At 38.1% G+C, this 57,671-nt stretch carries 54 protein-coding genes and 1 tRNA gene; 31 read left to right on the top strand and 24 right to left on the bottom strand.

What is annotated here, in order from left to right:
• Positions 1-110 precede the first annotated feature (110 nt).
• The 4 genes from J0H12_04795 to J0H12_04780 all read left to right on the top strand — a co-directional run bounded on the left by J0H12_04795 (position 111) and on the right by J0H12_04780 (position 4,104).
• Entirely contained in the window at positions 111-284 is a 174-nt protein-coding gene (locus J0H12_04795; GenBank protein ID MBN9413224.1) for a hypothetical protein, read from the top strand.
• Between the two features lie 120 nt (positions 285-404).
• Positions 405-1,322 (top strand): DMT family transporter, encoded by a 918-nt coding sequence (locus tag J0H12_04790; protein ID MBN9413223.1) that lies wholly within the window; start codon positions 405-407, stop codon positions 1,320-1,322.
• A gap of 1 nt (position 1,323) precedes the next feature.
• A complete protein-coding gene (gene pyk / locus J0H12_04785) occupies positions 1,324-2,769 on the top strand; it encodes a pyruvate kinase (GenBank protein ID MBN9413222.1) in 1,446 nt (481 codons plus the stop codon).
• A 63-nt stretch (positions 2,770-2,832) separates the two neighbouring features.
• Positions 2,833-4,104 carry an AarF/ABC1/UbiB kinase family protein gene (locus J0H12_04780; GenBank protein MBN9413221.1) on the top strand — a complete coding sequence of 424 codons (1,272 nt, stop codon included), beginning with the start codon at positions 2,833-2,835 and terminating at the stop codon, positions 4,102-4,104.
• A 247-nt stretch (positions 4,105-4,351) separates the two neighbouring features.
• On the opposite strand, the gene J0H12_04775 is transcribed toward J0H12_04780, so the two are convergent.
• From J0H12_04775 to J0H12_04765, 3 genes are all read right to left on the bottom strand, one after another.
• The gene (locus J0H12_04775; protein MBN9413220.1) at positions 4,352-5,866 is read right to left on the bottom strand and encodes an NTP/NDP exchange transporter; all 1,515 of its coding nucleotides are present in this window, start codon (positions 5,864-5,866) and stop codon (positions 4,352-4,354) included.
• A 225-nt stretch (positions 5,867-6,091) separates the two neighbouring features.
• A complete protein-coding gene (locus J0H12_04770; protein MBN9413219.1) occupies positions 6,092-6,850 on the bottom strand; it encodes a response regulator transcription factor in 759 nt (252 codons plus the stop codon).
• Between the two features lie 185 nt (positions 6,851-7,035).
• Positions 7,036-7,818: a tetratricopeptide repeat protein gene (locus tag J0H12_04765; GenBank protein ID MBN9413218.1), complete on the bottom strand. Its 783-nt coding sequence runs from the start codon at positions 7,816-7,818 to the stop codon at positions 7,036-7,038.
• Positions 7,819-7,899: 81 nt separating this feature from the next.
• Between J0H12_04765 and nth the strand changes: the two genes are divergently transcribed.
• Positions 7,900-8,550, top strand: coding sequence for an endonuclease III (nth, locus tag J0H12_04760; GenBank protein ID MBN9413217.1), 651 nt, complete (start codon positions 7,900-7,902; stop codon positions 8,548-8,550).
• Here the strand turns inward: nth and J0H12_04755 are convergent.
• The 4 genes from J0H12_04755 to J0H12_04740 form a co-directional block, all read right to left on the bottom strand.
• A complete protein-coding gene (locus J0H12_04755) occupies positions 8,547-9,104 on the bottom strand; it encodes a DUF2155 domain-containing protein (GenBank protein ID MBN9413216.1) in 558 nt (185 codons plus the stop codon). The genes nth and J0H12_04755 overlap by 4 nt on opposite strands.
• A complete protein-coding gene (gene mlaD, locus J0H12_04750) occupies positions 9,104-9,586 on the bottom strand; it encodes an outer membrane lipid asymmetry maintenance protein MlaD (protein ID MBN9413215.1) in 483 nt (160 codons plus the stop codon). Before mlaD ends, J0H12_04755 begins: the two co-directional genes overlap by 1 nt.
• A gap of 36 nt (positions 9,587-9,622) precedes the next feature.
• On the bottom strand, positions 9,623-10,936 hold the full coding sequence (locus J0H12_04745; GenBank protein ID MBN9413214.1) for a hypothetical protein: 1,314 nt from the start codon (positions 10,934-10,936) through the stop codon (positions 9,623-9,625).
• Positions 10,937-11,143: 207 nt separating this feature from the next.
• Positions 11,144-11,482: a hypothetical protein gene (locus J0H12_04740; protein ID MBN9413213.1), complete on the bottom strand. Its 339-nt coding sequence runs from the start codon at positions 11,480-11,482 to the stop codon at positions 11,144-11,146.
• 83 nt (positions 11,483-11,565) lie between these two features.
• Between J0H12_04740 and J0H12_04735 the strand changes: the two genes are divergently transcribed.
• Both J0H12_04735 and rpiB read left to right on the top strand, forming a co-directional pair.
• Positions 11,566-11,916, top strand: a complete 351-nt coding sequence (locus J0H12_04735; protein MBN9413212.1) for a hypothetical protein — start codon at positions 11,566-11,568, stop codon at positions 11,914-11,916.
• A gap of 10 nt (positions 11,917-11,926) precedes the next feature.
• Positions 11,927-12,373, top strand: a complete 447-nt coding sequence (gene rpiB, locus J0H12_04730) for a ribose 5-phosphate isomerase B (GenBank protein ID MBN9413211.1) — start codon at positions 11,927-11,929, stop codon at positions 12,371-12,373.
• Positions 12,374-12,386: 13 nt separating this feature from the next.
• On the opposite strand, the gene J0H12_04725 is transcribed toward rpiB, so the two are convergent.
• Positions 12,387-13,481, bottom strand: a complete 1,095-nt coding sequence (locus J0H12_04725) for a DEAD/DEAH box helicase (GenBank protein MBN9413210.1) — start codon at positions 13,479-13,481, stop codon at positions 12,387-12,389.
• Positions 13,482-13,839: 358 nt separating this feature from the next.
• Here J0H12_04725 and J0H12_04720 point away from each other — a divergent pair, with 358 nt between their 5' ends.
• Positions 13,840-14,790 carry an alpha/beta hydrolase gene (locus tag J0H12_04720; GenBank protein ID MBN9413209.1) on the top strand — a complete coding sequence of 317 codons (951 nt, stop codon included), beginning with the start codon at positions 13,840-13,842 and terminating at the stop codon, positions 14,788-14,790.
• Here the strand turns inward: J0H12_04720 and J0H12_04715 are convergent.
• Positions 14,779-15,789 carry a hypothetical protein gene (locus tag J0H12_04715; protein MBN9413208.1) on the bottom strand — a complete coding sequence of 337 codons (1,011 nt, stop codon included), beginning with the start codon at positions 15,787-15,789 and terminating at the stop codon, positions 14,779-14,781. The genes J0H12_04720 and J0H12_04715 overlap by 12 nt on opposite strands.
• A gap of 143 nt (positions 15,790-15,932) precedes the next feature.
• Here J0H12_04715 and J0H12_04710 point away from each other — a divergent pair, with 143 nt between their 5' ends.
• Positions 15,933-16,430, top strand: a complete 498-nt coding sequence (locus tag J0H12_04710; protein MBN9413207.1) for a hypothetical protein — start codon at positions 15,933-15,935, stop codon at positions 16,428-16,430.
• 52 nt (positions 16,431-16,482) lie between these two features.
• On the opposite strand, the gene J0H12_04705 is transcribed toward J0H12_04710, so the two are convergent.
• On the bottom strand, positions 16,483-17,103 hold the full coding sequence (locus J0H12_04705; protein ID MBN9413206.1) for an SCO family protein: 621 nt from the start codon (positions 17,101-17,103) through the stop codon (positions 16,483-16,485).
• Positions 17,104-17,545: 442 nt separating this feature from the next.
• Between J0H12_04705 and J0H12_04700 the strand changes: the two genes are divergently transcribed.
• The 6 genes from J0H12_04700 (at position 17,546) to J0H12_04675 (ending at position 26,551) form a co-directional block, all read left to right on the top strand.
• A complete protein-coding gene (locus tag J0H12_04700; protein MBN9413205.1) occupies positions 17,546-18,751 on the top strand; it encodes an MFS transporter in 1,206 nt (401 codons plus the stop codon).
• 62 nt (positions 18,752-18,813) lie between these two features.
• Positions 18,814-19,569 (top strand): 23S rRNA (guanosine(2251)-2'-O)-methyltransferase RlmB, encoded by a 756-nt coding sequence (rlmB, locus tag J0H12_04695; protein MBN9413204.1) that lies wholly within the window; start codon positions 18,814-18,816, stop codon positions 19,567-19,569.
• A 3-nt stretch (positions 19,570-19,572) separates the two neighbouring features.
• Complete coding sequence (plsY, locus tag J0H12_04690; GenBank protein MBN9413203.1) at positions 19,573-20,202, top strand: glycerol-3-phosphate 1-O-acyltransferase PlsY; 630 nt, start codon at positions 19,573-19,575, stop codon at positions 20,200-20,202.
• A complete protein-coding gene (gene dprA, locus J0H12_04685) occupies positions 20,174-21,334 on the top strand; it encodes a DNA-processing protein DprA (GenBank protein ID MBN9413202.1) in 1,161 nt (386 codons plus the stop codon). Before plsY ends, dprA begins: the two co-directional genes overlap by 29 nt.
• A 42-nt stretch (positions 21,335-21,376) precedes the next feature.
• Complete coding sequence (gene topA, locus J0H12_04680) at positions 21,377-23,782, top strand: type I DNA topoisomerase (protein MBN9413201.1); 2,406 nt, start codon at positions 21,377-21,379, stop codon at positions 23,780-23,782.
• Positions 23,783-23,941: 159 nt separating this feature from the next.
• The gene (locus J0H12_04675; GenBank protein ID MBN9413200.1) at positions 23,942-26,551 is read left to right on the top strand and encodes a sel1 repeat family protein; all 2,610 of its coding nucleotides are present in this window, start codon (positions 23,942-23,944) and stop codon (positions 26,549-26,551) included.
• An 8-nt stretch (positions 26,552-26,559) separates the two neighbouring features.
• Here the strand turns inward: J0H12_04675 and J0H12_04670 are convergent, their stop codons facing one another.
• Positions 26,560-26,796, bottom strand: a complete 237-nt coding sequence (locus tag J0H12_04670; protein ID MBN9413199.1) for a hypothetical protein — start codon at positions 26,794-26,796, stop codon at positions 26,560-26,562.
• Positions 26,797-27,079: 283 nt separating this feature from the next.
• On the opposite strand from J0H12_04670, the gene J0H12_04665 reads away from it, so the two are divergent.
• The 3 genes from J0H12_04665 to rnr all read left to right on the top strand — a co-directional run bounded on the left by J0H12_04665 (position 27,080) and on the right by rnr (position 30,885).
• Positions 27,080-28,105, top strand: coding sequence for a hypothetical protein (locus J0H12_04665; protein ID MBN9413198.1), 1,026 nt, complete (start codon positions 27,080-27,082; stop codon positions 28,103-28,105).
• A gap of 116 nt (positions 28,106-28,221) precedes the next feature.
• Positions 28,222-28,485 carry a hypothetical protein gene (locus J0H12_04660; protein MBN9413197.1) on the top strand — a complete coding sequence of 88 codons (264 nt, stop codon included), beginning with the start codon at positions 28,222-28,224 and terminating at the stop codon, positions 28,483-28,485.
• A gap of 228 nt (positions 28,486-28,713) precedes the next feature.
• Positions 28,714-30,885, top strand: a complete 2,172-nt coding sequence (gene rnr, locus J0H12_04655; GenBank protein MBN9413196.1) for a ribonuclease R — start codon at positions 28,714-28,716, stop codon at positions 30,883-30,885.
• Positions 30,886-31,018: 133 nt separating this feature from the next.
• On the opposite strand, the gene J0H12_04650 is transcribed toward rnr, so the two are convergent.
• Together J0H12_04650 and J0H12_04645 are read right to left on the bottom strand one after the other, a co-directional pair.
• Positions 31,019-31,369 (bottom strand): hypothetical protein, encoded by a 351-nt coding sequence (locus J0H12_04650; GenBank protein ID MBN9413195.1) that lies wholly within the window; start codon positions 31,367-31,369, stop codon positions 31,019-31,021.
• A 176-nt stretch (positions 31,370-31,545) separates the two neighbouring features.
• Positions 31,546-32,070 carry a DNA-3-methyladenine glycosylase gene (locus J0H12_04645; protein MBN9413194.1) on the bottom strand — a complete coding sequence of 175 codons (525 nt, stop codon included), beginning with the start codon at positions 32,068-32,070 and terminating at the stop codon, positions 31,546-31,548.
• A gap of 135 nt (positions 32,071-32,205) precedes the next feature.
• Between J0H12_04645 and J0H12_04640 the strand changes: the two genes are divergently transcribed.
• Together J0H12_04640 and J0H12_04635 are read left to right on the top strand one after the other, a co-directional pair.
• Positions 32,206-33,270 (top strand): patatin-like phospholipase family protein, encoded by a 1,065-nt coding sequence (locus J0H12_04640; protein ID MBN9413193.1) that lies wholly within the window; start codon positions 32,206-32,208, stop codon positions 33,268-33,270.
• Positions 33,271-33,681: 411 nt separating this feature from the next.
• Positions 33,682-34,371: a histidine phosphatase family protein gene (locus J0H12_04635; protein MBN9413192.1), complete on the top strand. Its 690-nt coding sequence runs from the start codon at positions 33,682-33,684 to the stop codon at positions 34,369-34,371.
• 331 nt (positions 34,372-34,702) lie between these two features.
• On the opposite strand, the gene J0H12_04630 is transcribed toward J0H12_04635, so the two are convergent.
• Positions 34,703-35,482 (bottom strand): lytic transglycosylase domain-containing protein, encoded by a 780-nt coding sequence (locus tag J0H12_04630; protein MBN9413191.1) that lies wholly within the window; start codon positions 35,480-35,482, stop codon positions 34,703-34,705.
• Between the two features lie 130 nt (positions 35,483-35,612).
• Between J0H12_04630 and J0H12_04625 the strand changes: the two genes are divergently transcribed.
• The 3 genes from J0H12_04625 to J0H12_04615 all read left to right on the top strand — a co-directional run bounded on the left by J0H12_04625 (position 35,613) and on the right by J0H12_04615 (position 37,110).
• Complete coding sequence (locus J0H12_04625) at positions 35,613-35,777, top strand: hypothetical protein (protein MBN9413190.1); 165 nt, start codon at positions 35,613-35,615, stop codon at positions 35,775-35,777.
• Between the two features lie 219 nt (positions 35,778-35,996).
• Positions 35,997-36,449, top strand: coding sequence for an NUDIX domain-containing protein (locus J0H12_04620; protein MBN9413189.1), 453 nt, complete (start codon positions 35,997-35,999; stop codon positions 36,447-36,449).
• A 349-nt stretch (positions 36,450-36,798) separates the two neighbouring features.
• Positions 36,799-37,110, top strand: a complete 312-nt coding sequence (locus J0H12_04615; protein ID MBN9413188.1) for a hypothetical protein — start codon at positions 36,799-36,801, stop codon at positions 37,108-37,110.
• An 82-nt stretch (positions 37,111-37,192) separates the two neighbouring features.
• Here J0H12_04615 and ftsH read toward each other — a convergent pair whose 3' ends face one another.
• Both ftsH and tilS read right to left on the bottom strand, forming a co-directional pair.
• A complete protein-coding gene (gene ftsH, locus J0H12_04610; protein ID MBN9413187.1) occupies positions 37,193-39,028 on the bottom strand; it encodes an ATP-dependent zinc metalloprotease FtsH in 1,836 nt (611 codons plus the stop codon).
• Between the two features lie 135 nt (positions 39,029-39,163).
• The gene (gene tilS / locus J0H12_04605) at positions 39,164-40,492 is read right to left on the bottom strand and encodes a tRNA lysidine(34) synthetase TilS (protein MBN9413186.1); all 1,329 of its coding nucleotides are present in this window, start codon (positions 40,490-40,492) and stop codon (positions 39,164-39,166) included.
• Between the two features lie 403 nt (positions 40,493-40,895).
• Here tilS and J0H12_04600 point away from each other — a divergent pair.
• The 6 genes from J0H12_04600 (at position 40,896) to J0H12_04575 (ending at position 47,561) form a co-directional block, all read left to right on the top strand.
• Positions 40,896-40,980: transfer RNA gene (locus J0H12_04600), tRNA-Leu, on the top strand.
• Positions 40,981-41,023: 43 nt separating this feature from the next.
• Positions 41,024-42,385 (top strand): trigger factor, encoded by a 1,362-nt coding sequence (locus J0H12_04595; protein ID MBN9413185.1) that lies wholly within the window; start codon positions 41,024-41,026, stop codon positions 42,383-42,385.
• 21 nt (positions 42,386-42,406) lie between these two features.
• The gene (gene clpP, locus J0H12_04590; GenBank protein ID MBN9413184.1) at positions 42,407-43,039 is read left to right on the top strand and encodes an ATP-dependent Clp endopeptidase proteolytic subunit ClpP; all 633 of its coding nucleotides are present in this window, start codon (positions 42,407-42,409) and stop codon (positions 43,037-43,039) included.
• 107 nt (positions 43,040-43,146) lie between these two features.
• Complete coding sequence (clpX, locus tag J0H12_04585) at positions 43,147-44,412, top strand: ATP-dependent Clp protease ATP-binding subunit ClpX (protein ID MBN9413183.1); 1,266 nt, start codon at positions 43,147-43,149, stop codon at positions 44,410-44,412.
• Between the two features lie 183 nt (positions 44,413-44,595).
• A complete protein-coding gene (gene lon, locus J0H12_04580; GenBank protein MBN9413182.1) occupies positions 44,596-46,932 on the top strand; it encodes an endopeptidase La in 2,337 nt (778 codons plus the stop codon).
• A 203-nt stretch (positions 46,933-47,135) separates the two neighbouring features.
• Positions 47,136-47,561, top strand: a complete 426-nt coding sequence (locus J0H12_04575) for a hypothetical protein (GenBank protein MBN9413181.1) — start codon at positions 47,136-47,138, stop codon at positions 47,559-47,561.
• A 62-nt stretch (positions 47,562-47,623) separates the two neighbouring features.
• On the opposite strand, the gene J0H12_04570 is transcribed toward J0H12_04575, so the two are convergent.
• The 3 genes from J0H12_04570 to ykgO form a co-directional block, all read right to left on the bottom strand.
• Positions 47,624-49,672, bottom strand: coding sequence for a bifunctional (p)ppGpp synthetase/guanosine-3',5'-bis(diphosphate) 3'-pyrophosphohydrolase (locus tag J0H12_04570; protein MBN9413180.1), 2,049 nt, complete (start codon positions 49,670-49,672; stop codon positions 47,624-47,626).
• A gap of 203 nt (positions 49,673-49,875) precedes the next feature.
• Positions 49,876-50,247 carry a DNA-directed RNA polymerase subunit omega gene (locus tag J0H12_04565; protein ID MBN9413179.1) on the bottom strand — a complete coding sequence of 124 codons (372 nt, stop codon included), beginning with the start codon at positions 50,245-50,247 and terminating at the stop codon, positions 49,876-49,878.
• A gap of 26 nt (positions 50,248-50,273) precedes the next feature.
• On the bottom strand, positions 50,274-50,399 hold the full coding sequence (gene ykgO, locus J0H12_04560; GenBank protein MBN9413178.1) for a type B 50S ribosomal protein L36: 126 nt from the start codon (positions 50,397-50,399) through the stop codon (positions 50,274-50,276).
• Positions 50,400-50,916: 517 nt separating this feature from the next.
• On the opposite strand from ykgO, the gene J0H12_04555 reads away from it, so the two are divergent.
• Positions 50,917-51,801, top strand: a complete 885-nt coding sequence (locus J0H12_04555) for a LysR family transcriptional regulator (protein ID MBN9413177.1) — start codon at positions 50,917-50,919, stop codon at positions 51,799-51,801.
• On the opposite strand, the gene J0H12_04550 is transcribed toward J0H12_04555, so the two are convergent.
• Together J0H12_04550 and J0H12_04545 are read right to left on the bottom strand one after the other, a co-directional pair.
• The gene (locus J0H12_04550; protein MBN9413176.1) at positions 51,761-52,357 is read right to left on the bottom strand and encodes a 2OG-Fe(II) oxygenase; all 597 of its coding nucleotides are present in this window, start codon (positions 52,355-52,357) and stop codon (positions 51,761-51,763) included. The two genes, J0H12_04555 and J0H12_04550, sit on opposite strands and share 41 nt — an antisense overlap.
• On the bottom strand, positions 52,350-53,240 hold the full coding sequence (locus J0H12_04545; GenBank protein ID MBN9413175.1) for a DMT family transporter: 891 nt from the start codon (positions 53,238-53,240) through the stop codon (positions 52,350-52,352). Before J0H12_04545 ends, J0H12_04550 begins: the two co-directional genes overlap by 8 nt.
• A gap of 408 nt (positions 53,241-53,648) precedes the next feature.
• On the opposite strand from J0H12_04545, the gene J0H12_04540 reads away from it, so the two are divergent.
• Positions 53,649-54,698, top strand: coding sequence for a PAS domain-containing protein (locus J0H12_04540; GenBank protein ID MBN9413174.1), 1,050 nt, complete (start codon positions 53,649-53,651; stop codon positions 54,696-54,698).
• Here J0H12_04540 and J0H12_04535 read toward each other — a convergent pair.
• The 3 genes from J0H12_04535 to J0H12_04525 are packed head-to-tail and all read right to left on the bottom strand — an operon-like array spanning position 54,695 to position 57,542.
• Entirely contained in the window at positions 54,695-55,528 is an 834-nt protein-coding gene (locus tag J0H12_04535; GenBank protein ID MBN9413173.1) for a 23S rRNA (adenine(2030)-N(6))-methyltransferase RlmJ, read from the bottom strand. The genes J0H12_04540 and J0H12_04535 overlap by 4 nt on opposite strands.
• Entirely contained in the window at positions 55,528-56,853 is a 1,326-nt protein-coding gene (locus J0H12_04530; GenBank protein ID MBN9413172.1) for a HAMP domain-containing protein, read from the bottom strand. Before J0H12_04530 ends, J0H12_04535 begins: the two co-directional genes overlap by 1 nt.
• A complete protein-coding gene (locus J0H12_04525) occupies positions 56,850-57,542 on the bottom strand; it encodes a response regulator transcription factor (protein MBN9413171.1) in 693 nt (230 codons plus the stop codon). The genes J0H12_04530 and J0H12_04525 overlap by 4 nt, the downstream gene beginning before the upstream one ends.
• Positions 57,543-57,671 lie beyond the last annotated feature (129 nt).

The raw sequence follows: 57,671 nt of genomic DNA, 5'->3' as shown, positions 1-57,671 counted from the left end.
AGAGAAAAAGGAACTTTTTAAAGTTCCTTTTTTTTTGAGGGGAACTAAGATATGAGAATGGCAATTATCGTGCATGCCGAATACAGCGCGTTTATGAGCTTCAATTTCATATGGAAATTACGTCACAAGGGATCGCAGACTTAATTAAGGCATGCCCAGACGATTTAAAACCTGGAAAGTTTGTCCAAAATGAAGAAGTACTTATGAGTCAAGATTTGGACGGAATTCATCAGCATATGTGTCATTTACTCGATCGCCTTGTAAATAAATTCTCTCTAAATTAATTTAAAATTAAAAAAGTATGTATTTGCTCGCTTTTCTAAATTGACGAGCCCTAGTTAAAAGATTTAGTTTCTAATTCTAATAGGGAATCCTTTTAAGTTCTATAGAGAAAGAAAAAAGAAATGCGTGACTCTTCTGCACGTGAAAAAACTATAGCTGTTATTTTAACTATTACAGGTGCAGCCCTTCTTGGGTTTTCACCTATATTGGTGCGATTAAGTACGATTGAACCTCTTTCAACTGGTTTCTTTCGGTTCTTTTTAGCTTTTCCATTCTTATTTAGTTGGATGTTATTTGATCATCATCAAGACATCCAATCTAAAGCGCCTCGGACGAAAAGAGAGTACTTTTTATTAATTTCAGCAGGCGTGTATTTAGCCCTCGATATTGCTTTTTGGCACTGGTCTCTCCAAAAAACAGCTGTTGCGAATGCAACTCTTTTAAACAATTTAACCTCTATTTTTGTGGCGGCGATTTCTTGGCTTGTTCTGCGAATAAAATTAGGTAGATCAACAGTTATTGGCATTCTTCTTGCCACGTTAGGGGCGGCTCTTCTTGTTGGAGAAAGGAATGAAGCCCATGTTTCGCAGCTTTTGGGAGATAGTCAGGCTTTAATTTCAGCGGTTTTTTATGCAGGATATGTTTTGGCTGTTAAGCAGTTGCGCCAACATTTCAGTGCAGCAACAATTATGACATGGTCTGGGCTTGCAAGTATGTACACGTTAGCATTGATGATGGGGATTTATGAACACCATCTTCTTCCTGCTTCTTGGCAAGATTGGTTGCCTATCATGGGACTTGCAATCATCGTTCATGTTCTTGGTCAAGGTTTTGTTGCGTATGGTATGGGGCAGTTAACCGCAGCTTTCTCTTCTGTTGCCTTAATGATTTCTCCTATCGTTTCGACGATTGTTGCTTGGTATTTGTTCTCAGAAGAATTAACGTTGATAAAAATGCTAGGTGGAATCATTATTCTTATTGGGCTTGTAATCGCTCGAGAGAGTGAAAAAAAATTATCATTTCAAAAATTAAGGAACTAATATGCGTCGCTATCGTGCAACAAAAATCGTCGCAACCCTCGGGCCAGTAAGCTCTTCACCAGAGATTATTGAACAACTTTTTTTAAAAGGTGTGGATGTTTTTCGTCTTAATTTTTCCCATGGAACACATGAGACTCATCTCAAAAATTATAAGATTATTCGCGTATTAGAAACAAAATATGGGCATCCTATTGGAATTCTTCAAGATTTACAAGGACCAAAATTAAGGGTGGGAGCCTTTAAAGAAGGGAAAATTGACCTTAAAGTGGGTGATTACTTCAGATTTGATCTTGATCCTACACCAGGAGATTTTAGGCGCGTCAATCTACCTCATCCAGAAATCTTTGCAGCTCTTAAAAAGGAAACAGATCTTTTATTGGATGATGGTAAATTACGTCTTAAAGTCCAGACTCATGGGCCCGATTTTGCTGAAGCGCTCGTGATTGTCGGAGGTCCCTTATCCAATTCAAAAGGGGTTAATGTTCCTGATGTCACTTTGCCGATTTCTGCTTTGACTGAAAAAGACCGTAAAGACTTGGCATTTGGTTTGGAGATGGGCGTGGATTGGGTTGCCTTGTCCTTTGTTCAAAGACCAGAAGATGTTATTGAAGTAAAGTCTATTATAGGTAATCGAGCAAGTGTGATTGCTAAATTAGAAAAACCGATGGCTATTGAATATCTTGACGACATTGTTTCAGTTTCAGATGGAATTATGGTTGCGCGCGGTGATCTTGGAGTTGAAATGTTACCTGAGGCTGTTCCGCCCCTTCAGAAAAGAATTATCCGCGCCTGCCGTATGAGCGGTAAGCCTGTTATTGTTGCAACTCAAATGCTTGATTCTATGGTTCAGCTGCCAACTCCAACGAGAGCTGAGGCTTCAGACGTGGCAACAGCTGTTTATGATGGCGTTGATGCGGTTATGCTTTCTGCCGAATCTGCTTCTGGGGCTTATGCTCAAGAAGCAGTTTCTATGATGAATCGCATCATAGAATCAGTCGAAAAGGATGCTTATTATCATCAACAATTGAAAAACAGTAGGACGCCCTGGCAATCAACATCTTCGGATGCGATTACGGCTGCTGCACGACAAGTTGCTGAGACAATTGAAGCAAAGGCGATTGTTACCCTGACGACAACGGGTGCTACAACCTTCAGAGCAGCCAGAGAGAGACCTTCAACTCCTATACTATCGCTAACACCGAATCCTCAAGTTGCACGATTGCTTTCTCTTGTTTGGGGGACACATCCTATTGAAATGCAAGAATTTGATTCTATCATCGAAATAGATATACGCGTTTCTCATCTCGCAATGCAAAATGAATTTGCTCGCAAAGGAGACAATTTAGTTCTAACGATTGGAGGAGATTTCACGCGTCATGACGCTCCTCGTGTTTTTCATTCGGGGACGACACGTCTCCTCAGTATTATAAACGTGACTGAGGAATAAATTTTGCAGGATGAGAGTACCCTTACAGGTCGTTTGAAGCGGTATGCTCATGTATCAACAGCGATGAGCACGACGGCTCTGCGTCTTGCAGGAGAACGTTATTTTGGTCTTTTGGTTGATCACGAATCTTTGGCTCATGATCTCACTCATGCCCTTGGATCCCTTAAAGGCCCTGTGATGAAGATTGCCCAGATGTTGGCATCCATTCCTGATAGTATTCCTTCAGAATATACGGCTGAATTTTTGCAGCTTCAGGCAAATGCGCCTGCCATGGGATGGCCTTTTGTAAGGCGGCGGATGATTGCTGAATTGGGGCATAATTGGCAGGATAAATTTGCTCATTTTCAACATGAAGCCACTTTTGCAGCATCTCTAGGTCAAGTTCATAAAGCAGAAAGTAAAGAAGGAAAACCCCTTGCATGCAAGCTGCAATATCCGGATATGAAGTCAATTGTCGAAGCTGATTTAACGCAATTGAAGCTTATTTTTTCTCTTTATGAAGCATCTCTAAAAGCTCTCCAAACACAAGAGATTTATGAAGAAATTAAGGCACGCTTATGGGAAGAGCTAGACTATGAATTGGAAGCAAAACATATAGCCCTTTATCAATACATTTTTAGAGATGAATCTTCGGTCCGTTTACCTGAAGTTATTCCGCAACTTTCGACTAAACGTCTTTTAACGATGACATGGCTTGAAGGTAAGCCTCTCAAAGAACTTAAAAATCTTTCTCAAACAGAGTGCAATCTTCTAGCTCAGAATATTTTTCGAGCCTGGTATAAACCTTTTTATCATTATGGCGTGATTCATGGAGATCCTCACCTTGGAAATTATACATTTTCCTCAGAAGGAATTGTGAATCTTTTGGATTTTGGATGTGTGCGGAAATTCCCAGCATCTTTTGTCAAAGGAGTTATCGATCTTTATCATGCCATGCTTTATCAAGATATAGATCTAGCCGTTTCGGCTTATGAAACTTGGGGATTTAAAAATTTATCTAAAGAGCTGATAGACGTACTTAATCTATGGGCAAAACTTTTATATGAACCTCTTCTTGATGATCGTATACGCTCCATTCAAGTGGATAATAGAGGCACTTATGGGCGAGAGATTGCTTATCAAGTTCATACAAAATTACGTGAATTAGGTGGGGTTTGTCCGCCGCGAGAATTTGTTTTTATGGATAGAGCAGCTGTGGGAATTGGTTCGGTTTTTATGCACCTAAAAGCAGAATTAAATTGGCATCAACTCTATCAAGACCTTATTCAAGACTTTAGTCCTGAAAATGTTGACCAGCAACAAGCTATAGCTTTGAGTGAATCTCATCTTTTATAGAAACACGTTTTCTTACTTTAAGATTTTTTAATTTCAATTATTCGGTAAAGCATCTACTAAAAAATATTTTTTATAATGAGATGGCGCTTGTTTATGTATTAAACAAAGATTATACGCAAATTTTTTTGGATTTATCTCCAAAAAGAACGGTAAAAAAGGTTACTAGACATTTTTAAATAAAAAAGAAGGGAGCTTTTATAGCTCCCTTCTTAATGCACTAATATATAAATTAGTTTAAGCTGAGGTCTTATTTCACGAGAGCATTATATCTCTTTGAAAGTCCCTTTACAGCCACAACCCAAGCACCAACAACAACGCCAACAACACCTGCAAGGTATGGCGCAATTGTCATAATATCACCCGCTGTTGCGATGAGAAGACCTTGTTGAACATAACCGCCGCCAGCTTTTCCTAGGCGTCCACCAATAACGTCGACAGCTGCTTTACCTTTGACCTTAAGTTCTTGATCAAGAGGGATATATGCCATTTCTTTTGTTGGGTCAAAGTTTGAATACTTTGTACCTTTACTGAGGATATTTTGAATAGCCCCAATATAGGTTGCCATTAAGGTTGCTGTAAGTCCCATGCCTGCAACGAGTGGTGTTAATTCATCCTTAAAGAGCACGAATGCAAAGAATAGGGCGCCTGTGATGATCAGAACGGCTGGCGTTACAATCGCGCCAGTGAACCAACCAAACTTACGGACGATACCCTTTGTGAACCAGATCAAGAGCATTGTCACGATACCTGTGGCACGAGAGAATTTACCCATGAAGGCACCATAATCGTTAGGATTTGGGAAAGCTTGCTTCAATTGGTCTTTCCAGACAACTTCGATAAGGTTAATAGAAACACCATAGGCTAAGACGAGAATTGCAATGTAACCGATATAAGGTGAGCTGAAAATCAACTTAAAGCTATCTCCAACGCTTAATTTTGGCTTACTTTTTTTCTCTTTTTTATTTTTTGGAGCCGCAGCATCATAAAAGCGAGGATCTGTGAGAATATATTCTGTTACCCACCAATAAAGTGCAATCGCTGCAATACCACAAACAACAACAGCGCCCATCATATAATTTAAAGAATAACCCCAAGCATCGACTTCAGGAGGAAGTTTATCTTTGATTTCTGAGAAATATTCAACTGTTGTACCTGAGAAAATAAGCGCAACGTTTGCGATTAAACCAAACATAGCATAAAAACGCTTGGCTTCTTCTGTGCGTGTAATATCGTTAGCAAACTGCCAAAAAAGAAGAGAAATCATAACAGATCCCCAAAGTTCAGCAAGCACGTAGAATAAAGAATATGTCCACACACCATAAATTGGGAAAATCCATTTAAAATTCGGATATTCTGTTTGCAATGCTTGAATAGTTTCAAGACTTGGGTGAATCAGTTCACGGTTTGGATATAAAGAAAAAGCAAATAATCCAAAGAAAGCAATAAACACAACAACAATGCCATAAAAGAGGCGTTCACGATTAACAATGTTCGACAATTTTGTATAAAGCAAGACGAATAAAATGGCAGACGGCATCACCCCCCAACCCTTAAGAAAGCTCAATACGCCAGCGCCAGAGTTTGGGGCTGTCATAATAAGAACGTCTTTAACGTCTCTTAAAATAGTATAATTGAAAAGGATGAAAAACATAATCATGCCCATCGGCAAGAATTTTTTAAGTTCGTGAGCGTAGATAGGCCATAGTGCGGCACGCACTGGGCTAAACTCTACAGGTTTTGTTCCTTCTTTACTGGTTGCCATTTTATCTTCCTATAATATTGATAAACTTACTAGATCCGCTCTGCATATCTTAAAAGACAATAATAATAAATGCAAAATTCTGCATAGGCCTATGCAAGAAACGCATAACGCTTCTTTTATTTAGAATTTTAATTAAAATAAATCAATCAATTTTTAGAAGAAAATGTTTTTAGGTTAAATACTCAACAAAGTTTTTTTTATTGAGTATTTAACTTTGCAACAAACTTAAGAGAGCGGAGCTGCTTGTTTCAAATTAAAAGAATCCCCTGTTTTAAGGGGTTGATTCGTTGGAGATAAACTATCTTCGTAGGTTGGTTCCTTTAACATATAACCTCGGCCCCACACAGTTTGAATATAATTTTCATCATTTAAAGCATCCGCAAGTTTCTTCCGAAGTTTACAGACAAAAACATCAATAATTTTGAATTCAGGCTCTTCCATGCCCCCATAAAGATGATTTAAAAAAACTTCTTTTGAGAGAGTTGCTCCTTTGCGGATCGCGAGGAGCTCTAAAATCGCATATTCGCGGCCGGTTAATTTTAGTGGCTTACCTCGAGCTTCCACGGTTTTCCCGTTGAGGTCAATTTTAAGCTGGCCAATTTGAATAATAGAATTAGGATGCCCTTTTGAGCGCCGTATGATTGCACGGACTCGGGCTATAAGTTCTTCTTTATTAAAAGGTTTTGTTAAATAATCGTCCGCGCCGAAACCAAGCCCTTTAATCTTATCATCTATTTGAGAAAGACCAGAAAGGATTAACACGGGTGTTGAGACTTGCACAGAGCGAAGCCGCCGTAAAATTTCGTATCCATCAATGTCAGGCAACATTAAATCTAAGAGAATAAGATCATATTCATAATGCCGAGCAATTTCTAATCCATCTTCGCCAATATCTGTTGAGTCACAGACAAATCCTTGAGCTTTTAAAGCTATTTGGATTGTTTTTGATGTGGCTGCATCATCTTCAATTATAAGTACACGCATTTTTTCCCCCTGCATATTATTTTTTTAGATCATTATTGGAACATATTTTTGCATTCTTGTTAAGACTTATTTACGAAGATTAACGATGTTCTAAAAACATTTTAATCAGCAGGAAAGGAAAAAAATAGAAAAAGTAAGAAGAGAAGATTTCGCTCACCCTTCGGTTTGAAAGGTGAGCTTTTTCTTTATTTTTTAGAGCAGGTCAGGTCTTTTTTGGCTTTTTCGACCATCTTTTTTACGTTTTGAGCTTGATTGGGAAATTCTTCTTGAAGTTGATCTAGCGTCGCACAAGCCGCGTCAGTTTTTCCGAGTCCTTTTAAGGAAAAGACTAACTTAATAAGAGCTTCTGGGGCTTTTGCAAAACTCAGTTTTTTAGCTTCTTTGTCTTTTGGATCTGTGGATTTTTCGATCATTTTATAGGATTTGTAAGCTTCTCCAAATGAAACAGAGGCGCGTCTATAGTCACCTTGGACATAGTATGTTTCACCAAGCCAATATTTAGCATTAATCACTAAAGGATCTTTAGGATAGCTTTTAATGAGCTCTTTCAACGCATTTTCAGCCGTATCATATTCGCCTAACGCTAAAAATTCTTGGGCTTTTGCATAGAGAGTTTGTGCATCATCTGTTCGAAGAGTTGTTGCATCAGAAGTTGTTGGCGTTAAAGCTTCAGAAAGAGTCTCGGAAGGTTTTTTCCCGAGGCTTGGAGCGATGGGCGCCATCATCGTCTCATTCTTTACTTTTAAGCGATGTTCAAGCACTTCAATTTTATCAGTTAATTTTTGGACTTGGGCTTCTAATTGGTTGAGACGTGAGTCTACTGTCCCATAAGAGTCATTAGGAAGAACAGGAGGAAGGTCTTCTTGGACAATTTCTTGATCCACAACATCAGTGTCAAGAAGCTCTTCTGCTTTCCCATAATAGGAAAAAGCCAAGATGAAAGCGGTTGATAGGAATAATTTTTGCATTTTTACCTCTATACTAATTCTAAAGAGAGTTGTATCTCAGACAGATGGTTCTCGTCTAGTCACAATCAAAAGGAACTCATAATGCTCAGTCTTTCGGCTATTGCAAAAATTTTCAAAAAATTATCTTTTCTTAATCCTGAACCCACGACAGAGCTTGAATCTACTAACCCGTATACGTTGTTAGTCGCGGTTGTTCTATCCGCTCAATCGACCGATAAGGGGGTTAATAAAGCCACACGTCCCTTATTTGAGAAGATTTCCACTCCGCAACAAATGGTTGAATTGGGAGAGGAACACTTGAAACAAGCTATTCGAACAATAGGATTTTATAATACGAAGGCAAAAAACATTATTCGTCTTAGTGAAATTTTAATTCGAGAATACCAAGGAAAAATTCCTGAAAATCGTGAAGCTTTAGAGAAATTGCCCGGTGTGGGGCGTAAAACAGCGAATGTTATTCTAAATACGGCGTTTGGTGAACCTGTAATGGCTGTGGATACACATGTCTTTCGAGTCTCTAATCGGCTTGGAATTTGTGCCGCTAAAACGCCTTTAGAAGTTGAGAAAGCTCTGATGGCAAAAATTCCTTCAGAGTATCTCCAACATGCTCATCATTGGCTTATTCTTCATGGGCGTTATACATGTCTGGCTCGAAAACCGAAATGTTACCTCTGTCCTGTGGTGGAGTTATGTGAATATAAAGAAAAAAATTTAGTTAAACGTAAAGCTTAAGAGTCATTGTGTTCATCTGAAGTCGGATGATTTTCTGGGGATTCACCTAATCCTTGATAAAAGCCTTTCATTTCATCGCTTAAGGGCAGAGTCTTTTCAGTTAGCAGAGGAGGAGAGAGCTTTTTCGACTGAATGATTGTTCCCTGACATTCTTTGACCCACACATCGTAAACGGGATGTTCTAAAGCAGAAATAGAAGGATGAGAGGCAAACATCCAGCCTTGGAAAATAAGATCTTCTTGGGCGCTGGGTTTTGTTTCAAAAATTTCTAAGAAGGCAGTCGATTCTGGAGGATCTTCAGGGGCGGCCTTTTGGCACAGACGTGGGATAATTCGTAATGTCCCAAACTCAATGGGTTTATTGATCTCCCCTTCAAGAGGAATCACGCGTCCAGTGATTTTATCGAGAGCCTGAAGAAGAATTTTATCTGTCACGTAAACTTCTTGCTCTTGAGTTTTAAGCATTGAATCCGGTTGAGATGGTGGCGCGATGTCTGTTGCCTGCGTAACCTTTGCAAGAAAACTTATAATGAAGAAAAAAATGAATACGTTCACTATTTTTTCTCGGCAGAAGGTTGTGCTCCTTCTTTTTTGGAATCTTTAGCGCTAAAAATAAGCTGACCAATCATTCCCTCTAAGCTGACGGCAGATTGTGTATGTGTGATTTCTGCCCCTGAAGGAAGGTTTTCCTCGTCTCCGCCGGGTATTAAGGCTAAGTATTTATTCCCCATCAGGCCATCACTTAAAATTTCAGCAGAAGAATCCTTGGGAAGAGAGATGTCAGAAGCTAATGTAAAATGGACACCCGCCAAATAGGTCTGGGGATTAATCTTAATGTCTTTCACTGTTCCTACTTTTACGCCACTCATGCGAACATCGCTACCAACAAAAAGGCCATCAACACGATCGAATTGAGCCCAATAAAGAGCTCCTTCGCTACTTTTATATCCACTACTCCTATACGCAAAGGTAAGAAAAAAAATAGCAATTAAGAGAACAACACCGCCCATGACGGTTTCAATGAGATTATTTCGCATGTTTAATTATCTATCCTTAATATCCATGAATATAACTTATTCACCTTTTTCCAGTGGAGCGGAGCTTGATTCCATTCCTGTTTCCTCGATTCCTAAAGTTTCTTCTGGAAGAGGAGGTATTTCTCCCGTTGAAGCATTCGTGATAGGTTGTTGTAAATCTGCTTCAATTTGAGTAGGAGCCGAAGAGGTAGCTATCTGAGAGTCGCCCTTTTTTATACTTTTTGTACGTTTTATTGGGGTCTTTGCGTCCGAACCTTTTCTCCCCGGTGTCGAGGAGGATGAAGCTTTTTGCTCTTCTTCTTTCGTGACAGATAAGTTGAATTGTAATCCAAGAGGATTTTCTTCCCCTATTTCTGAAGATTTTTCCTTCTTTTTATCTTTAGAGGATTTTTTCTTTTTTTTGTCTTTAGAAGGGGGTTCTGGTACAAAAAGTTTTTCATCGTGCTTTTCTTGGAACATAATTTTATAAGTCGCTATATTTGCTACGGTACCTTTTATTTGATCCTTTTGCATGGTAGCGAGAGTGTTTGGATCACGTCTTTCTTCTCTATCGTCGCGCTTTACTTTCTTACGCGTTTCATACCATTGTTGTTTTTGTGTTTCAGAAATGAGAATTTCTGCCACTTTCATATCATTTTTATTCCGTAATTTTTTTAAATCTTCCTCAGTGCGGACGCAAAGTAAATGAAGAGCATTTTCTAGATTTTTCATTTGTATAAATTCATCATATTTCAAGGCCTTTTTCAATTCGTCTTTCAGGCCATATAACATTCCTTTAAATCCGATAAACATGTTTAGTGAGGGGATATAGACGATAGGGTGAATTTCATTTGGTTTTGTCATTTCATCCGCTCGTAAAGCGAGGAGAATATGTACAGGAAGTAATTCTTCTGGGGCAAAGAGGAGAGCTTCAGAATTTTTAGCTACAGCGCGTGGTCTTAAATAAAAGCCTGAAAAAGAGTCAAGTATGTTTGCCGAGTCTGAAGCTGGTTCCACTTTCATATCTTTAGATAGATTTGGTTCTTCTTCTTTTCTTGGCGTAATTTTTTTAGAAGATTTTGTAGATTGCTTTTTTACGAGTGTTCGTTTCTTTTCAGGTTTAGGACTAGGAAAATCTGCTGACTCTTCTCCTGTTTCTATGGACTCTGTCGGTGTAGGAAGAGGGGAAGGTGCTTGATCTGGAGAGAACTGAAGCTGCTCAAGATCTAAGGGAGGCATTAGAGTCGGATGAGGAGATCCTGAATCATTTAAAACTAATTCGTCAGGCTCAACAGGGCTTGCATTTCCATTATACGAAACCGACAAAGTGAAAAGGCAGCATACTGCAATTTTAAGCATCTTATCAAACATGTTTTACTCCTACCAAGTTTCTGTACTTTCTATGACACCAATAATTTGTAACTCTTTGAAGGTCACTTCAAAATACCTGAAGAACGACCATATTTAGGACATTTTCAGAAAGCTCTTCTCTTTAAATCTTTACTAAATGGTTTTAAGAAGTGCAATGTTTTTCCAAAAAGGAAGTTCTTTTGAGAATAACTTTAACCAATAAAGAATTTAGGAGGGCTGCCAGGGCTCATATCCTTTATCGGGCTTATTTTTTGTTCCTTTTTTGTGAGGATGATAAGCTTCAGGCGTGCCAGTTTTGTTCGCTTGATGCGGCTGAATCCAATCATAAGGGAGCTTTTTTAAAGGCGCTTCTAGAGTGTAGTGAAGCCAGCCATACCATTCAGCAGGGACTTTTGAGGCTTCTACTTCTCCGGAATAAAGAACCCAACGGCGAGGCCGCCTTAGGGGTTTAACAAAAAGAAATCGTTCTTCATAATATCGATTCCCATAGTCATCTTTACCAATGAAGCGCCCTTTAAGAGTGGTTAAAATTTTAATAATGATCATAATAGGAAAAACTCTAAAATATAGTATACTCTTTTTTAACAGAAGAAAGTTTACACTAAAATAACATTTTAAAGGAGGGGGAGATGAAGTTTATTTTTAGCCTTTGTTTGTTATCATTTGGAATTCCTGCTTTTGCAGGATCGCCTTTGGATTCTCTTAAAGAACCTTTCATGCATCTTAAAATTTATTCAGCTACCCAAGAAATTGAAAAACTTATAGAGACAACTAAAGGAGATCACATTGTCTTGCCAACGTCTCTCAAGATTACGAAAGCTGATGAGGAAGCTTGTAAGAAAAAATGCAGCTCTTCTTCGGGAATTTTTGCTAGCGGAATAGATTGTCAACAAGGATGTAAACCTCAAGCGATTGAGCAAGCAATTTTAAGGGCTGCTGATAAAGAATGGCAGCGCCGGAAAACGATAAGAGTCGAATAAGGAAAACGGAATGATACCTATTTTTAAGAAAATTGCAATTGCATCAGATCATGCAGGATTTCCCCTCAAAAAAGTGCTCATTAAAACGCTTGAGAATCTGAATATTAATGTGTTTGATCTGGGGACTTTTACTGAAGAATCCGCAGATTATCCAGATTATGCTCGGCAGGTTGTGTCGTCAATTCTTACCGAAGAAGTGCCGGCTGGGGTCCTCATTTGTGGGACGGGAATTGGGATGAGCATTGCCGCAAATCGACATTCTGGGATTCGAGCCGCTGTTTGTAATGAAGGAACGACTTCTGCGCGGTTAGCGCGAGCGCATAATAACGCCAATATTCTGTGTTTAGGAGAACGTCTCATTGGTCCCGAAGCGGCTAAAGACACTCTCTTAACATTTATAACAACCGCCTTTGAAGACGAAGAACGTCATCGCAGGCGGTTGAGTAAGATTATCTAGGAATGTTACTAACTTAAGCGCTGATTTTCGCGCCAGTTGTTTTAAGAATAGTTTTCCATTTTCGACTATCATCTGGAGAAATTAACGTCAAAGCAGATCCTTGAGCTCCTGCACGTCCAGTTCTTCCGATGCGGTGCGTATAATCTTCAGCGCATCCTGGCAAGTCGTAATTAATCACGTGTTGAATGTGAGGAACATCGAGCCCACGTGCAATAATATCTGTGGCAACCATAATTCGGCTCTTTTGTTTGCGAAATTCTTCGATGGCTCTACTGCGCTTACTTTGGTTAAGGTCGCCATGAATGGCATCTGTATTATGATTCTGAGCTTGAAGTTGCTTGGCGAGTTTTTCAGCGCCTCGTTTTGTCTTCACAAAGATCACAATAGATCCTTCACGCTCATCAAGTTCTTTCAAAAGATGTGGGAATTTTTCAGTCGCTTTAATATAAATTGCTTGTTGTTTAATCTTGGGTGCTGGTTGAGCTGCTAAATCAACACTGATGCGTTGTGGATTCTGAAGATATTTATTCGCAAGTTTTATAATGTTCGATGGCATTGTCGCAGAGAACATCAAAGTTTGTCGTTCAGAAGGCAAAAATTTGACGATCACATCGAGCTGTTGGCTAAAGCCCATATCAAGCATGCGATCTGTTTCATCAAGGACAAGAAATCCTGTTCTATTAAGTTTTAAGCTATTCCGTTTTAAATGGTCAATGATACGCCCAGGAGTACCAACAATAACTCTAGGATTTGCCTTAAGTTGAGCAAATTGTTGTCCCATCGATTGCCCGCCAATTAAAAGGGCCATCTTGAGAGAGCCGTTTTTTCCCATAAGTTGAGTAAGAGAATCTTTAACTTGAATTGCTAATTCTCGTGTTGGGGTTAAAATTAAGGCTGTTTGCCCTTGGGAAGTACTTAACGTCGTAATCATCGGCAAAAGGTAAGCAATTGTTTTTCCGCTACCTGTTTGAGATGAGGCCAATAAATCGTGGCCTTCCATTGCCATAGGAATGGCTTTTGCTTGAATAGGAGAAGGGGTCTTAATTTTAATGCGCTCAAGAGATTGCAAAAGAAAAGAAGGTAAATTAAAGCTTTGGAATGTCGTCATTTTTAATCCGATTTTTTTAATTAATGAATTAAGCTGGCGTAAGACTAATGTCATACACGTGAGGCTTAAGAGCAGAATTTGTCGGTAGTTCTATAAAATGACTGAAAAACGCAAAAGCAATTATTGTCTTTGAAAAGAGCTATGATAAATTCATCGCTTGTCGCCCTTATAGAGGCCTTGGAAAGGAATGTCAAGAAAATAGAGGAAATAAGATTTTTAAAGGAATTACAGTTAATTTTGTTTGTCGCTAATTCTCAACGCATTACGTAAAGTATTATATTATTTTGCAATAATTCGTTAATATTTTTAAGAGATACTGGTCTTATGACAATTCTAATAAGAGAGATGGAGATTTCAAGTGACACAAAAAGTCAATCCACAAATTCAACAGTTCTTAGATCAATTTAATGCATTTATGTTAACACAACCTAAACAAATTCCTGTTGAAGCTGGGCGATTGGCTTATGAGCATTTCTCTATTTTGCAAAGTGGAATTCCTTTAAAAGTACGCCGTGTGGAAGATTTAACCATTCCAGTATCTAATGGTGAAGTCCAAATCCCTGTTCGTATTTATACACCTCAACTGGGGGCTCAATTGCCTGCTCTTATTTATTATCACGGAGGAGGATGGCAAAGAGGCAGCATCACAACCCATGATTCAATTTGTCGAAATCTTGCCCTAAAAGCGAATTGCGTTGTGATGTCGGTTGAATGGCGTTTGGCTCCAGAGCATAAATTTCCTGTGGGACTTGAAGACTGTTGGGATGCGTATCATTGGTTTTTAGAGTATGGCCCAAAAGCGTATAATGTTGATCCTCATCGCATTGCGATCGGGGGTGATAGCGCCGGGGGAAATATGACGGCGGTCACGATCCAAAGGCTTAAGAATGAAAATAAACAATTGCCTAAGTTTCAACTTCTTCTGTATGCCGCGCTTGATTTAGGAGGCAATTTACCTTCTTATTCCACTTATGCGGATGGATACTTCTTAAGCGCAGAACATGTTCAATATTATGTTGATCATTATCTCAACTCCGGTGAAGAAGTTGATAATCCGATGGCATCTCCTTTGCGTGCGACAGACCTTTCAGGGCTTCCTGAAACCCACATCATAACGGCGGGATTTGATCCATTAAAGGATGAAGGGCATGCTTATTATGAAAAATTAAAGAAATTTGGTGTTCCTGTAACCTATCAATCTTATGATGCCATGATTCATGCGTTCTTGCACATGACAGGGACAGTACCTGAGGTGAATCATATTATTGATGAAATAGCGGCTCGATTGAAAGAAGGCTTAGGTGCTTAAAGCACGAGCCATAAGAGGTAAGCTATGATCCAGACGATAATCAAGACCTGAATGATTGTCGGGAAATTCTTCAAAAATATGGGGAACTTGGTAATTATTTAATAATGAGCTCAATCGTCTCGCGCCGAAATGAAGATAATATTGGTCGTAGATACCGCAGTCGATAAAGATGAATTTTAAAGATTTAAGATTCGTAAGATAATGGGGAACCATCTCTAAAGGATCCCATTGAAGCCAATTTTGCCACTGTTCGGGAATTAAGTCCGCTGTCGTTGAGGTGACGGGGAGTTGAATCCCACAGTATTCATTGGGATTCGGATCATAACTGGCAGCCATCGCTAAAATCATCAGAGTTGTAAAGTCGTTTCCTTTTAATTTAGGTGATGTTTGGACGGTGCGTAAAAAATTTTCGTAGGAGCCACCATAATTCTCGAGAGTCATGAGAGCTTTTGGAATTTCTGGAAGATAAACCCACTCAAATCCCATATCTCCTGAATGACAAGCAATTGCGGACCATGTTGACGCATGGCGCATTCCATTAACAAGAGCTCCGTATCCTCCGGAAGATTTTCCAATCAAACCTCGACGTCCTATGCCACCGCAAGGAAAATTGGCTTCTAAAGCTGATAATAAATCGCCTTTTAAGAAATCTTCATAATTTCCAAGGGCTGAGCTGTTGATATATTGATTTCCTCCAAGAGACGTGAAGCAATCTGGAAATGCAACAATAATGGGGGGCATGCCTTCTGCAATAAGGCGATCTAGACGTTCAGGCATTGATTCTTTAAAACCTTGCCATCCAATGCGTCCTAAGCCAGAATTACCAAATGCGGCGAGCTCAATAATAAGAGGGTAGCTTTTTTCAGGATGATAGTCAGGCGGAAGATAGACGGGGCATTGGCGAGTCGCTGAATCTCCTAATAAATTATTTTCAAGAGATTCTGAATAGATTTCAATAAGTTCAAGATGTCCTTGTGGCCGAGGATTTTTAGCGAACATTCAAAAGGCTTTCATGATCCCATTTAAAATTATATAATCAAAATTAGCGGATTAATTTTTCAATTCAAGAAAATTATATCTTTTTATCTTTAATTAATTTTTTAATGATTAGTATTTAAATGAAATTTAAATTGAGAGTAAAAATGTTATTTAATAAGATTGCTGCAAAAGATCTAAAAATAAGAAAAGTATTTGTCGCTTTTTTTGCTCTATTTTTTACAACCACGATTGTTTATGGAAGTTCAAATGAAGAAAAAAAAGAACAAAAATCTTCTCGCACTATATCTCCAGACCCAAATTATGCCGACCCAAATTATACTGATCACAGTGGGGCAGAAACATCAGGTCGGCAATTAAAAGAGCATGATGAAATCGCGTCTTTCAAGATGCAGTATGTAGACATAAAAGTTCCTGGATATTTTGAGGCAGCTCAGAAACTTTCTAAATCCACAATTAAGGAAGTGAAATCTTTTGGCTTGCGGGCCCTTTTAAATCTTGGACATGATCGAGGGAATGCAAAGGCTAAAGAAGCTGCCAAAATAGTAGCAGATTCTGATGATCTTGATCTTGCAAATTTAGCAAAAGGAGTTTTAATCGAAATAGAGTGGGAAGAAAAACACCTCACTGGATCTACCTCCTAAATAGTGAAAAATGTGTGTGTGGGCTCTGCCTGAGACCTAATTATTATATTCTCTAAAGTATTTTTATCAAAGCGTCTTTAAGCTCTTTTGGAGATGTTAAATGGTTAAAGTGAGCAATAAAACGTCCTTGACGGTCCATGATATAAATAATTGATGAGTGATCCATCAGATATTCGGTTGTGGTTCCATCAGGTGAAACCTTAGCACCATGAACCTTATAAGCTTTCATAACTTTTTGAATTTGTTCCTCTGAACCTGTTAACATAACAAAATTAGGATAATAATTTTCACGATAACGAGCTAAATGCCCAACTGTATCGCGGGTGGGGTCAATGGTAATAAAAAGAGGTTGAATCTCTTTAGCAAGGGGGCCTAGAGCCTCTAAGGTCTGCGACATATTATAAAGAGCGCTTGGGCAAATGTCTGGGCAAAAGCTGTATCCAAAATAGACAAGAAGGATTTTTCCTTTAAAGTCAGCGTCTGTACGTGGATGACCGTCCTGATCAATCAGCGAAAACGCTCCCCCAATATGAGGAATGCCATATTCTTTTTCTTGAAATACAATCACCGGAGTGTCAGCCCCCAAGGGTTCAGAATTATGAGTATAAATATACCCTAGCCATCCGGCACTGCCAATACAAATGAGACCTATCATAAAAACTATAAAACGCATTATCTAAGTAGGATTTAGTTAAGAATTTTTGAATCCTATCGTAAAATATCTAACTTGGCTAACATAATTTTGGGCTCATCGAAAAAACGATCTCTAGGGGGCATTACTCTAAAATGAATCCTTTAAATTAAGAAAATTAAGTTCTCCAATTTTTAGAAAAAATCTTGGAGGATTTAAAGAAACCTCATTAAAATTGTTGACGGCTTAATCTTTTTTGTTATGTTCCTAAAGCTATTTTAGGGCACAAAAATTTTTTCTTTGTTGAGTCAAGGCCTCGTAAGTCTAAACGTCACTTAGAGAGACTCATTAGAGTGTGATTGGTAAGTATTTTTCTTGGTAAATTAATCAAAGTGCAAAACCAAGAGTCCTGCTTGCTTTTACACTATAGAGTCATTTATGTGTATTTCTTAAGGTAAAAAAGTAAGATTTGGAGCTATAAATAATGCTTAAGCTTTTAAAAAATAGATTTGCACACCTTCCGATGGAAATTTGGGCTTTAACCCTTGCGAATTTATTGGTTGCTGTGGCAACAGCCATGGCTTTTAGTATTTCTCCTTTTTTTATTACCACAGTTCTTGGGTTGAGCACTTTCTCGATGGGGGCGATAGAAGGTTTCGCCGAAGCCTTATCTCAGATTAGTAAGCTCTCATCAGGTGTCAGTAGTGATTATTTTCGGAAGAAAAAGCCGACCCTGATGTTTGGTATTTTCTTGGCAGCCATTTCAAAGCCGTTTTTTATTTTAGCAAATGGTTCATTTGCCGTTATAATTTCTAAGGTGTTGGAGCGTATTAGCAATGGAATCATTGCGACGCCTCGAGATGCATATGTAGCTGATATTTGTGTCTCTTCTAAGAGAGGAGCAGCTTATGGCATCATGATGACAGGAAAAACAATAGGGTGTGTTATAGGGCCCTTAATTGTTTCTTGTTTAATATTTTTCACGGAAAATTACCGACTTATTTTGTGGATTGGCTTTTTGCCTATTTTAGCGGCTTTATTCATTATATGGAAATATATGCAGGAGGCAAATCTAGAAGAAAAGAATACGTCCGAGACATCCGCTGAAAGAAATAAGATTTCTTTTGAGGATATGAAAAAATTACCGTCTAAGTATTGGATGGCAATTGGAATTGCAGCCGTTTTTATGTTGGCTCGTTTTAGCGATGGGTTTCTAGCTCTCCGACTGAAAGAATTAGGTGCACCCTTGCCAGTTTGTACGGCAACCATTGGAATTTTCAATTTTATTTCTGTTTTATGCAGTTATCCCATAGGACATCTGTCAGATAAAGTAGGGCGAGAAAAATTACTTTATTTTTCTTATGTCTCTCTGATCCTTTGCAACGTTAGTTTTATTTTTGCAGGAGATATGTGGCTCGGATTATTAGGGGTTTTATTTTGGGGAGCGCAACGCAGTACGTCACAAATTCTTTTCACAGCTCTTATAGCCGATGTTGCTCCTAAAAAAATCATGGGCACCGCTATCGGTATTTTTTATATTATTTCAGGTGTTTCTTCTCTTCTTTCTGGAAGCATTTCGGGATGGCTTGCAAACTCGCAATTATCTAATATTTTTATCTTTGGTTTCTTTACGTCAATGCTTGCACTAATCATGCATACTATCACATTGAAACGGCGTCGCTACTTATAGAAACTTTAGGTTCTGATAATAAGATTTCATGACAAAGGATTTGAAAGATGATAGAAAGACGTATGAACAAAAATCAAGGCTCGGCGTCAACTAAAAATACGTTTTGGATTTATGGACTTCATTCTGTGAAGGCGGCTTTATTAAATATGGAGCGTCAATGCTATAAAGTCATTTATCTGCAAGACTCACTTCTTAATGAGCTTGATTTTTCCAAACGTCCTGAGCTTTCTGTTGAAAAAGCGGATCGACAAAAATTTCAGTCCCTTTTTTCAGAAGGAGCTGTTCATCAAGGAATTGCCGTTCTTGTAGAAAAATTCGAAGAAAAAGGTATCGAATTTCTTGAACAAGTTGAAGATTCATCTGTCGTGCTTACGCTTGATCAGATCACTGATCCTCATAATCTAGGCGCTATTTTAAGATCTTCTGCTGCTTTTGGCGTTAAAGCATTGATATTGCCAGATCGCAATACTCCAGATGAAAATTCGCCTATTGTTGCTAAAACAGCCTCTGGAGCTCTTGAATGGGTTTCCATCTTGCGTGTCACCAACCTTGCACGTACTCTTGAAAAAATGAGAGAATATGGCTTTTGGCATATAGGTCTCGATGAGAAGGGAGAATCCTTACTTGCAGATCTAAATCTCGCAGGAAAAACAAATATCATTTTGGGTGCAGAAGGTGAAGGGTTGCGGCGTTTAACTCAAGAATCTTGTGATTTCTTAGCACGATTACCAACTAATGCTCATTTTGGGACTTTAAATGTCTCGAATGCAGCTGCGATTAGTTTATATGAATGTATTCGTTCTAAAACAACGAGTTAAGTTATGTATTTTTTAGAAAGTTCTTTTTTGTTAATTCTTCTTGTTATGGTGATTGGCTTTGGGTTGGGGAGTATTCCTTTTGGTTTCATCCTGAGCAAAATATTCTTAGGCATAGACCCTCGAAAAATAGGTTCTGGAAATATTGGGGCGACAAATATTCTGCGAACAGGTCGTAAATCTTTAGCTATTGCCACATTACTTTTAGATGCCCTTAAAGGAGTCGTGGCTGTACTTATCTGTCATAAGTTATTTCCTTTATCCTATGAATTAGAACTATACTTGACTGGATTTGGTGCCATCTTAGGGCATATGTTTACGCCTTGGCTTGGTTTTAAAGGGGGAAAAGGTGTCGCAACAACCGCAGGAGTTTTATTAGCTCTCTCTTGGCCTGTCGGGGGTTGTGCATTGCTTACATGGTTATTGACCTTCGTAACGACGCGCTATTCCTCTCTTGCAACACTTTTGGCGGCGGTCGGAATGCCATTTTATGCCATTTATTTTGGCGATAATTACCTAATTATCTGGTGTTTAATCGTGGCAATTATTGTTATCGTAAAACATAAAGAAAATATTTCGCGCCTTATACAGGGAAGGGAATTAAGGATTGGAGCAAAGAAAAAACCAAAAAGTTAATTTAGACTCTTTGGGACCAACCGTTTTATCCGCGGAAGAAAAAATAAATTGGATTCGTTTATCTCGTGCGGAACCTATTGGCCCAATAACTTTTTTCGAGCTTATTCAGCGTTATGGAAGTGCCGGAAAAGCGTTAGATGACTTGCCCGAAATTACTTTTAAAGGAAATTATAAGAGAAAATTTAAAATTCCTACGATAGAAGAGGCTTCTCAAGAATTAGAAGAACATCATAGAATAAAAGCAGATCTCATCGCTTTTTCAGAGTCAGATTATCCGGAAATTCTAAGGCATATTGCTGACCCTCCGCCCCTTATTAGTATTCTGGGTGATCGCAAGTCCTTACAAAAACAGGCCTTAGCGATTGTAGGCGCACGCAATGCATCACTTAATGGATGTCATTTTTCACAAAAATTAGCTACAGAATTGGGATCCTACGGTTATCAAATAGTTTCAGGGCTTGCGCGAGGGATTGATACATCGGCTCATCAAGGTGCCTTAAAATCCGGAACAATCGCTGTTCTCGCAGGCGGAATTGATCATATTTACCCTCGTGAAAATAGAGAGCTTTATTATAGCGTTGCTGAACAAGGAGTAATTATTGCGGAATCTCCGTTTGGAACCATTCCGCAAGCTTCCTTTTTCCCGCGACGTAACCGCATTATTGCCGGATTAAGTCTTGGGGTGATTATTATAGAGGCGGCTAAGCAGTCAGGGTCTCTTGTGACGGCTCGTTTTGCACTGGAACAAGGGCGAGAAGTTTTTGTTGTGCCTGGCTCTCCTCTTGATCCACGATCTTATGGAGCCAATATGTTGATTCGGCAAGGAGCAACCCTTATTCAAAATACAGATGATATTATCTCAGGAGTTGAAAATTTAGGGAAAATTAAACCTGTTTTAAAGCAGCAGGAAAAAAAACCTGAATCCCAAGAAAATTCATCTTTTAATAAAGAAAATAACGCAAAAATGCAGCAACACATCCTAGATTTATTAAGTATCTCACCAATTGGGGTTGACGAAATCATTCGAGAGTGTCACTTCTCGACAGCAGAAGTTATGTTAGCTCTTCTTGAGCTTGAACTTGCGGGGCGTATACATCGTCATCCAGGGGGTCAGATTTCTCTTAAAGGATAAGAGTAATCATTTTTTAAACAATTAAGAATATAAGATTTACGTATGAAAGTTGTAGTTGTTGAATCGCCATCCAAGGCAAAGACGATTAATAAATATTTAGGCTCTGGTTATAAGGTTTTAGCCAGTTATGGTCACATTCGTGATTTACCTTCCCGTAATGGCTCTGTTGACCCTGAGAAAAATTTTAATATGGTATGGGAAGTCGATGATAAAGCCGAGCGCCATATCAATGAGATCTTAAAATCCCTTAAAGGGGCTGACCAGCTTTTACTCGCAACTGACCCTGATCGGGAAGGAGAAGCCATTTCCTGGCACGTAAAAGAAGTACTGGATCAGAAAAAAGCTTTAGAAAATATTGATGTTAAGCGCGTCGTTTTCTATGAAGTCACTAAAAAAGCAATCCTCGAAGCGGTAAAAGAACCACGAGCTCTGAATAAAGAATTAATTGAGGCGTATTTAGCCCGTCGTGCGTTAGATTATCTTGTGGGCTTCACTCTTTCGCCAATTCTTTGGCGGAAGTTACCAGGCAGTCGTTCGGCAGGCCGCGTTCAATCGGTTGCATTGCGCCTCACAACAGAACGTGAAGATGAAATAGAAGCATTCCGTTCTCAAGAATATTGGACGATCAGCGCCGAATTTTTAGGGCAACCTCAAAAGCAATTACGCGCGCGATTGACGCATTTTGAAGGCAAAAAATTAGATAAATTTGATCTTTCTGATCAATCTAAGGCCCAAAAAGCACAAACAGAAATTGAAAAGCATCTTTATAAAGTTTTGGAAGTCGAGAAAAAACAAACTAAAAGACATCCATCTCCTCCTTTTACAACATCAACTCTGCAGCAAGAAGCCTCACGTAAATTAGGTTTTAGTGCCAAGAAAACAATGCAACTAGCTCAGCATCTCTATGAAGGTTTTGAGGTGGGAGGCGAAACGGTTGGTCTTATTACCTATATGCGTACAGATAGTGTTAATCTTGCGCAAGAAGCTCTTTTTGCTGTGCGAGATCTTATAAAACAACAATATGGGGCTACCTATTGTCCTGACGCTCCCCGAGCCTATAAAAGCAAAGCGAAAAATGCGCAAGAGGCCCATGAAGCCATTCGTCCGACGGATATTGTGCGGACGCCGAGCATGGTGAAGTCTGTGTTAGATACAGATCACTTTAAGCTTTATGAGCTCATCTGGAAAAGAACGCTTGCGTCTCAAATGGAATCTGCCCTGCTGGATCAAGTCGGCGTAGATATTGCAAACCCTGCTAAGGATATCATTTTACGGGCGACAGGTTCGACAATTGCTTTTGATGGGTACCTTAAAATTTATGAAGAAGGAAAGGATGACGAAGCGTCTGAGCAAGAGCAGATCCTTCCTCCTGTGGTGCCAGGCGAAGATCTAGCATTGCAAGGCGTGCATCCTGAACAACATTTTACGCAACCTCCTCCCCGATATACGGAAGCAAGTCTTGTTAAAAAACTTGAAGAACTTGGCATAGGCCGTCCTTCAACATATGCGTCCATCATTTCAACCTTGATTGACCGCAAGTATGTGGCCCTCGATAAAAAAAGGCTCAAACCTGAGACTTTAGGGCGACTTGTTACAGCCTTTTTGAAGAATTATTTTGCAAAATATATTGAGTATGATTTCACAGCTCATCTTGAAGAGGAGCTGGATGAAATTTCAATGGGGAAACATTCTTGGTTTAAAGTCCTGGAAGATTTCTGGAAACAGTTTCATGCAACGGTTGAGCAAGCTGCTCCCTTAAAAATAGCAGATGTTATTACACAGCTTGAAAAGGATCTCGAGAAATTAATCTTTGTTCCTCTGGAAGAGGGATCTGATCCTCGTCAATGTCCACAGTGTAAGGAAGGAAAACTCAATCTTAAATTAGGGAAATGGGGGGCATTCGTCGGGTGTTCGAATTATCCAACATGTGGTTTCACGCGCAAGCTTTCGAGTGATTCAAAAGAAGGAGAGGGCCCAACTGAAGAATCTTCACAGAAGGAAACCCTTAAAAATATTTTTGAACCCAAACTCTTGGGAACAGATCCTACCTCAAAAGCAACCATTTCTTTGAAAAAGGGTCCGTATGGATTTTATCTTCAATGGGATGGGGGAGAGCAAGACGCTCCTAATCCCACGAAGACTAAGGGCAAAAAAGCTGAAGTTGCTAAACCTAAACGTGTGGCAATCCCTCGGGGGCGTTCTGCAGAAAGCATTACACTTGATGATGCTTTGGCTTTGGGAGCTTTGCCACGTACGGTTGGGACACATCCTGAAACAGGGAAACCAATCACGGCTGCGATTGGTCGTTTTGGTCCTTATGTGAAACATGAGAGTACTTTTAAGTCGATTGGGAAAGAAGATGATGTTTTAACGGTCACATTAGAGCGCGCTTTAGAACTCTTCAATCAAGAGCCTGAGAAGAAAAAAACATTTAAAAAGAAATCATAAAGATTATAACTAAATTTTAATAAACTCATATTTTCATCTAAAAAGATATTTATTTAAAATCTGTAGTATTTTTTTTATTTATAACTTCAAGTACTTGTAATTTATAAAATAGTCATCATATATTTCTTGTAAGATACTTTATTTTTATGTGGAGATATTATGAAAATCTTTTTTGCAATTTTATTAGCAACAACTTTTTTATCTAGTAACAGTTTTTGTAGTGATATCTTAGAGATAGGCGAAATACATCAGGGGAAAATCGATCTTTCTTCTCTTCCTAAAATGGCTCAAAAAGTAATAAAAGGCCTTGAAAAAGACAATATTTCTGAGATTCCTAGAGAGGGTTTAAGCCAGTTTTTTACCGAAAAATATCATTTTTTTGATGAAGAATTAGATGTTTCTCTAACTAAGAAGGCTATTTTAAGTGGAAAAATTGGAGAATGCTCAGTTGAACATGAATTCTTGATGGCTATTTTACAAGGGTATCAAGCAAATGACAGAGCACAAGAAGCTCTTTATCAATATCTAGCATATAAAGTAGGCCCTATTGATTTGCGCGATCCAGAAAGAGCACAAAATCTTCTAGAAACTGCTCTTAAGGAAAAAAGATTTTGGGCAATTAAAAAATATGAACAAACTCCTGAACTTCTTGAAACACTTAAAGACCGATTTGAGCTCATTATTATCTTGGCTAATAACGGGAATGAGTCAGCTATTCCGAAGGTACAAGAAAAATATAAGATTACTCTGCCTCATCTTAAAAATGTACGGAGTGTTGAAAGTATTGATAAAACAATAAATGAATTAATGAACCAGTGTGAAAAAATTTCTTGTGGTGTTTTTTTTAGGAAGATGGCACTACATTTCCAGCATAAAAGTGAACAAGAAAAACCTAAGTCTAAAAATAAAAAACTCTATAAGAAAGCTGCAAGAAAATTTTTCTTAAATGCGGCTAAATTAGAAGATACTTTAGCTATAGTCGAGTACTTACCTTTCAAAAAGAACGCAAGCGTAGAAGAAGTTGAGAAGTATGTTGTCACTGTTTCTAAAATGATGAATTCGTATAAAGGGTCATCTTTTCTGTCGCAAATTCTAGATCAGGTTGTGGCGAGAGTTACGGCAATATATGAGTCTTTTGGAGATAAACTTAGATCCAAGAAAGGTGCTTATGATTTCCTCATTAAAGCAGGGGACTTTAAAAATATGAGAGCCTTAAGTTATATTGGGAATATCGCTAGCTCTAAAAAACTTCCAGAATGGATAAGCAAACAAGAACTCTTAGACAGTTTTCGAAAAGGCGCTGATTTAGGTAATCCTACGTCACTCTATAATGTAGGTTATACACTATTACAAGTTAAAGATGGTGCTCCTGATTATACTGCAGCGAAAGAAGCTTTAGAAATTAATTTAAAGCTAATTAAGGAACTTTCTTCAGAAGAAAAATATAAAGATCTTGTTGGTAGAGCACATTTTAATTTGGGTACATTTTATGAAGATGGATTAGATGGAAGCCAACCAGACTTTCAAAAAGCATTAGAGCACTACTATAAAGCAATGGAAGGTTCTCCTGAAGCTAAGTATAGAGTTGCCATGCTTTATCAAGATGGATATGGAGAAATAGAAGATCGAGAAAAAGTAATTTATAAGTTTTTTGAAGAAGCTTCAGAGGCAAAATACCCGCCAGCGTCTGCTGCTTTAGGAGAATATATCTTAGAGAAATTTCAATCTCAGTCTAGGGTTTTTATAGATAGGGCCTACCACTATTTTCAAGAAGCTTATAGCTATTTTAAGGATAATGGAGATATAAAATCTCTTGAGATAGTCAAATTAAATATGGCAATATGCTTGTGGTATGGTGGTGAAGAGGAAAAGCAGGATCAAAAACGTGCTTTTGATTTATTCGTAGAAATAAAAAACGCCGGAAATTTAAATGCTCTTGTGAATGTTGCCGTGGCACTGGGTTTTGGTTTTCCAGGGCAAGAGCGCGACTTAAAAACGGCTGAGGCATATCTTCTTGAAGCCATTGATAGGGGGGTTGATGATGCTTATTTAACATTAGGCAGTATATATTTAGAACATAATGATATACCACGGGCCATTAACTTTTTTAACCAAGCAAAACAAAGAGGTATTAAGCGCGCTAAAGATTTTTTAGAAGAGTGTTTACGCATAAAAGAAACAACAGAAGAAGTTGATCTTGAAAGAATCCATAGTGAACTTATCAAGGATGTACAAAAGCCATTAAATACTAAGCATTTAAATACTAAGCATTCTGATAAATCTGACTCTGAATCCCAGATAATGGAAGGGCACAAGGTTCATTTATCAGATGAAACAGAAGCTGATATCGAAGAAGCCATGAATAAATATAATAAGGAAATGGAAGATTATCGTAGGCAGAAAAAAGTTCTTAATAAAGCCACTATAATACGTGGAATGAAAACAGAATTAAACGATCTGAGCCGGCTTTCACCTGAAGAATTGCAAGGTGAGAATTACAGTATCTTTAAAGATCTTAAAGCTAATCAAGCTGTAAAACCTACAGAGCTAATCAAGCTTTGTAGTGATAAAATCTTTCGGAATTCAATCGTTATAAGTTTTACTAAAAAAGGTTACACATTCTTCTTTAGTAAGGGGATCTCAGTAGGGACGCACCGTAAGCATAATAAATCCTACAAGGGGGTTGATTCAAGCTTTGCAAAGAAATTTTATCAAGCTTTAAATCAAGCATATTTTGAGGATGTAACCGATTCTTCTATACAAGGATGAAGGTATTCTCATTCCATTAAAAGACCTGTCGCTTTTTGTTCCTTGATGAGATGATCTTGAATCAAGGTCTCGGCCTCTTCTATTGTCTTGATCGTATACCATGCCCCTTCAGGGTAAATGACCACAGCGGGGCCTTGTTCGCACTGATCAAGGCATCCGGCTTTATTTACGCGGATGTTTTTTAGTCCAAGTTCTTTTATGCGCGTCTTCATGTAAATTAAAATTTTATCAGAACCTTTTGTCATACAACATCCTCGAGGATGTCCCTCAGGGCGTTGATTCTGGCAAATAAAAATGTGATGTTTATATGTGGGGGCCATGGAGCCTGCTTTCTAATCAAAAAGTAAGATGTCTAAAGACCTAAAAATTATACAAGAAAAATGGTTTTCTTTACAATTGATTAAGAAAATTTTTTAAATCATTTTTGATCTTAAATTGATAAGAAGCAGGGGCTTGAAGTTGACAGTTTTACTAAATGGAAATATAGTAAGGTACTCAATAACTTTTTGATAACATAGATATTTTATAATGAAAAAGCTAAGTATCCGTAAATTTGTATATTTTTTATTTATCTTTCTCATATTTACAATACCTGCTTGCAAAGCCTCCTCAGATTTAGATGAAACATTACAAACAGAGGGTTTTACGCAAAAAGTTGCTAAAAAGCATCTTTTAAAAATAGGTGAACCCCTTAAAGAAGAGGAATTTAATAAGCTTTTTCCTGTCTCAGATCCAGAAGATTTTTCTCATGGATGGTACTGTGGACAACTTAGGGGGATGAATGGAGGAAGAGGCACCGGTACCCTTATCGCTCTTGAAGAGAAAGGTGGTCATTATATTGGAACAGGAATTACAGCTTTACATGTTTTTCTTGAATTTTACACCGATCAAAATGGCGTAAAACAATGCCGATATAGACGTGGAGATTGGACTTTTTATCAAAATAGTACCTCTGCAGATGGGGATAGTTTAAGTTATTTTTCAGAAGTCGATGTAACAGAAGTCTTATTTATTCCGAGCTCTGGGAAAGATATATGCATATTTAAAGGGAAATATAAGTTAAATGGTGATTATCCATCTGAAGAAATTCCCGCTCTTATATCGGCTGTTCAAGATAATTTACCTAAAGTTAACGCGAAAATTAAATCAAAGAAAACTGTTGATGTTTCTCTCTATCATTATCCCTTGGGAGATTTATATCAAAGAGAAAATAAAGGCGAAGCTAACGTTAGAAAATCAACTCATAAAGTCAGTAGTTTGCCTGGATCAAGCGGAGCTGCGTTATTTTCTAAAAGAAAGAACAAGTTTCTTGGGATCCACATCGGAAGTATTAAAGGATTTCCCATGGGGGTGGTAGGGGAAGGGATTCCTAACAGTCCGGTTACAATCGTTAAAAAGAATAGTTTTAACGTTGTCACTCAAGAAGAGATAGAAAGTATGTTGCAAAGTCCTGACGATTTACACAAAATAGAGCCAAAATTATTGTACGCCAAACTTGTTCCTGAGATTTATCCAGAAACCTTCTACCAACCAAAAGAAGAAGATAGTGAATAAATTATCAATTTGACATCTTAGGTAAAAAAGTCCTAAGATTTTGAAAGAAAATAAGTAATCACGCTTTTTGCTTAGCTTGGTTAAGTGGTAACCTTAAAAAAGTATGAGGTAAAACAATGACTTTTGCAAAAACTTTAATAATAAGTTTAGGGATTAGTGTCGTTTTTTCCAGTATTGTATCTGCTAGTAATTCTATTCAAGAAGAACAAAAGGAAAAAACTAAAAAAGTAACGAGATCTGCTGAAGAACAACGGAAAAAGGCCTCTGCCCTCATCAGCAAATATAAGAAAAAAGCTACAGCACCGCGTGAAACTTGTAGCCCTCGTTTTTCTGAGTTCACATATACAAATGCTCAAGGCCAATTAGTTCATACAGAATAGTTGACCTTATATTAATTAAAGAGGAGAATTTAAAATTCTTCTCTTATTAATTTTATTTACCTCTTTCTTATATATAAAAATCATTATAAATCAAAACTGTAACCATATTTTTTAACCTTACTCTTTCTCTCTATTGCGTGAATGTGTTTAGGATAATGAATCGACGCTAGCCTTTCTGATGGAAAGCTTTTAAAATAGAGAATTATAACTCAAAAAAGAAAGACTGTTTTGACTTCCTCTCCTCAAAAATTCCCGACTTCAGAAGATATTGTAAATTTTATTAATGGACATGAAGACGAAATCCGGCGACGTGAAATTGCGCAAGCTTTTCATATTAAAGGCAATGATCGCATCATTTTAAAGAAAATGTTGAAAGAACTTGTGGAAAAACAAGTTATTCAACAACGTGGGAAATACTATCAGCGCAAAGGTCAATTGAACCTTCTCGTGGTTAAAATTACGGGTGTGGATGAGGATGGATATCTGTTAGGAACGCCTGAAATATGGCCTGAGCATGAAGAGAAGCCATTAATTCGTGTTTTTTCTAAAACTCATAAAATGAATCATTTAAATCCTGAAGACTTGGCCTTAGTTCGCTTGAAAGGCCCAAAATCTCTTGAGGCAGAATTCATTCGTAAAATGGATCAAAAATCTCATCGTGTGATGGGGATTTTTGAGGCAAATGAAGAAGGGGGACGACTTATCCTGCCTGAAAAACGACGCAAGGTAGAATATGTTATTCCGGCGGGGCAGACCCTTAATGCCCAGCAAAATGACCTTGTGGAAGCCGAATGGATCCAAGGAAGAAAAGGGGAATCCCTTAAGGTAACAAAGATCTTGGGATCCTTAAATACGCCGAAATCGATTAGTCTGATCGCGATTCATTCTTATGAATTGCCCCATGAATTTTCACCTCAATCAATCGAATTGGCAGAAAAAGCAAAAGTTCCTCCTTTGGGGGCACGAGAGGATTTACGTGATATTCCGCTGGTGACCATTGATGATGAGGATGCACGTGACTTTGATGACGCGATATGGGCCACGCCCGACACAGATCCAAAAAACCCTAAAGGATGGCATTTGATTGTGGCGATTGCGGATGTATCTGCTTATGTCACGCCCAAAGATGCCTTAGATCAAGAAGCCTATCGCCGAGGAAATTCCGTTTATTTTCCGGATCGTGTTGTTCCAATGCTTCCAGAGGCCTTGTCTAATGATATATGCTCGTTGAAACCTCAGGAAGATCGGGCGTGTTTGGCGGTTCACCTCTGGATTAATCAGCACGGTCGTTTATTGAGGCATAAATTTTCTCGAGCTTTAATGCGATCAGCCGCAAGATTGACGTATACAAAGACGCAAGCGGCCTTTGAGGGGCAAAAGACAGATCTCGCCCATGATTTCATCAAAGCGGTCATTCTGCCGCTGTATGGGGCTTATAAATCGCTTTGTATTGAGCGGGATAAACGGGCACCTTTAGACTTAGACATGCCCGAAGAACGGATCTATCTTGATGAGAAACGCCAAGTCTCTAAGATTGCGCCACGCCCACGTTTTACGAGCCATCGACTCATCGAAGAATTCATGATTTTGGCGAATGTCGCTGCGGCCATCGAGCTTGAAACACGACAGCATTTGTGCATGTATCGAGTTCATGATGAGCCTTCACTTGAAAAAGTTGATGCTTTGCGCGAGTTCTTAAAAGGATTTGATTTAAGCTTGCCGAAGGGCCAAGCGATACGCCCCAAGGTCTTTAATTATATTCTAGAGAAAGCAAAAGAATCTCCGGCTCAAGGTGCCATTAATCAGCTTGTTCTCCGGGCTCAAGCTCAAGCGGTTTATAGTCCAGAAAATTTGGGGCATTTTGGGCTTAATTTACCTCGTTATTGTCATTTCACGTCTCCCATTCGACGGTATGCAGATTTAGTGGTGCATCGGGCTCTTGTTGACGTCGTCACGAAAAACGAAGACGTTCCATTTCTTTATACCTTGCCTCAACTGAAGGCTGTTGCTGAACATATCAGCCTGACGGAAAGAGTGGCAGCAACGGCTGAACGTGAAACGACTGAGCGTTATGTGGCTGCTTATCTAAAAGATAAAATAGGCGAGAATTTTATGGCTCGGATCAATGGTGTCACTGAATTTGCTATGTTTGTGACGATTGAAGAGAATGGCGCTGACGGCATTATTCCTTTGAGGTTATTAGCCGACGACTATTATGCATACGATCAGAAAAAACAACGGGTTGTAGGGCGCCGAAAAAAGCGAGTTTATACTTTAGGAGATCGTCTCAAAGTTACTCTTCAGCATGCTGAGCCTTTATTGGGAGGATTAACTTTTGTGCCTGCTGAAACTCAGAAAAAAGGGATGGATTCTTCTCGGCGGGGACGTCGCCGGAAATAGTCAGTAAATGATAAAGTATGTCCTATTAAATTAAAGGAAGGTGCTCCTTCAATCTTATCACGAGGGTCTAAGAAGATATAAGCGAATAAAAATGTCGAATTTTATAAGGCTTCAGGATGGTTATGGGCAGCACTTATTTCTTCATTATTTTTTTGCCTAAGGTTACAGCTTGCTTAACTAGAATAGGTACAGAATACCACCACAAAGTGCCGCCTACCCCCCAAAGAATAAAGGGGGCCCAGAAATTGTTAATATCGCTTGATATATCTGGTATAAACTTTGCAAGAAATAATGTAACTGCGCTGTAAGGGAAATCAATATAATATAATAAAAACCATATCATATTTATTGCTGGGTCTTTGCTTATAACGAGAATAATCAATAATAAAACAACAATAAGCATATGAACTATGGCAAAACCCAAAGAAATTTTTTTATAGACTGGCATATTCTGTCGAAAGTTAAGTAATTGCTTGAAGCACATAAATTTTCCTATTAATACATTCTGCGTTGAAAAAATAATATCATATTAAAAAATTCCTGCATCTCAATTCTCTCTGGTCTTGAGTTAACTTAAAAAATTCAAGTGCAATAGGCTGCTAGCCTTTATCATAGAGCTTTTTAGGTCGCCGCTGGTGTGATTTAAAAACTGTGAAAATTTCAGCTTTGAACACCGACAATATCCTCATTAGCTATGAAGCGCCATAACTTCTCGGTTCCTACCTTGATTCCAATGCGAGGGGTCGCAATATAGCCTGGCTTTAGGCCTTTATCTTGGACATAAAAAAACTCTGATGTCGTTAGATCAAGGCCATTATGATCGCGAGTAATGCCTAGGTGTTTACAGAGTTTTCCGGGGCCATTAAGGTTCTTGTTTTCCGGTTGTGAAAGGTGGAGGCCCCGAATGAGCACAGCTGCAGGGAAATCGTCAGCTTCAGTGACAATATTGAGACAAAAATACATCCCGTAGATAAAGTAAACGTAACTAACACCCGCCGGGCCAAACATGACCGTCGTCCTGGGGGTTTTGCCGCGAGCTGCATGGCAAGCGGGATCACCTTGGCCAATATAAGCTTCGGTCTCAGTAATAAAGCCCTTAAATTCTCTAAAGATAAGCTCTTTACCGAGCAAGTCTTTTGCGACGTCAAGAGTAGATTGAGCGAAATAGTCTTTTTTCAAGCGCATCATAAAATGAGTTTAGGCTCATTTATTAAAAAATCTAGAATAAGTTACAAAAAATTAACTTTAATTTCGCATATTAAAAAGAGAAGACGTGACTAATTGACGGTAGAAAGCCGGAACTCAATAGAGGAAATCATAATGGAAAAGTCAAAAAAAACAGCCAAGGAAAGCCCTCAGAAAGAGGTCAAAGGCGCAAAGAAACGGATTAACGTGGCTCTACAAGGCGGTGGCTCTCATGGGGCTTATACCTGGGGAGTTTTGGATGCCCTTTTAGAAGATGAGCGGATTGATATTGAAGGCGTAGCAGGGACAAGTGCCGGAGGAATGAATGCCACAGCCACGGCCATGGGATTGCTTAAAAATGGTAACCAAGGCGCTCGCGAGTACTTATCTCAGCTTTGGCATAAGATTGGTGAATCTTCTAAAACAAGCCCGATTAAGCCAAATCCTATCAAAAAACTGGTCAAGGATTTTGATATCTCAAGTAATCCGATGTTTATGATGATGCAATATATGTCAAGTATCTTATCGCCTTATCAGTTAAATCCAACGAATGCTCATCCCCTCCAAAAAGTTGTTAGAGAACTTTTCGATTTCGGTGCGTTAGCAAGGTCTAAAGATCCAAAATTATTCTTATGTGCAACCCATGTCGCAACAGGTAAATTAAAGATCTTTTCAGGCGAAGAGCTTTCTGAAGAGGCGGTCTTAGCAAGTGCTTGTGTTCCGACACTTTTTCAAGCTCGTGAAATCGATGGTGAATTTTATTGGGATGGCGGATTTATTGGAAATCCTCCGATCTATCCCTTAATTTATAATTGTGAGTCACCAGATATTCTTGTGATTCAGATTCGTCGTGTTCATGATCCAAAGATGCCTTACACTTCTCATGAAATCGCCAATCGATTAGGGGAAATTACGCAAAATGCTTGTTTAACGCGAGAGATGAGATCCATCCACTTTATCACACAACTAATTGATAATGGCACGATTCCAGCAGGAAAACTTAAGCGCCTTCACATGCATATGATTCGGGATGATGCGTTCTTTGGCAGCATTGATCGCGCCAGTGGATTTTGTGCAGATCCAGATTTTCTGGATTATCTTTTTCAAGCAGGTCGCAGGATGGGCCGTGAGTGGCTTCGAGAGAATTTTGATAAAATTGGGAAAGAAACCACAGCTGAGATTGAGCACGATTTTATATAAGTTAGTGCGCATTCAAAAAAATGAAAGAGGGGCTTCGGCCCCTTTTTTTATGCCCTTAAAATATAAAATAATCATTTGATAAATATAAATATTATTTTTTAAGAAATGCGTACGATTTTCTTGAATTTTTGTTACATTTATGATATCCTGAAAGGACTATAGTAAAGCGTCAGACAAGGGCCATTCTGACAAATGTTTTCAGGATAATAAATACAACAAAACAGGGAGTATAAAAATGAAAAATATTATTAAAAACAATATATTATTAGATGAATTTGGGAAGAAAAATTTTAGAACTATGTCTCATAAATGTTATTTTCTAAGTAATTATCAAGGGTTGATAGAGTCATCCATTTTTCTTTAGTAGATTAAATAGGAAAAAATGGACAGCAACAATTGTGGAGTAAAATGATGAATATGAAAATCTTTACGGTTTCTGTAGGGTTGTTTTTTCCAAATATTATCTGTTCTACAGATAGTTGTCTGGCAACCTCGGCTATAGAAGAACAGGGAAGAGATTTTCTTTTTATTCGGCATGGTCAAACGCCTTGGGGGCCGGATGATATCTTAAAAGGTCCTCAAGATCTAGAATTAGACGAGACAGGACGGCACCAAGCAGAAGGTGCTTTTTGGACTGTCAAAGAACATCAAGACATTCATAAACCTATAATTTTTAGTAGTCACCTCAAAAGAGCCTTTGAGACAGCAACCATTTTTGCTAATAAGCTTGGTGAGCACGTTTCTATCGAACTAGTTGAAGGATTACAAGAAAGATATTATGGCGATTATCGAGATGCTCCTCCTGAGAATCCACGTGCCTATCAACCCGCGGATGCCGAATCAACAGAGGCTTTCCAAAGAAGAGTTCAAGAAACTTTGATATCTATCTTTAAACAAACTCCAAAGGATGAGGGAGACCTTATCATTGTATCTCATCAAAAAGTCTTTGAGTTCTTGGCTGAATGGCTTTCTCATGAAAAATTGAGATTAGACCAAGGCGCTGTTTGTCATTTTAGATTTGAAGATGGTAAGTTTTCTGCAGAAATTTATAAATCATCATCTGCCTCAGTTTCTTCAGGGTTCTCTTCTGGCGCAGATTAAGCTGATACATTTTTCACAGAGTTAGAAAATCGAAATTTAGTTTTTCATTTGGTTTCTTTCTTATAAAGATAATCAGAAGATTTTACTTTTTTGCTTCTTTGCTTCTTCTATTAGGAAGAACTCTATGGGAAGATTTAGAGAGGATCGTCAGATAGATAAAGTTCTTCAAATAAAAACTCTAATACCCAAAAAAAGGACCGATCTGGCAGTTACTTTTAATAATAGTGATGCATATGATTCCTTTAAAAGCTTTTTTGATGGTCTTTCTGGTAATTCTGCAGAGGTAAAATGAATCTTAAAGCGGGAGCATTGCGAGCATTTTATTTTAGATTTATGGCGTGCTCTTAATTTGAGGTTGCGTTGCTGCTTTATAGCTGACGGGTTTTAAGCGATATACTTTTCCTCGCCGCAAATTCTGAGATTCAAAAAGACGATCGCGGATTTGATGATAGCGCGCTTGCATCCTTTTCTTAAAAAGATCAAGACGGTCGGGTGGCGTGATAGTTCTGCGTTCTTGATCAGATTTTTGGTTGAAAGAGGCAACTCTTTCTTGAAAAAAATCATGATGTGGATTATTTTTTTGATCTTCGCGCCATGTCGCGAGCACTTTCTTGCAATAAGGACGATGGTGAGTTGGTGACGCTGAATGATAATAGGCGACAGCCTTTTGCCATGAATTATGATTTTGCTTCAATCCCTTTAAATAGCGTGCCGCATAATCGACATTATGTTTAGGATCAAAAGCTTCAGCCAATGTTTCGAAAGCATCAGGATGATACAAAAGGTTAATTTGCATGAGACCGACATCAATGTTTTTAACACCTTGTGCTTGTAGTTTTTGAACCGCTTCAATGGCTTGTTCTTTTGTAGAGAAATAGTGTCCCTTGCCGTTGGCATGAATGACCCAAGGCCAAGACATAAATTGTTTTTCTTGTTCATTCCAACGCCCAGATTCAACTTTCGCAATGGCATGCAACAGGCCCGCAGGAATTTGATGGCGTGTTTCTATAAGCCTTATATGATGTTTATAATGGTGCGTATTAATCGCTGTTGCAAAAAGCGGCGAAGTCGCCAAAAAACTGACGATAAGAAAAGCAAATTTAATAACCACCCCACCCCCCATTATTTTATAAAATATGGTTACTTGTTAAGCAGTCTCCCCTTAAAAGTTTAATAAAAACTTAAACAATTTAAGATAGTTTTAAATTAAAGACAGATTGAAAGAAAAAGGAGAGATAAAGATGTTAAAAAAACTCTTTAAAAATAAATGGCTAAAGCGTTCTTTGCTTATATTTTCGGCTCTTCTCCTTTCTGGGCTCAGTATAGCATTTCATCGAGGAACGCTTCAGGCGAAGATCCCCATTGATTACACTGAGGATCCGTATTCACCGGATTTTTGCCGTTAAACTCTCCCGACAAGTTTGAGATAAAGCAATTAAAATCGGCCATAAATTTTGCATGACATCTGAAGAATTTCAGAAAAGATCGAAATCTTAGCTGTACTTTTGTCAGAGATCTTGGTGAAAAATGGGCTGAGGTTGTGCAATATCCTGCAAGAGGATATTCCTTTGGCAATTGACATGAGCGATAAATCACCCTTTGTTTAGAGGTGAAAGGAATTTGTTATGCTCGAAAAAAACCGATTTAAAATCCCTGTTGCACCGCACTTAATACTTCTTAAAGGTGATCAAGTTTTGCTCCATCTGCGTCAAAATACCGGCTATGCGGATGGGATGTATAGTCTTGTAGCAGGGCATCTTGAAGGGGGAGAGTCTATATTGCAAGCCATGATTCGAGAAGCTCGAGAAGAAGCGAATATAGAAATCGACCCTACTGATCTAAGTGTAAATTGTACAATGCATCGTTGGTCGAGAAGTGGAGAAGAATATATTTATCTTTATTTAATTTGTCGTCGTTGGAAGGGGCAGCTACGTAATAGGGAACCTGAAAAATGTAAAGAATTACAATTCCATCCTTTAGATAACCTTCCTTCTAATCTTCTGCCGGCAGTGCGGAGGGGGATTGAATGTGCTTTAAATGAAATCTCTTATTGTGAGTATGGTTGGGAAGAAAAATGAAAACTTATCAGTGGTGTGTAAGTTAAAGGATAATCTGACACTTCAATTATAATAATCTTATGAATCACACTATTCATGCTGTAATTCTTGTATCTTTAAAAATTTTTTCTACTATAAAGTGCATGGAGCTTTCTAAAAGAATAAGTATTTCGTAGAAACAATTTTTATTTTCTTATGTATTAAAATATTCAAATAAATTTATTATGTTATTGTATTTAAAATTTATAATATTAATTATATTTGTATTTTTAATTTAATAAATAATATATATTATTGGCAATAATTAGTGGAAAATTAACTCAATAATGATAATGTAATATTGTAATTTAATTTTAAATGGTTTATTGAAATGAAATATTATTTAACAAAAAGAATAACTATTACGTCATTATTATTTATTTCAGCTGTCACTTTTTCTTTTAAGGGAGAAGCTGTGACAACTTTTGGTCAAGAAGAAGATGCTTTTTCTAAGCTTTTGGCCCATCCTGCTGAGGATTCTAAATCAAAGGGAGAACGCTCAGCAAAGCAAGAAGAAAATTCTTTTAAAAAAGCAGATAAAACAGAGGCTCTTCCTTTAAAAAAAGAACCCTCTGAGATGGTTAAAAGAGAAAAATTAAAACCTTATTTTAACAAAGATCTTGTGGGAGCTCGTCTTTACTAAACATCGTTTTAGTAAAGGAGGAATACGATCTTACTTTTTCCCTTTTTCCCTATTTCCCTTTAAGCTTTTCTACCAGAACCTCTTAGGCAGAGGGTTCTGGCGAAAGCGTTGTTGGTTTACGTGTCGGGGCAGACGTGCGAGGTTTCTTGGGTTTCTCTGGTGAACTTGGCGTTGGCTTTTCAATTTTTCCGCCTTGTAAGAGAGAATTAATTTCGTCCCCAGAAAGAGTCTCATACTCTAAAAGACCTTTTGCTAAAGCATGCAAATGATCAATATGATCCTTGAGGATTTTCTGCGCTCGGTCATAAGAATTTTCAACAATTTTGCGGATCTCTTTATCAATTTGAGTTGCTGTAGAGTCAGAAATATTTTTATGTTGAGTAACGGAGTGCCCCAAAAATACTTCTTGCGCAGGTTCTCCATAACTTAAAGGTCCCATGACGTCACTCATACCCCATTCGGTGACCATCCGTCGTGCAATTTCGGTGGCATGACGAATATCTGATGAAGCGCCCGTGGTAACTTTTTCCACACCAAAGATAAGTTCTTCTGCAATACGGCCTCCCATGGCCACAGCAAGGTCCGCCAAAAGTTTGGCTCGTGACATAGAAACCCGATCATTTTCAGGTAGACGAACAACCATACCAAGGGCTCGACCTCGTGGAATGATTGTTGCCTTATGAATAGGATCAGAGTCAGTCGTATGGAGAGCAACAATAGCGTGTCCCGCTTCATGATAAGCTGTTAATTTCTTTTCTTCATCGCTCATCACCATGGAACGTCTTTCTGGCCCCATCATGACTTTATCTTTAGCATGTTCAAAGTCGCTCATCGCCACGGCACGTTTGTTTTGGCGAGCTGCATTTAGAGCGGCTTCATTGACAAGATTCGCGAGGTCTGCCCCAGAAAATCCAGGTGTTCCGCGTGCAAGGACTTTTGCATCGACGTCAGAGGCAAGAGGAACTTTTGCCATATGAACTTTGAGGACTTCTTCACGGCCAATAATATCTGGTAACGGAACAATCACTTGGCGATCAAAACGTCCTGGACGCATCAGAGCAGGATCAAGGACGTCAGGCCTATTGGTCGCCGCGACCAAGATAACGCCATCATTTGATTCGAAACCATCCATTTCTACGAGTAATTGGTTGAGTGTTTGCTCACGTTCATCGTTGCCACCGCCAAGACCTGCGCCGCGATGGCGACCGACGGCATCGATTTCATCAATAAAGATAATGCAAGGGGCATTTTTTTTGCCTTGTTCAAATAAATCGCGAACACGGCTGGCACCCACACCGACAAACATTTCAACGAAATCAGATCCTGAGATTGAGAAGAATGGAACATTTGCTTCTCCTGCAATCGCTCGTGCAAGTAATGTTTTACCTGTTCCGGGAGAACCAACGAGAAGGACACCCTTTGGAATTTTCCCCCCTAATTTTTGGAATTTTTGGGGGTCTTTCAAATATTCAACAATTTCTGAGACTTCTTCCTTGGCTTCTTGGCATCCTGCTACATCGGAAAACATAACGCGGCCTGATTTCTCATTCAAAAGGCGGGCCCGGGACTTTCCAAAGCCAAGCGCTCGATTATTGCCTGATTGCATTTGACGAAGGAAGAAAATCCAAACACCAATAAGAAGAAGCATAGGAAACCAAGAAATTAAGATTTGGAAAAAGGTCGAGCCGCCTTCTTCCGCAGGCGAAACGGAAATTGCAACACCTTTTTCAGTCAATTTTTCAACTAGTTGAGGATAATTAGGGACAACAGTTGAGAACGAACGACCATCGGATAAACGTCCATTAACAACATCGCCTTTAATCACGACGTCTTTGACGTTTCCTTGTTCAATATTACTTAGGAATTCAGAAAATATAAGGGTTTTATTATGAGATGATTCCTTCTCGCCTTGGAACATATGAAAAACGGCAGTAAGGAAGAGGCCAATAATAATCCATAAAACGAGATTTCTACCTAAGTTATTCAATTTATTTTCCTTCGTGTTTCAATTGTCGCATTCTAGATTCATGCAAAGCATTATGTCGCGATTTAGTTAAGCAATTGTGAACGTAAATCGTGTAAGTGGATAACATGGTAAGAACTTTATAGCGTTTTCTTTAAAAAGTGTAAAGGTTTGGTTTGAGCAAATCTGGAAAAAATCAGGAATAGAAATAAGTTGATCTTGGTGCCAAAGGCTTGGGAGAGTAAGGGCAACAGGATAGGGTAAAAAATCTTTTTGTTCCTTGAGTTCTTTTTTGAGGGACTCCCATCCTTTTTGACCTAAAGCCTTTAAAGTGTACTGTCCTTGCGGGGGGGTGAGGTGAATATGAAAGCGTTGATCCCAGAAGAAACACGTTGAATTTTCTTGATTATTAAAGTCAATTTCATGACGAATCGCGCCAGGTTCCCTTGTAAAGAGGAGATATTTCTCTCTATAGCGCAACATAAGGCATCCATTTAAGGTGCGCGGGGTAGTGGAGGTGTTCTGAAAGTGTAAGGAAAGCTTATGAAGACTCTCTCGGGCAGGAGGGTAGGGATTAACACCATATGTCATGAGCAGTCTTTGGAGTATGCCGAGTCTATTTTCTATGTCAAGTTGGGACCAAGCTTGATAATTTAAGAAAGCATATCCTTGAGGAAAGGGGATAATCATCTGAGGAATTAACCTATTTAAGGTTTCTTCGTAATGACGACGCGCTTCTCCAAAAGAGACAATTTCAAGAGGCGAAAAGTGTGGTGCTTTGCTTCTTAGAGCGACACGTTTAAATTTGAGGTTCTGATTGCTAGGATCTTCAATCCATGATTGGGAATACTTTACGAGTGTAGCTTGAAGACGCTTTTTTGAATAACAAAGGAGAGGGCGAAGAAGGCGATGGTAAGGCCTATCAACAATGGCAGACATACCCGCAAGTCCTTCGATTCCTGAATTTTTTTCGGCACGCATGGCAATGGTTTCTTGCTGATCCTCTAAATGATGGCCTAATAGAAGATGTAAAATGCCTTGGGTGTGGCACCATTCTTCAAGCTTTTGATAGCGTATTTCACGCGCTTTTTCTTGAAGGCGGCGGCCTGTTTTTTCTTCTGACCACGTAAGGATGACTGTGGGAATTCCATAGGCTGAAAGCCACTGTTGAACTTGGTGGGCTTCTTGGGTCGAAGTGGGGCGTAATTGGTGATCGACAGTAAGGGCCGTTAGAGAGCCTTCGCGGTTTTTCACCCATTGTTGGGCTAACAAGATCAGGGAGAGGCTATCGGCGCCACCTGAGACGGCAATAGCCAGATGAGGATGGGGTTCAAAAGGGCCCAATTTAGCCATTGACTGCGCAAACTCTGCGTCAGTAAGGGGTTCTGTTGATGGGTGAGAAGGGGGAGGTAAATTCATATTTAAAGTTGTTTTTTTGTCGCTTTTTTCTGTTGTTTATGGTACCATAATAAAGATGGTGAAAAAAGGGAATTAAATGTTAAAAGCACATGAAAAGAGAAGCAAAAATTCAAGGGACAATAAAAAATGGTAAAATTGTCAACCTTTAAGATAAAATATTTTTAAATTAAGGGACGAAGAATTTTAGTGGCTATGTGCTAGAAAATCTTAGAAAGATGGGTTTGCATCCTTTGAAAAATCTTGAAATAAGAAATAATTAAAGGAAGTTTCTGCAGATAGATTTAGAGCGTAATATATTTTTGCGGGCCCATTGCTTTTTCATAAGATCAACGCTATGAAAGAAATCTCCTTAACGAATTGTTTAGGATTTTAGTTTAGAGATAAGGGCTTAGTAAAGCCTTTTGCGGGCGTGGTGGAATTGGCAGACACACCAGATTTAGGTTCTGGCGGCGCAAGCCATGGGGGTTCAAGTCCCTCCGCCCGCACCATTAAGGTCAACATTATTTAGAGACAGGTAACACTTTTATGCAAATGACAGAAAAAAAGGTTGAAGGTTTGTCGCACCATTACCACCTTAATATCCCCGCAGGGACAGTTGAGGCAAAGATGGATGAACGTCTACTTGAGTTGGGAAAAACAACAAAGGTTGCAGGGTTCCGCGCAGGTCATATTCCTTTACCAATCCTAAGACAGCGGTATGCAGCTTCTGTAAAAGGTGAAGTCATTCAAAAGTTATTAGACGAAAGTGTAAAGAATCTTGTTCAAGAGAAGAAACTGAAAGTTGCGCTTCAGCCAAAAATAGACTTTGAAAGTGCTGAAGAAGGAAAAGATTTAAGTTTGAACATTTCTCTTGAAGTTCTTCCTGAAGTGGGAACTGTCGATCTTAGCAAATACTCATTTGAGCAATTAAAAGCAAAGCTTGAACCTCAAACAGTGACAGAGAGCCTTAAGAAAATGGCTCATTCTTCACGTGAGAATAAAGTCCTTGAGGCTGAGATTAAAGCTGAAAATGGTCATGCTGTGCGCCTTTCATTCCGTGGAACTATTGGTGATAAATTGATCCCAGGAGGATCTTCAGCTGATACAGTTCTTGAATTAGGATCTGGCACTTTTATCCCAGGGTTTGAAGAACAAGTTGTTGGAATGAAAGCAGGTGACCAAAGAGATATCTTTGTAACGTTTCCTGCAGATTATGGATCTCAAGAACTTGCAGGAAAAGAAGCAAAATTCAGTCTTAAAGTTGCAGAAGTTCTTGAAATTGTTGAGCCTACAATAGACGATGACTTAGCTGTTAAGCTAAAATTTAAAGATCTTGCAGAGCTTAAAGATCAAGTTGAAAAGATGATCACAAAAGAATATGATCAGCTTTCTTTTCTTGATATTAAACGCAAGGTCCTCGATAAATTCTCAGAAGAGTTCCACTTTGAGCTTCCAAAAGGTTTGGTTGAACTTGAATTCCAATCTATTTGGCGCCAATTAGAAAATGAACTTCACCATGATCATGACCATGCCGAAGGGGAAACATGCAACCATTCAATGGATCCCAAAGAAGAAGAAAAATTAAGAACACAATATCAAGGCATTGCTGAACGGCGCGTTAGACTTGGTTTAGTGCTTGCAGAAATTGGACGAGAGCATCAAATTACAGTGTCCCAAAAAGAATTGGATCAAGCTGTTTATAACGAAGCCATGCGCTATAGAGGACATGAGATGAAAGTTGTGGACTATTATCGCAACAATCCTCAAGCTTTGGCCTCTTTGCGTGCCCCAATTTTTGAAGATAAAGTGATTAAGCTTATTACTGAAAAAGTGTCTTTAAAGGACAAAGAAATCAGTGTTGAAGAGCTTCAAAAAAGAATTAAAGAAATTACAGAAGGCGAGGAAGTGAACTAAGTTCATATTTCTGCCCACTAGATGGAGGAGGATTCAGTGGTAGACATCATTAGTCAATATACAAATACGCTTGTCCCAATGGTGGTCGAGCAAACAGCCCGCGGTGAACGTTCTTTTGACATTTATTCACGACTCCTTAAAGAGCGTATTGTTTTTTTAAGTGGTGAAGTTAATGATGATGTTGCAACCCTTATCTGTGCACAATTACTTTTCCTTGAAGCGGAAAACCCTAAAAAAGATATTTCTTTTTATATTAATTCGCCAGGAGGCGTCGTGACGTCAGGTTTAGCGATTTATGATACAATGCAATATATTCGCCCAGATGTTTCAACAATTGTTTTAGGGCAAGCGGCTTCTATGGGGGCTCTATTATTGTGTTCTGGCGAAAAAGGAAAGCGTTTTGCTCTCCCCAATTCGCGCGTGATGATTCACCAACCTCACGGTGGAGCGAGAGGACAAGCAACAGATATCGAAATTCAAGCCCGTGAAATCTTAAAATTGCGTGCTCGCTTGAATGGAATCATCGTTGAACGTACAGGCAAACCTTTAAGTGTTATTGAAGCTTCTGTCGAGCGAGACTATTTTATGTCTGCTGATGAGGCGAAAGATTTTGGTCTTATTGATGAAGTGATGGTTCATCGTGCTCTTGTGTAAAATAAATAAATTAATTTAGAACGTTAACTTTTTATTATCCGGTTTTTGGCACTCTGAACCTATAAATATGTAGCTCAGCTAGAAATTAAGGAATAAAGGCAAAAAAAATGAGTAAAAACGAAGATTCCGTCAAAGATACTCTTCACTGCTCCTTTTGTGGAAAAAGCCAGCATGAAGTTAAAAAATTAATTGCTGGGCCAAGTGTATTCATCTGTGATGAGTGCGTTGACTTATGTATTGAAATTATTCGCGAAGAGAATAAGGTCGGAGGATTTTCCTCAAGTGAAGGTGGAATCCCCTCTCCTAAAGAAATCGTCAAAGTGCTTAACGATTATGTGATTGGTCAAGCTCATGCAAAGCGAGTCCTTGCTGTGGCTGTTTACAATCACTATAAGCGAATTAATTCAATCGGGCATTCAAATGAAATCGAACTTGCGAAGTCAAATATTCTACTAATTGGTCCGACAGGCTGTGGAAAAACTCTATTGGCTCAAACTCTTGCACGTATTTTGGACGTTCCTTTTACAATTGCAGATGCAACAACACTAACCGAAGCAGGTTATGTTGGTGAAGATGTTGAAAATATTATTTTGAAGCTTTTGCAATCAGCCGAATATAATGTTGAAAAAGCGCAACGTGGCATTGTTTATATTGACGAAGTCGACAAAATTTCCCGCAAATCCGATAATCCTTCAATTACACGAGATGTATCTGGAGAAGGTGTTCAGCAGGCTTTGCTCAAAATTATGGAAGGCACAATAGCTTCAGTTCCTCCTCAAGGTGGTCGTAAGCATCCTCAGCAAGAGTTTTTGCAAGTTGATACCACGAATATTTTGTTTATTTGTGGGGGCGCTTTTGCAGGGATTGAAAAAATTATTGCCGCTCGTGGCAAAGGATCTTCTATTGGTTTTGGCGCTGATGTCAAGTTACCTGAAGATCGTCGTACTGGTGAGATTTTACGTGAAATTGAACCAGAAGACCTTTTGAAATATGGCCTTATTCCTGAATTTGTTGGGCGTTTACCTGTTGTTGCAACACTCGAAGATTTGAATGAGGAATCATTAATTGAGATCCTACAAACGCCAAAGAACGCTCTTGTAAAACAATATCAAAAGCTTTTTGACATGGAAAAAGTCCACCTTGAGTTTACAGAAGATGCTCTTTCGGGAATTGCGCAGAAAGCAATTTCAAGAAATACAGGTGCTCGCGGACTTCGTTCAATTATGGAAGACATCTTGCTCAATACGATGTTTGATCTTCCTGGACGTGAAGATATTGAAGAAGTTGTCATTAATCGAGAAGTTGTCGACGGTAGAGCTGAGCCTTTGCTTGTGTATGGCGAAAAATTAAAAAGCAAAGGAAGTCAAGCTTAGACTTTTTTAAATTTCTATTCCTTTATCTCATTACCCTGATTATACTACGTTAAATTAGGCATGTGTAAATCATTTGAAATAAAAGAGGGTTGATCCTTGGCAAAAACGACAAAAGCTCTAGAGCTTCCGCATGGAACTTTATTACCCGTATTACCTTTAAGGGATATCGTAGTTTTCCCTCACATGATTGTTCCCTTATTTGTGGGACGCGAAAGATCTGTTAAGGCGCTTGAAGCTGCGATGAAACAGGATCATAGAATTTTATTGGTCACTCAAAAAGAAGCGACCACTGATGATCCAAAAACGCGAGATCTTTATTCTTTTGGTTCTTTAGGACAAATTATCCAACTGCTAAAATTACCAGATGGCACAGTAAAAGTGCTTGTTGAAGGCATTGATCGCGCAAGAATTTTGCGCTTTGATGAGAGCCTTGAGTATTTCCAAGCTTATGCAGAAGTATTAGATTCAGAGATTATTACACCCACCGCAGAGCTTGAAGCTCTTGCACGCACAGCGTTAGGGTTGTTCGAACATTATTCAAAACTGAATAATAAAATTCCGCCAGATGTTCTTGTCTCAATCACCCGTATTGAGCAACCTGATAAACTCATTGATACAATTGCTGCGCACTTAACACTTCGAGTCTTTGATAAGCAAAGACTCCTTGAAATTTCATCGCTTGAAGAACGATTTGAGAAAATTTGCGCCTACATGGAAGGTGAAATTAGCGTTCTACAAACTGAGAAACGCATTCGAACACGTGTAAAAAAACAAATGGAAAAATCTCAACGAGAATATTACCTCAATGAGCAAATGAAAGCGATTCAAAAAGAGTTAGGTGAAAATGAAGAAGGTAAAGATGAAGTTTCTGAGCTTGAGCAGAAAATTGCAAGAACTAAGCTGAGCAAGGAAGCCAGAACAAAAGCCCAAACCGAAATTAAAAAGTTAAGGACAATGAGCCCAATGTCTTCTGAGGCAACAGTTGTTCGAAACTACTTAGATTGGCTTTTGTCGATTCCTTGGAAGAAAAATACAAAGGTTAAGAACGATCTTGATAAAGCGCAACAAATTTTAGATGAAGATCATTATGGTTTAGAAAAAGTTAAAGAAAGAATCATTGAATACCTTGCTGTTCAAACACGTGTCGGAAAATTAAAAGGCCCTATCTTGTGTCTAGTTGGCCCTCCCGGGGTTGGAAAAACCTCTTTAGGTCGTTCAATTGCTCGCGCAACTGGCCGTAATTATGTTCGTATGGCTTTGGGCGGAGTACGTGATGAAGCTGAAATTCGAGGACATCGACGGACTTATATTGGATCGATGCCAGGAAAAATTATTCAAGGCATGAAAAAAGCAGCCTCGGCAAATCCTCTCTTCTTGCTTGATGAGATTGATAAACTTGGAGCTGATTGGCGTGGAGATCCCACTTCTGCCTTGCTTGAAGTCTTGGATCCTGAGCAAAATAATAGTTTCAATGATCATTATCTTGAAGTTGATTATGATCTTTCGGATGTTATGTTTGTGACAACAGCTAACAGCCTGAATATGCCACAACCCTTGCTCGATCGCTTAGAGATCATCCGGTTACCGGGATATACTGAAGAAGAAAAAGCCGAAATCTGTCGTCGACATTTAATTTCTAAAGAAATGAAAGCAAATGGCCTCAAAGAAGGGGAATGGTCCATTAATGATAAAGCTCTGCGTCAGTTGATTCGTACTTATACAAGAGAAGCGGGTGTTCGTAATCTTGAACGAGAGCTTGCAAACCTTTTGCGCAAAGCTACAAAAGAGATTCTCACAAAAAATGTAAAGACAATTGAAGTGACTGAAGAGAATCTTGAAACTTATGCTGGTATCCCTAGATATTCTTATGGCGTCAGCGAAAGTGAAGATCTTGTGGGCGTTACCACAGGGCTTGCTTGGACAGAAGTTGGCGGAGATATTTTAATGATTGAAGCTGTCATGCTGCCAGGAAGAGGAAAGATCAAGACAACAGGTAAGCTTGGCGAAGTCATGCAGGAGTCTGTTCAAGCTGCGGCAAGCTTTGTGCGTTCCCGAGCGAACCAATTTGGGATTGAGCCCCTCTTATTTGAAAAACATGATATTCATGTGCATGTTCCTGAGGGCGCAACACCAAAAGATGGGCCTTCAGCAGGAATTGCGATGTGCACCTCTATTGTATCTGTGCTAACAGGAATTCCAATTCGCCGGGATATTGCCATGACGGGAGAGGTTACTCTTCGCGGGCGTGTTCTTGGAATAGGCGGACTTAAAGAAAAATTATTAGCTGCATTGCGAGGGGGAATTAAGACTGTTTTGATTCCTTATGACAATCAAAAAGATTTAGCAGAAATCCCTGAGATTGTAAAAAAAGGATTGCAAATTATTCCGGTGAAGAATGTAGAAGAGGTTATTAAAAGCGCTCTTGTGCGCACACCACACCCGATAGAGGGGCAACCTTTAGTCGGAACTCATAAAGAAGATCCTTTTAAGCATCAGCAATCACAGGAATTAAATTTCTAACCATAAGAAGTATTTTTTGCAAGATTATTTATAAGTAATGAATAGCTGTAACTTTATAAAAATTCATTAATTAACTTGCTTTATAAATAAACTCATAAGGATGGGATAAATTTCACTTTTGTCTCACATATAAAAGTGTTTACATTAAATCAATAAAAAGTCTAATCATCTTTTTATTATAATATAGAATGAAAGGTAGTATAATGGATATAAGTTTTTTTAAAAAGAAGCCTCTACTCTTAATAACTTTGTCTCTTTTAACTTTGGAAGGGTGTTCTGTAGGGATGGCTTTAAATGGTGAAAAAGAACCAGATTTAAGTGTTATTCGTCAAGGAATTACGAAAACAGAAGTTGATATTCAATTAGGTGATCCTGTGTCAGTAGAAGCACTCGATAAAGGATGGAAGAAATGCATTTATAGCTATAGCGTTGGTGATGAATCTAGTGCAGGCCGTGCAATTGGACATGGTGTGATGGATGTATTAACGTTAGGTATTTGGGAAGTTGTAGGAACACCTATTGAAGGTTTTAGAGGAGACAAGTATCAACTAGCTCTTACATTTGATGAGAATGACAGAGTTGTTGATCTAAAACGTTCTGAAAAAAATAGCGAATTAATAACAAAATAAAGGTTTATCCTTTTTATTGCAGGTCTCATCTTATTTAGGTGAGGCCTTTTTTAGATAAGAATTTAATGCTTAACTCGGTCGATTGACGTGACGAGAGAGGAAGCCCGTAAGCTTGCAATAATATTACTTAAGTGGTCAGCATCTTTAACTTCAAGATCGAGGATAAATTCAAAAAAAGTATCTCCCCGATGGCTAATTTTAAGATTAGCTATATTCGCATTATGCTTACTAATGATTGTCGTCAAGTTTGCAAGGGCGCCAGGTTGGTTGTTAACAACGACATTAGTGCGAGCAAGGTAATGTTTTTGTTCATTGTGTGAATCCCAGGCAACATCAATCCAGCGTTCTGGTTCATTGGCATAATTGTTAAGATTTTCGCAATCATACGTGTGAATAGTAACACCGGTTCCTGTCATCACGATTCCCACAATTTTGTCACCTGGTAAGGGGTGGCAGCATTTTGCATAATGCACGGCCATTCCAGGGATAAGGCCTCGGATAGAGACGATAGCATCTTTTTCTTTTGGGATAAATTTTGCTTTGGAAACAATTGGTTGAACATCTAAAGGGTTTTTTGCACGAAAATCAGGGTAGGTTGCCCGGATGACTTCATAACTTGTATGTTGTCCTTCTCCAATAATTGAAAATAAATCTTCTGTGGTTTGGCATTTAAATTTTGAAAGGATTGTTTCAAGTATCTTTTCGGAAAACTCTAAATTCTCATGTTGAAAAGATTTTTGCAAAATTGAACGTCCCAATTCAATAAATTGAGAACGTTGTTGAGTGCGAATAAAGCGTCGAATATGAGCTCGTGCTTTTCCTGTGACGACAAAGCGTTCCCAAGTAGGAGATGGTGTTTGTGATTTTGATGTTGTAATTTCAACTTGATCTCCATTGTGCAAAACTGTGCGCAATGGAACCATTCGACCATTTATTTTTGCACCCACACAATGGTTGCCGACAGCAGAGTGAATTGCATATCCGAAATCAATAGGGGTCGCGCCTCGTGGAAGAGAAATAAGGTCTCCTGCAGGTGTGAAGCAGAAAACTTGATCTTGAAACATTTCAAGCTTTGTATGCTCAAGAAATTCTTCGGGGCCAGAAGCATGTTCTAAAATTTCTAAAAGACTGCGTAACCAATGGTATTGTTTATGATCTGTATTTTTCCCTTGTTTATATTGCCAGTGCGCGGCAACACCGTATTCAGAAATAGTATGCATCTCGTGAGTTCGAATCTGAATTTCAATCCGATGCTTTAACGGACCAATGACACTGGTATGAAGAGATTGGTAATTATTGGGTTTAGGGGTACTAATATAATCTTTGAAGCGTGTGGGAACAACAATATAGCTACTATGCACAATTCCAAGAGATTGGTAACAATCTGGGATCGTATTAACAAGAATGCGAAAAGCCATAATGTCGGAGAGCTGTTCTATTGCGACATTCTTTTTATGCATTTTGCGCCAGATGGAATAAGGCGTTTTCACTCGACCAGAAACTTCTGCTTCTAAATTGGCTTTTTTGAAAACATTTTTTAGTTCTTTGATAATTCTTTTAACAATATCTCCACCTTCTCGTTCGAGAAAATTTAAGCGAGTAACAATTGATTCTCGGGCATCGGGGTTGAGAACTTGGAAGGAAAGATCTTCGAGTTCATCTTTTATATGATGCATTCCGATGCGTTCAGCCAAAGGTGCATAAATCTCGATGGTCTCTCTTGCAATGCGACGGCGTTTATCTATCGATGAAACATGATGGAGTGTTCGCATGTTATGAAGCCGATCCGCAAGCTTAACAAGAAGAACGCGAATATCATTCGACATTGCAAGAACAAGCTTACGAAGGTTTTCTGCCTGTTTTGTTTGGGAAGACTGTAATTCAATTTGGGTTAATTTTGTAACGCCATTAACAAGACCTGCGATTTCATCGCCAAATAATTTTCGTATTTCCTCAAGAGTAGCTCCTGTATCTTCGACGGTATCGTGAAGAAGAGCGGTTATAATGGTTGCTCCATCTAATTTCATGTCACATAAAATGTCAGCAACTTCAAGGGGATGAGAGAAGTAGGGGTCACCAGAATCGCGAACTTGTTCCCCATGAACTTTCATAGAAAAAAGGTAGGCACGATTAAATTTATCTTCATCGAGGGCTAAATCGTAAGACCTTACTTTTTCAATTAAAGCGTGCTGTTGAATCATGATATTGCTTTTTATAATATACGCAAACACTAAACCTTATTTTTAAAATTAAGCTCTAATTTTAACGTCTTTGCGTCTTACTCTTAAGTATATATAATAGCAGCTAAAATGGGCTAAAGGGAAGTAGTTTCGTCTTTTTCTTCTTCTAAATCTTCATCATCTAATTCATCTTCTTCGAAAGAAGAGTGAGAAGGTTGCTGAAAGCGTAGTGCTTCTTGAGCAACAAAATCAGAAATTTCGTCTTCTTGAGGATCACTTTCAACTTGAATACGAAAAGAATTAATTAAGCCATCTTTGAGAGCATCAGCTTCAACGGTGCCAACAGCGATTTCTCTAAGAGCAACAACAGGGTTTTTATCGTTATCTCTCTCGACTGTGAGTAAAGAGCCTGCGCCAATTTGTCGAGCTCGTTGTGATGCAGCTAAAACGAGTTCAAAGCGATTTGATACTTTACGAACACAATCTTCAACAGTAACGCGTGCCATAAAATTTTCCTTATTAAATAGAAATATTAACCCTGTCTTGCTTTAAAGCGAGGATTTGTTTTGTTAATAATATAATTTCGGCCACGACGACGAATAATACGACAATCTTTATGTCGTGTTTTCATTGATTTCAATGAGTTAACAATTTTCATTTGGCCATCTCCACTATCATCATTCAATAATAAAATTATATATGCTTTGGAGACAAGGCAATGTCAACACTTTTTATAATTTCTTTTAGAGTTGATCTTCGATTCTAAGGGATATTTTATGAGAATAGATAAAAAAATGGTTCTACTTAGATATCGATAAGTTAAATCAAAAACATTCAATAAAATAAAAAACTTAATGGAATTTTGTAGGGTTTTTTAAGTTATGAGACCTCTAAAAAAACATCCAGCGGCCCGAAGGCCGTTGGATCAAGTTAGGGGGGGAAGACTAAATGAGGAGAATTTAACCCCTCAAGTATCTGATGCGCTGAAGGCATCAAATCTTTTTTTACGGTCCCGTTAGGGGGATGAGAGAGTTACTTAAATAACTCTCTCTGGGAGGGACTCGAATAAATTCTTTTGCTAAAACTTTCATTTTATTGTTGCTTATAAGTATAATATACACGTATATGTAAAATTGTCAACACATTGTTTATTTTTTTTTACAGATGAAGTTGTGATGGATATTAATCGTTTAAAAGCATATTGTCTTCTCTATGAATCAGGTGGATTTCAAGAAGCTAGCCGAAGGTCAAAGTCGAATCCGACAAGTATTCGTAGTAAAGTTGTTCTTTTAGAAAAAGAATTGCGAACTAAATTGATTGAAACCTCGGGGCAGCGAGTTGTTTTTACAGCCGCAGGGCATCGTTTTCATAAGGAAGCGTTGCAAATTATTGACTTTGCAACAGCTCGACTTGATAGTTTTAAATTAGAGCAAGAAGGATTTAATGATAAAATTATAATTGCTACAACCCATGCAATTGCATCTTTATGGCTTCCTGCAGTTTTGCCCAGATTTAGGGTAAATTTTCCAAAAACAGCTATTATCCTTAAATCATCAGATGAACAATTTAATCTCTATCAACGTGAAGCGGATGTCTCAATTGCGGCTTTCGATCATTCTAAGCCTCAAGAAGATAATTTAAGCCATCTTCTTTTGACAAATTATTATATGAATCTTTATGCAAGCGAAGAATACCTTAATCAATATGGAACTCCTGCTACAATTGAAGATTTACAACAGCATACAATAATTAGTTTTGGCAAGGATATCCCTTATCCTTATCCTTCGATCAACTGGCACCTTGAGTTTTTACCTTCTAATTTTATTCCGTTGGTTCAAGTAAATTCAGGGGCAGCTATCTTAAGGACAGTGCAAAATGACCTGGGGATTGGTTCAATATCTCAAAAAGGGGCTGAGACAAGTAATAAGAAATTAGTAAGAATACTTCCTTCTTTTCTTACCGGACCGACTTTGGATATCACCTATAATTTTCCTAAAACAAGAGCTGAAGAGCCACTCATTAAGAAGCTATACGAAATTCTGAAGATTTCTTTTGAGTAAGATCTTTTTCGCTTATAAACCAAACAATCACTTTTCTTTCACCTGACATAACTCGCGTAACTTCATGTGAAAGGGCACTGCTTGTTATCAGAAGGGTATGTTTAGGAGCTCTAAAGCTTTTTATATTTTTGTTTTTATCTTGGACTCTAAATTCACCACCTTCGTATTCTTCTGTCATGTGTAAAACAAGCGAGAATTTATAATCTGGGCAACTGTCATTATCACAATGCATGGAAATGAAATCACCTTCTTGATAATGGTGAATTTGCACACGATCAACAAAATAAGATTTCATTTCTAAGCGTTGTTGAAGATAACAACAAAGTTCAGGTTTTAGTAATAATTTTAAAAGTGGCTCATTATAGTTGATTGGATCACCAGGTTTTTTAGCCCTCATCACCTTTAAAGATAGATGCTCATTAGTATCTCCTTTTTTAGGAGCTTCATACTCAGCATTATGAACAATGTTTTCTAAACTCTGCCATTCTTTTGACGTAATAGGGAGTTCGGCTTTATTTATAAGAATTGCATGAGGTAAGGTTTTGTTTTTAGGCATAGTTTTTATCCTTTAGGACTAAATTTAAAAATCCACCTAACATAATAATCATAATTCCTAAAGCGCTCGCGCTTGTGAGCGCTAATCCTTCAAATAACCAAGATAATAGTAAGGCAATGGCCGGGGTGATGACCCATACATAAGCAGCGAACCCGGCGCCTTTTCGTGCAAGTAAAATTTGATAGAAAACGAATATAAGCACTGAAAGTATGGTAAGGACTAACAATGACACGATGAATTCTTGTTCAAGGGGAAATAAAAGCCTCCCCGATTGTATGTGCGCATATACAAGAGAAAAGCTACCGCCCCATAACATGGAAAAACCAACAGCCCAAACAGGATCAACAGTAGTTTTCTGAAAATATTGACTTAAATTCGCGCCAAGAGCGGTAAAAAGCATACTACAGCCGCAAAATAAAATGCCTTTACTGATAGAAACCCCAAAATTATTACCTTTATAATCTCCTAAGAATAGAAAAATTAATCCTATAAAGGCGACCATAGTAATAATCATTTTTTTGGGAGTATATTTTTTCTTAAAAAATAAAGACTCTAAAAGAATATTAGGAACGATTAACATAGAAAGAATAACGGCCACAATACCACTTAAGACATAATTCAAAGCATGATAAGCTAATATGTAATTAATACTAAACATGCAGATTCCCTGAATAAGGAAAATACCTTGTGTTTTTAAATTGATAGGGCGATGCTTATATCTTGAAACAAAAGCAAAAAAAAGCGTAAGAACACCGGCCATTATGAAACGATAAGCCACGGCCATTTCTGGAGGGAGATATTTTACTTGAGATGGACCAAAAATCCATCCCATGCCACCAAATAAACTACAAGCTATAAAGATACTTGAGTTAGTAGAAAGCATTATCCCATCCCATGTTTTTTAAGTATAATAGACATTAAATAAAATTAGTTTCAACTTTTTATTTTTTCTTATTAAAAAATTAATAAATTATTCTTATTAAAAAATTTGAAGAGATTATGGTACTTTTTTAGGTGTGAGGATTATTTTTTTAGAGGTTATGGCTTTTGCAAAGAATATTTCTTGATAAGAAGATGAGATTGAGTTTTTAAATCTCGAAATTTCTTTTTATTCAAGAAAATTGACATTTGATTGCAAAATCACAAGAGTTGTTTTAGTTTTAGTAAATTAAAAATCAAGTAAATCAAAAATATATTTCTTTCAGCCATATTAAATAAAAGAAAAATTAATAGAAGGTACGTTAAAATCGATACTAAATTTTACAAAGATTTCTATGATAATGCGCCAGATATGTTTGTATCGGTTAATGCATTAAACGAAAAAATAATAGAGTGTAACCAAGCTCTCATTGATACTCTTGGTTATACAAAAGAAGAGCTTTTAGCTCTTGATTCTATTGCAGAGCTTTATCACCCAGATTCTTTGAGTACGCGAGATATTATCCTACGTGAGTATAAGCAAAAAGGTATTGTAAAAGATAAAGAGGTTATTCTCAAAAAAAAATCTGGAGAAAAACTACATGTCTCATTCAGTGTAACTGCCGTTAAGGATAAAGAAGGTAATATTCTTTATAGTCGAGGAATTTGGCGAGATATTACTAAACTAATTGAAAAAAGAAAAAAACTAAACAAACTGAATGAAACCTTAAGTGCTAAAAATGAGCAACAGGCAACCCTCTTTCACATTCTATCACATGATATTCAATCCCCAATAAGAACTGTTGAGCATCTTTCTCAATGGATTATTCAAGATAAAGATAATGTCTTATCGCCGGTATCTTTAGAAAATTTATCAAGTCTGAGATTGGTTAATAAGCAAGCTTATAAGTTAACACAAGATCTGGTTTCTTTATTTGTTAATGATCTAACTGAGGTTCCTAGTGCTTTTAATATTTTTCGATCAGTTGAAGCTATTAAGCGGCGCGTCTTTCTTCCAGATGGATTTGAAATTGTAGTTTCAAGTTCAATTTCTACGTTTAAAACATTTAATTTCCTACTGACAGAAGTTCTCTATAATCTTATTTCAAATGCCGTCAAGCATCATCATAATAATAAAGAAGGTAAAATTAGAGTAGAAGTTGAAAATCAAGAAAAACAACTTTTAGTAAAAATAAGTGATAATGGACCTGGCATTAGAGATCATATAAGGGAAGATATTTTTGAGCCTTTAAAAAAATTTCATGTAGACCGCAATATTGAAGGATATGGGATGGGCCTTGCGATTGTAAGGAAAATTACAGATCAAATCGGAGGCAAGATTGATTTTACAAGTGTTGTTGGGAAAGGAACAACCTTTTACCTTTTATGGCCTATATTTGAAGAAATAAAAGAAGCATGTTAATTTTTACCTTCCTCACGCAACCATTCTGATCGAGTATAACCTTCTTTAAATTCAAAAATTTTTAGGAGAACTTCTAATCCTGGAATTATTTTTTCTTGTATTTTCCACGGAGGATTAACAATGACAAGACCTGTTCCATTGAGAGTTTCAGACGTTGTGGGGGGGCTTCTCAAAAATTCAATTGTAAGAATTTTAGGAATTTCTAATCCTCTAAGGGCTGTGTAAAATTCTTTAATAGGTTTCAAATCTTTTATAGGAAACCATATCATATAAATTCCTGTTGAAAACCTTTTATAACTTTCTCGTAAACCATTAACCAAAGTTTTAAACTCATTCCGTTCTTCAAAAGGAGGATCAATCAAAATGAGCCCTCTCTTCTCTTTAGGGGGGAGGAGAGATTTTAGCGAAAGATAGCCATCTTGATGGAGAACTTTTACTTGAGGATCTTTATGAAACAGGTGAGTTAATTGTTGGAAATCTTCAGGATGAAGTTCAGATAACCATAAACGATCCTGAGGCCTTAAAAAGGCTCGCGAAATGACTGGAGATCCTGGATAAACATTACTATCTTCGGCTTGTACTATCTTTAAATAATGCTCAAAAAGCTTTTTATCTTGAGAAGAGTGAAGCAATTTCAAAATACCTTCTTCTGCTTCATTGGTCTTTAAGGCTTGGGTAGATTGAAGATTGTATAAGCCTATCCCTGCATGGGTATCAACAATTGAAAAAGCTTTTTCTTTTTCGTGCAATTTTTGGAGAAGAAGTGTCAAAACAAAATGTTTTACAACATCTGAAAAATTACCAGCATGATAAATATGTCTGTAGTTCATTAGAGTGGTAAACCTATCATGACAAGAAGGCCACCTTGCTTTGATTTTTTAAGTTCAATCGTACCCCCATGCCTTAGAATAATATCTCGTGTGATAGCCAAGCCAAGTCCTGACCCCCCTGTTTCTGAATTTCGCGAACCTTCTAAGCGATAAAAAGGCCTGAATACAGTTTCTCTTTTTGATTCAGGAATACCAGGGCCATCATCTTCAAAATATATGTTAACTTCTTCAGATGTGACATGGACTGATATCCAAAGAGAATGGGCATACTTAAGAGCATTTTCAATAATGTTTGTAAACGCTCGTTTCAGTGATAGCGCATGAGCAATAGTATAAACAGGTTGAGACGGTATAAATGAAATAGGTTTGTCCGGGAACAAAGACGTAACATTTTGTAGAAGTGATGAAATTTCTACTTCTTGATAAGGCCCGTCTTCTTCACCTTTTGCGAAAGCAAGATAATCTTCAATCATTTTATTCATTTCACGAACATCTTGTTGTAAATCTTTGATCGATTCAGCGTTACCTGACATCGCTAATTGAAGTTCCATTCGTGTTAGAGGGGTTTTCAAGTCGTGAGAGACACCTGCAAGCATTTCTGTTCTTTGTGTTATTTGACGCTGAATACGTTCCTTCATAGAAATAAAAGCATATGTTAATTTACGAACTTCGAAGGATCCTGATGGTTTTATCGCTATGGTCTCTCGTCCTTTACCAAAGTCGTCAACCGCTTCAGCTAATCTTTTCAATGGCTTGATCTGGTTTCGCATAAAAAGAATTGCAATTGCTAAAAATAAAAGGGGTGTCGCAACAGACCACCATAAGAGAATAGAAGTCGTTTTTGGGGCGAGATGTTTCAATTTATCTTTTAAGATGAAATTTCCTTTAAGCGTTTGAATAGAAATGGCAATGTCTTCATCTCTTACACTAATGGAAAAAGAAAAAGGAATTTTTTTCTCAAGTTCTTGCGTTAATATTTTGTCATAAGGAGCCAGTAAATTTTTTCTTATAACGGATAAATCCTTTTGTTCTTGTTCCATTTCTAGTGACAATTCAAAATGATTAAAAATATAATTACGTAAAAGTTGTGAATCATCTTCAAAGTGAGGTGTACTTAAAACAACATTAACGGCTTCTGCGGTTCTAAGAGATATATTTTTTGCAAGAAGTTCTGTTACTTTTTCAAGATGTCGATCGACAAAGATATAAGTGGTAATCATCTGAACAAAGACAACAGGTGTTATAACAATGATTAAAGTACGCCCAAAGAGAGTTTTAGGAAGAATTTTTTTTAAATATTGGAAAGGATAGAATAGAGTAATCATATGATATCAGGCCTCAAAACATATCCTTGATGTCTTACGGTATGAAGATAAAGAGGTTGTTTAGGATCTTTTTCAATTTTTTTACGGAGTCTTGTAATTTGAACATCTACTGTCCTAGGGCTTAGACTGACGCCACTTAGTTCAGCTAGTTTCTCACGGCTAATAGGGACCCCAGGCTGTTGAGAGAAAATGTTCATTAAGGTAACTTCTAAGGAAGTAAGATGGATTGATTCATGGCCACGTTTGAGCATCGCTCGGCTTGGATCGTAAGTAAGAAGCCCCAGACGTATAGCTGAGCCTGGAAAAGTTAATTTAGATTTTCTTTGTAAGAGGTTGCGAATTCTTAAAAGAAGTTCTCGCGGTTCAAAAGGTTTTGCAAGATAATCATCTGCTCCAGCTTCTAATCCCTCAATACGATGATCTACTTCTCCCATCGCTGTTAGCATCAAGACAGGAATTTCATTTTCCTTGTCTTGTCGAAGCCATTTCAAAAATTCAAGTCCTGATTCTTCAGGCATCATAAGGTCGAGCACAATAAGTTGAGCTTCTTCTTTTAGTAATTTTTGTCGAGCTTCGTGAGCAGTAGCGGCTCCTAAAACTTGATAACCATTTTCTTCAAGGTACTTTTGTAAAAGCTCTCGAAGACGACGGTCATCATCAATAACAAGTAAATGAGAAGTTGCAACCATGGTAATAATCTACTTAAGATAAAATTTAAGCCTTGCAGCTTCACGTTAAGTAATGTTTTCTCTATAGTCCATAAGTTAGAAAAAAGGAAGTCCTAAAGGAGAATTAAATGACAGAGACCACTTTTGATG

The sequence above is a fragment of the Candidatus Paracaedimonas acanthamoebae genome, from assembly GCA_017307065.1.
Classification (GTDB): Bacteria; Pseudomonadota; Alphaproteobacteria; order Caedimonadales; family Caedimonadaceae; genus Paracaedimonas; species Paracaedimonas acanthamoebae_A.
The sequence above is the reverse complement of the archived record's forward strand: the minus strand, read 5'-3'. Positions and strand labels throughout refer to the sequence as shown.

Bases quoted from the DNA above. Each gene is read 5' to 3' on its own strand.
- J0H12_04550 (MBN9413176.1), bottom strand. From the start codon at position 52,357: ATGCCTAAAAACAAAACCTTACCTCATGCAATTCTTATAAATAAAGCC.
- J0H12_04770 (MBN9413219.1), bottom strand. From the start codon at position 6,850: ATGCGTGTACTTATAATTGAAGATGATGCAGCCACATCAAAAACAATC.
- J0H12_04745 (MBN9413214.1), bottom strand. From the start codon at position 10,936: ATGTTTGATAAGATGCTTAAAATTGCAGTATGCTGCCTTTTCACTTTG.
- J0H12_04665 (MBN9413198.1), top strand. From the start codon at position 27,080: ATGAAAAAGCTAAGTATCCGTAAATTTGTATATTTTTTATTTATCTTT.
- clpX (MBN9413183.1), top strand. From the start codon at position 43,147: ATGAGTAAAAACGAAGATTCCGTCAAAGATACTCTTCACTGCTCCTTT.
- nth (MBN9413217.1), top strand. From the start codon at position 7,900: ATGCTCAGTCTTTCGGCTATTGCAAAAATTTTCAAAAAATTATCTTTT.
- pyk (MBN9413222.1), top strand. From the start codon at position 1,324: ATGCGTCGCTATCGTGCAACAAAAATCGTCGCAACCCTCGGGCCAGTA.
- J0H12_04660 (MBN9413197.1), top strand. From the start codon at position 28,222: ATGACTTTTGCAAAAACTTTAATAATAAGTTTAGGGATTAGTGTCGTT.
- J0H12_04700 (MBN9413205.1), top strand. From the start codon at position 17,546: ATGCTTAAGCTTTTAAAAAATAGATTTGCACACCTTCCGATGGAAATT.
- clpP (MBN9413184.1), top strand. From the start codon at position 42,407: ATGGAGGAGGATTCAGTGGTAGACATCATTAGTCAATATACAAATACG.
- J0H12_04715 (MBN9413208.1), bottom strand. From the start codon at position 15,789: ATGTTCGCTAAAAATCCTCGGCCACAAGGACATCTTGAACTTATTGAA.
- J0H12_04740 (MBN9413213.1), bottom strand. From the start codon at position 11,482: ATGATCATTATTAAAATTTTAACCACTCTTAAAGGGCGCTTCATTGGT.
- ftsH (MBN9413187.1), bottom strand. From the start codon at position 39,028: ATGTTCCAAGGCGAGAAGGAATCATCTCATAATAAAACCCTTATATTT.
- J0H12_04620 (MBN9413189.1), top strand. From the start codon at position 35,997: ATGCTCGAAAAAAACCGATTTAAAATCCCTGTTGCACCGCACTTAATA.
- plsY (MBN9413203.1), top strand. From the start codon at position 19,573: ATGTATTTTTTAGAAAGTTCTTTTTTGTTAATTCTTCTTGTTATGGTG.
- J0H12_04625 (MBN9413190.1), top strand. From the start codon at position 35,613: ATGTTAAAAAAACTCTTTAAAAATAAATGGCTAAAGCGTTCTTTGCTT.
- J0H12_04530 (MBN9413172.1), bottom strand. From the start codon at position 56,853: ATGATTACTCTATTCTATCCTTTCCAATATTTAAAAAAAATTCTTCCT.
- J0H12_04725 (MBN9413210.1), bottom strand. From the start codon at position 13,481: ATGACGACATTCCAAAGCTTTAATTTACCTTCTTTTCTTTTGCAATCT.
- J0H12_04650 (MBN9413195.1), bottom strand. From the start codon at position 31,369: ATGTGCTTCAAGCAATTACTTAACTTTCGACAGAATATGCCAGTCTAT.
- tilS (MBN9413186.1), bottom strand. From the start codon at position 40,492: ATGAATTTACCTCCCCCTTCTCACCCATCAACAGAACCCCTTACTGAC.
- J0H12_04735 (MBN9413212.1), top strand. From the start codon at position 11,566: ATGAAGTTTATTTTTAGCCTTTGTTTGTTATCATTTGGAATTCCTGCT.
- J0H12_04635 (MBN9413192.1), top strand. From the start codon at position 33,682: ATGAATATGAAAATCTTTACGGTTTCTGTAGGGTTGTTTTTTCCAAAT.
- J0H12_04775 (MBN9413220.1), bottom strand. From the start codon at position 5,866: ATGGCAACCAGTAAAGAAGGAACAAAACCTGTAGAGTTTAGCCCAGTG.
- J0H12_04645 (MBN9413194.1), bottom strand. From the start codon at position 32,070: ATGCGCTTGAAAAAAGACTATTTCGCTCAATCTACTCTTGACGTCGCA.
- J0H12_04595 (MBN9413185.1), top strand. From the start codon at position 41,024: ATGACAGAAAAAAAGGTTGAAGGTTTGTCGCACCATTACCACCTTAAT.
- J0H12_04640 (MBN9413193.1), top strand. From the start codon at position 32,206: ATGGAAAAGTCAAAAAAAACAGCCAAGGAAAGCCCTCAGAAAGAGGTC.
- J0H12_04565 (MBN9413179.1), bottom strand. From the start codon at position 50,247: ATGGCACGCGTTACTGTTGAAGATTGTGTTCGTAAAGTATCAAATCGC.
- J0H12_04675 (MBN9413200.1), top strand. From the start codon at position 23,942: ATGAAAATCTTTTTTGCAATTTTATTAGCAACAACTTTTTTATCTAGT.
- J0H12_04670 (MBN9413199.1), bottom strand. From the start codon at position 26,796: ATGACAAAAGGTTCTGATAAAATTTTAATTTACATGAAGACGCGCATA.
- J0H12_04575 (MBN9413181.1), top strand. From the start codon at position 47,136: ATGGATATAAGTTTTTTTAAAAAGAAGCCTCTACTCTTAATAACTTTG.
- topA (MBN9413201.1), top strand. From the start codon at position 21,377: ATGAAAGTTGTAGTTGTTGAATCGCCATCCAAGGCAAAGACGATTAAT.
- J0H12_04780 (MBN9413221.1), top strand. From the start codon at position 2,833: ATGAGCACGACGGCTCTGCGTCTTGCAGGAGAACGTTATTTTGGTCTT.
- J0H12_04545 (MBN9413175.1), bottom strand. From the start codon at position 53,240: ATGCTTTCTACTAACTCAAGTATCTTTATAGCTTGTAGTTTATTTGGT.
- J0H12_04795 (MBN9413224.1), top strand. From the start codon at position 111: ATGGAAATTACGTCACAAGGGATCGCAGACTTAATTAAGGCATGCCCA.
- J0H12_04540 (MBN9413174.1), top strand. From the start codon at position 53,649: ATGTTTGTATCGGTTAATGCATTAAACGAAAAAATAATAGAGTGTAAC.
- J0H12_04790 (MBN9413223.1), top strand. From the start codon at position 405: ATGCGTGACTCTTCTGCACGTGAAAAAACTATAGCTGTTATTTTAACT.
- rpiB (MBN9413211.1), top strand. From the start codon at position 11,927: ATGATACCTATTTTTAAGAAAATTGCAATTGCATCAGATCATGCAGGA.
- J0H12_04710 (MBN9413207.1), top strand. From the start codon at position 15,933: ATGTTATTTAATAAGATTGCTGCAAAAGATCTAAAAATAAGAAAAGTA.
- rlmB (MBN9413204.1), top strand. From the start codon at position 18,814: ATGAACAAAAATCAAGGCTCGGCGTCAACTAAAAATACGTTTTGGATT.
- lon (MBN9413182.1), top strand. From the start codon at position 44,596: ATGATTGTTCCCTTATTTGTGGGACGCGAAAGATCTGTTAAGGCGCTT.
- J0H12_04570 (MBN9413180.1), bottom strand. From the start codon at position 49,672: ATGAAAGTTCATGGGGAACAAGTTCGCGATTCTGGTGACCCCTACTTC.
- ykgO (MBN9413178.1), bottom strand. From the start codon at position 50,399: ATGAAAATTGTTAACTCATTGAAATCAATGAAAACACGACATAAAGAT.
- J0H12_04525 (MBN9413171.1), bottom strand. From the start codon at position 57,542: ATGGTTGCAACTTCTCATTTACTTGTTATTGATGATGACCGTCGTCTT.
- J0H12_04555 (MBN9413177.1), top strand. From the start codon at position 50,917: ATGGATATTAATCGTTTAAAAGCATATTGTCTTCTCTATGAATCAGGT.
- mlaD (MBN9413215.1), bottom strand. From the start codon at position 9,586: ATGCGAAATAATCTCATTGAAACCGTCATGGGCGGTGTTGTTCTCTTA.
- J0H12_04615 (MBN9413188.1), top strand. From the start codon at position 36,799: ATGAAATATTATTTAACAAAAAGAATAACTATTACGTCATTATTATTT.
- J0H12_04765 (MBN9413218.1), bottom strand. From the start codon at position 7,818: ATGCAAAAATTATTCCTATCAACCGCTTTCATCTTGGCTTTTTCCTAT.
- J0H12_04535 (MBN9413173.1), bottom strand. From the start codon at position 55,528: ATGAACTACAGACATATTTATCATGCTGGTAATTTTTCAGATGTTGTA.
- J0H12_04705 (MBN9413206.1), bottom strand. From the start codon at position 17,103: ATGCGTTTTATAGTTTTTATGATAGGTCTCATTTGTATTGGCAGTGCC.